This window comes from Rhodococcus sp. WWJCD1, assembly GCF_002258735.1.
Taxonomy (GTDB): domain Bacteria; phylum Actinomycetota; class Actinomycetes; order Mycobacteriales; family Mycobacteriaceae; genus Rhodococcoides.
On the sequence record NZ_NOXY01000011.1, the window covers coordinates 1 to 57,671 of the forward strand.

56 protein-coding genes and 1 tRNA gene (1 of these 57 running past the window's edge) are annotated in these 57,671 nt (G+C 64.7%); 32 read left to right on the plus strand and 25 right to left on the minus strand.

What is annotated here, in order from left to right:
* Positions 1–26: 26 nt before the first annotated feature.
* On the minus strand, positions 27–2,186 hold the full coding sequence (locus tag CH286_RS06905) for an MFS transporter (protein ID WP_094608771.1): 2,160 nt from the start codon (positions 2,184–2,186) through the stop codon (positions 27–29).
* 135 nt (positions 2,187–2,321) lie between these two features.
* On the opposite strand from CH286_RS06905, the gene CH286_RS06910 reads away from it, so the two are divergent.
* The gene (locus tag CH286_RS06910; protein WP_080734426.1) at positions 2,322–2,993 is read left to right on the plus strand and encodes a TetR/AcrR family transcriptional regulator; all 672 of its coding nucleotides are present in this window, start codon (positions 2,322–2,324) and stop codon (positions 2,991–2,993) included.
* Between the two features lie 85 nt (positions 2,994–3,078).
* Here the strand turns inward: CH286_RS06910 and CH286_RS06915 are convergent, their stop codons facing one another.
* Positions 3,079–3,735, minus strand: a complete 657-nt coding sequence (locus CH286_RS06915) for a hypothetical protein (protein ID WP_032402140.1) — start codon at positions 3,733–3,735, stop codon at positions 3,079–3,081.
* Positions 3,736–3,801: 66 nt separating this feature from the next.
* On the minus strand, positions 3,802–4,530 hold the full coding sequence (locus CH286_RS06920; protein WP_094608772.1) for a DUF6319 family protein: 729 nt from the start codon (positions 4,528–4,530) through the stop codon (positions 3,802–3,804).
* Positions 4,531–4,967: 437 nt separating this feature from the next.
* On the opposite strand from CH286_RS06920, the gene CH286_RS06925 reads away from it, so the two are divergent.
* Genes CH286_RS06925 through CH286_RS06935 form a run of 3 tightly spaced genes read left to right on the plus strand, consistent with a single transcriptional unit; the run spans position 4,968 to position 9,713 of the window.
* Positions 4,968–7,265, plus strand: coding sequence for a glycerol-3-phosphate 1-O-acyltransferase (locus CH286_RS06925; protein ID WP_094608773.1), 2,298 nt, complete (start codon positions 4,968–4,970; stop codon positions 7,263–7,265).
* Entirely contained in the window at positions 7,262–8,689 is a 1,428-nt protein-coding gene (locus tag CH286_RS06930; RefSeq protein ID WP_032402143.1) for an HAD-IB family hydrolase, read from the plus strand. Before CH286_RS06925 ends, CH286_RS06930 begins: the two co-directional genes overlap by 4 nt.
* Entirely contained in the window at positions 8,682–9,713 is a 1,032-nt protein-coding gene (locus tag CH286_RS06935) for an adenylate/guanylate cyclase domain-containing protein (RefSeq protein ID WP_032378544.1), read from the plus strand. Before CH286_RS06930 ends, CH286_RS06935 begins: the two co-directional genes overlap by 8 nt.
* On the opposite strand, the gene CH286_RS06940 is transcribed toward CH286_RS06935, so the two are convergent.
* The 8 genes from CH286_RS06940 to CH286_RS06975 are packed head-to-tail and all read right to left on the minus strand — an operon-like array spanning position 9,695 to position 17,046.
* Positions 9,695–10,756, minus strand: coding sequence for an MSMEG_0565 family glycosyltransferase (locus tag CH286_RS06940; protein WP_094608774.1), 1,062 nt, complete (start codon positions 10,754–10,756; stop codon positions 9,695–9,697). The genes CH286_RS06935 and CH286_RS06940 overlap by 19 nt on opposite strands.
* A complete protein-coding gene (locus CH286_RS06945) occupies positions 10,753–11,604 on the minus strand; it encodes a carbon-nitrogen hydrolase family protein (RefSeq protein WP_032402146.1) in 852 nt (283 codons plus the stop codon). Before CH286_RS06945 ends, CH286_RS06940 begins: the two co-directional genes overlap by 4 nt.
* A gap of 6 nt (positions 11,605–11,610) precedes the next feature.
* Complete coding sequence (locus CH286_RS06950; protein WP_094608775.1) at positions 11,611–12,885, minus strand: MSMEG_0569 family flavin-dependent oxidoreductase; 1,275 nt, start codon at positions 12,883–12,885, stop codon at positions 11,611–11,613.
* Entirely contained in the window at positions 12,882–13,172 is a 291-nt protein-coding gene (locus CH286_RS06955; RefSeq protein ID WP_037172524.1) for an MSMEG_0570 family nitrogen starvation response protein, read from the minus strand. Before CH286_RS06955 ends, CH286_RS06950 begins: the two co-directional genes overlap by 4 nt.
* Entirely contained in the window at positions 13,165–14,046 is an 882-nt protein-coding gene (locus CH286_RS06960) for a carbon-nitrogen hydrolase family protein (protein WP_032402149.1), read from the minus strand. Before CH286_RS06960 ends, CH286_RS06955 begins: the two co-directional genes overlap by 8 nt.
* A complete protein-coding gene (locus CH286_RS06965; protein WP_441347104.1) occupies positions 14,043–15,470 on the minus strand; it encodes an MSMEG_0567/sll0787 family protein in 1,428 nt (475 codons plus the stop codon). The genes CH286_RS06960 and CH286_RS06965 overlap by 4 nt, the downstream gene beginning before the upstream one ends.
* A complete protein-coding gene (locus CH286_RS06970; RefSeq protein WP_094608776.1) occupies positions 15,457–16,512 on the minus strand; it encodes an MSMEG_0568 family radical SAM protein in 1,056 nt (351 codons plus the stop codon). Before CH286_RS06970 ends, CH286_RS06965 begins: the two co-directional genes overlap by 14 nt.
* Before the next feature lie 9 nt (positions 16,513–16,521).
* Positions 16,522–17,046 (minus strand): MSMEG_0572/Sll0783 family nitrogen starvation response protein, encoded by a 525-nt coding sequence (locus CH286_RS06975; RefSeq protein WP_027495238.1) that lies wholly within the window; start codon positions 17,044–17,046, stop codon positions 16,522–16,524.
* A 272-nt stretch (positions 17,047–17,318) separates the two neighbouring features.
* On the opposite strand from CH286_RS06975, the gene CH286_RS06980 reads away from it, so the two are divergent.
* From CH286_RS06980 to CH286_RS06995, 4 genes are all read left to right on the plus strand, one after another.
* The gene (locus CH286_RS06980) at positions 17,319–17,699 is read left to right on the plus strand and encodes a hypothetical protein (RefSeq protein ID WP_032378550.1); all 381 of its coding nucleotides are present in this window, start codon (positions 17,319–17,321) and stop codon (positions 17,697–17,699) included.
* Positions 17,692–18,096 (plus strand): hypothetical protein, encoded by a 405-nt coding sequence (locus CH286_RS06985; protein WP_032378551.1) that lies wholly within the window; start codon positions 17,692–17,694, stop codon positions 18,094–18,096. Before CH286_RS06980 ends, CH286_RS06985 begins: the two co-directional genes overlap by 8 nt.
* Before the next feature lie 22 nt (positions 18,097–18,118).
* Positions 18,119–18,706 (plus strand): hypothetical protein, encoded by a 588-nt coding sequence (locus tag CH286_RS06990; protein ID WP_094608777.1) that lies wholly within the window; start codon positions 18,119–18,121, stop codon positions 18,704–18,706.
* A 133-nt stretch (positions 18,707–18,839) separates the two neighbouring features.
* Complete coding sequence (locus tag CH286_RS06995; protein ID WP_094608778.1) at positions 18,840–20,225, plus strand: HNH endonuclease signature motif containing protein; 1,386 nt, start codon at positions 18,840–18,842, stop codon at positions 20,223–20,225.
* 86 nt (positions 20,226–20,311) lie between these two features.
* On the opposite strand, the gene CH286_RS07000 is transcribed toward CH286_RS06995, so the two are convergent.
* The gene (locus CH286_RS07000) at positions 20,312–20,740 is read right to left on the minus strand and encodes a type II toxin-antitoxin system Rv0910 family toxin (protein ID WP_032378553.1); all 429 of its coding nucleotides are present in this window, start codon (positions 20,738–20,740) and stop codon (positions 20,312–20,314) included.
* Positions 20,741–20,799: 59 nt separating this feature from the next.
* Here CH286_RS07000 and CH286_RS07005 point away from each other — a divergent pair, with 59 nt between their 5' ends.
* From CH286_RS07005 to CH286_RS07015, 3 genes are all read left to right on the plus strand, one after another.
* Positions 20,800–23,106 (plus strand): ATP-dependent DNA ligase, encoded by a 2,307-nt coding sequence (locus tag CH286_RS07005; RefSeq protein WP_094608779.1) that lies wholly within the window; start codon positions 20,800–20,802, stop codon positions 23,104–23,106.
* 233 nt (positions 23,107–23,339) lie between these two features.
* A complete protein-coding gene (locus tag CH286_RS07010; protein ID WP_032402152.1) occupies positions 23,340–24,554 on the plus strand; it encodes a lipase family protein in 1,215 nt (404 codons plus the stop codon).
* A gap of 85 nt (positions 24,555–24,639) precedes the next feature.
* A complete protein-coding gene (locus tag CH286_RS07015) occupies positions 24,640–25,629 on the plus strand; it encodes an iron-siderophore ABC transporter substrate-binding protein (protein ID WP_094608780.1) in 990 nt (329 codons plus the stop codon).
* On the opposite strand, the gene CH286_RS07020 is transcribed toward CH286_RS07015, so the two are convergent.
* The 4 genes from CH286_RS07020 to CH286_RS07035 form a co-directional block, all read right to left on the minus strand.
* Complete coding sequence (locus CH286_RS07020; RefSeq protein ID WP_176458172.1) at positions 25,551–27,509, minus strand: ABC transporter ATP-binding protein; 1,959 nt, start codon at positions 27,507–27,509, stop codon at positions 25,551–25,553. The two genes, CH286_RS07015 and CH286_RS07020, sit on opposite strands and share 79 nt — an antisense overlap.
* 100 nt (positions 27,510–27,609) lie before the next feature.
* Positions 27,610–29,925: an endopeptidase La gene (lon, locus tag CH286_RS07025; RefSeq protein ID WP_094608781.1), complete on the minus strand. Its 2,316-nt coding sequence runs from the start codon at positions 29,923–29,925 to the stop codon at positions 27,610–27,612.
* Between the two features lie 120 nt (positions 29,926–30,045).
* The gene (locus CH286_RS07030) at positions 30,046–30,747 is read right to left on the minus strand and encodes a type 1 glutamine amidotransferase domain-containing protein (RefSeq protein WP_037151761.1); all 702 of its coding nucleotides are present in this window, start codon (positions 30,745–30,747) and stop codon (positions 30,046–30,048) included.
* Positions 30,748–30,795: 48 nt separating this feature from the next.
* Entirely contained in the window at positions 30,796–31,557 is a 762-nt protein-coding gene (locus tag CH286_RS07035) for a putative protein N(5)-glutamine methyltransferase (protein ID WP_094608782.1), read from the minus strand.
* Positions 31,558–31,641: 84 nt separating this feature from the next.
* Between CH286_RS07035 and CH286_RS07040 the strand changes: the two genes are divergently transcribed.
* Both CH286_RS07040 and CH286_RS07045 read left to right on the plus strand, forming a co-directional pair.
* Positions 31,642–32,025 carry an MmcQ/YjbR family DNA-binding protein gene (locus CH286_RS07040; RefSeq protein WP_094608783.1) on the plus strand — a complete coding sequence of 128 codons (384 nt, stop codon included), beginning with the start codon at positions 31,642–31,644 and terminating at the stop codon, positions 32,023–32,025.
* A 43-nt stretch (positions 32,026–32,068) separates the two neighbouring features.
* Entirely contained in the window at positions 32,069–32,878 is an 810-nt protein-coding gene (locus tag CH286_RS07045) for a pentapeptide repeat-containing protein (protein WP_037152438.1), read from the plus strand.
* A gap of 3 nt (positions 32,879–32,881) precedes the next feature.
* Here CH286_RS07045 and CH286_RS07050 read toward each other — a convergent pair whose 3' ends face one another.
* Positions 32,882–33,091, minus strand: a complete 210-nt coding sequence (locus CH286_RS07050) for a DNA-binding protein (RefSeq protein WP_032378562.1) — start codon at positions 33,089–33,091, stop codon at positions 32,882–32,884.
* A gap of 35 nt (positions 33,092–33,126) precedes the next feature.
* Here CH286_RS07050 and CH286_RS07055 point away from each other — a divergent pair, with 35 nt between their 5' ends.
* The gene (locus CH286_RS07055; RefSeq protein WP_094608784.1) at positions 33,127–34,014 is read left to right on the plus strand and encodes an oxidoreductase; all 888 of its coding nucleotides are present in this window, start codon (positions 33,127–33,129) and stop codon (positions 34,012–34,014) included.
* A 16-nt stretch (positions 34,015–34,030) separates the two neighbouring features.
* Here CH286_RS07055 and CH286_RS07060 read toward each other — a convergent pair whose 3' ends face one another.
* Both CH286_RS07060 and CH286_RS07065 read right to left on the minus strand, forming a co-directional pair.
* Positions 34,031–35,095: a glycerophosphodiester phosphodiesterase family protein gene (locus CH286_RS07060; protein WP_094608785.1), complete on the minus strand. Its 1,065-nt coding sequence runs from the start codon at positions 35,093–35,095 to the stop codon at positions 34,031–34,033.
* Positions 35,096–35,106: 11 nt separating this feature from the next.
* Positions 35,107–35,667, minus strand: a complete 561-nt coding sequence (locus tag CH286_RS07065) for a TetR/AcrR family transcriptional regulator (RefSeq protein ID WP_094608786.1) — start codon at positions 35,665–35,667, stop codon at positions 35,107–35,109.
* Positions 35,668–35,727: 60 nt separating this feature from the next.
* On the opposite strand from CH286_RS07065, the gene zapE reads away from it, so the two are divergent.
* A complete protein-coding gene (zapE, locus tag CH286_RS07070) occupies positions 35,728–36,645 on the plus strand; it encodes a cell division protein ZapE (RefSeq protein WP_094608787.1) in 918 nt (305 codons plus the stop codon).
* Positions 36,646–36,683: 38 nt separating this feature from the next.
* Here the strand turns inward: zapE and CH286_RS07075 are convergent, their stop codons facing one another.
* Positions 36,684–37,196 carry a GNAT family N-acetyltransferase gene (locus tag CH286_RS07075; RefSeq protein ID WP_094608788.1) on the minus strand — a complete coding sequence of 171 codons (513 nt, stop codon included), beginning with the start codon at positions 37,194–37,196 and terminating at the stop codon, positions 36,684–36,686.
* 195 nt (positions 37,197–37,391) lie between these two features.
* On the opposite strand from CH286_RS07075, the gene CH286_RS07080 reads away from it, so the two are divergent.
* The 4 genes from CH286_RS07080 to CH286_RS07095 all read left to right on the plus strand — a co-directional run bounded on the left by CH286_RS07080 (position 37,392) and on the right by CH286_RS07095 (position 40,270).
* A complete protein-coding gene (locus CH286_RS07080) occupies positions 37,392–37,766 on the plus strand; it encodes a hypothetical protein (RefSeq protein ID WP_141215809.1) in 375 nt (124 codons plus the stop codon).
* Between the two features lie 83 nt (positions 37,767–37,849).
* Positions 37,850–38,941 carry an LLM class flavin-dependent oxidoreductase gene (locus CH286_RS07085; protein ID WP_094608789.1) on the plus strand — a complete coding sequence of 364 codons (1,092 nt, stop codon included), beginning with the start codon at positions 37,850–37,852 and terminating at the stop codon, positions 38,939–38,941.
* Complete coding sequence (locus CH286_RS07090) at positions 38,931–39,389, plus strand: MarR family winged helix-turn-helix transcriptional regulator (RefSeq protein ID WP_032402165.1); 459 nt, start codon at positions 38,931–38,933, stop codon at positions 39,387–39,389. Before CH286_RS07085 ends, CH286_RS07090 begins: the two co-directional genes overlap by 11 nt.
* Positions 39,386–40,270, plus strand: a complete 885-nt coding sequence (locus tag CH286_RS07095; protein WP_094608790.1) for a pirin family protein — start codon at positions 39,386–39,388, stop codon at positions 40,268–40,270. The genes CH286_RS07090 and CH286_RS07095 overlap by 4 nt, the downstream gene beginning before the upstream one ends.
* Before the next feature lie 16 nt (positions 40,271–40,286).
* On the opposite strand, the gene CH286_RS07100 is transcribed toward CH286_RS07095, so the two are convergent.
* Both CH286_RS07100 and CH286_RS07105 read right to left on the minus strand, forming a co-directional pair.
* Positions 40,287–40,865, minus strand: coding sequence for a ribonuclease H family protein (locus CH286_RS07100; RefSeq protein ID WP_094608791.1), 579 nt, complete (start codon positions 40,863–40,865; stop codon positions 40,287–40,289).
* Between the two features lie 112 nt (positions 40,866–40,977).
* A complete protein-coding gene (locus CH286_RS07105; protein WP_094608792.1) occupies positions 40,978–42,171 on the minus strand; it encodes an MFS transporter in 1,194 nt (397 codons plus the stop codon).
* Positions 42,172–42,293: 122 nt separating this feature from the next.
* Here CH286_RS07105 and CH286_RS07110 point away from each other — a divergent pair, with 122 nt between their 5' ends.
* The 5 genes from CH286_RS07110 to CH286_RS07130 all read left to right on the plus strand — a co-directional run bounded on the left by CH286_RS07110 (position 42,294) and on the right by CH286_RS07130 (position 46,893).
* On the plus strand, positions 42,294–43,226 hold the full coding sequence (locus tag CH286_RS07110; RefSeq protein WP_032402169.1) for a DNA-3-methyladenine glycosylase family protein: 933 nt from the start codon (positions 42,294–42,296) through the stop codon (positions 43,224–43,226).
* A 51-nt stretch (positions 43,227–43,277) separates the two neighbouring features.
* A complete protein-coding gene (locus CH286_RS07115; RefSeq protein ID WP_094608793.1) occupies positions 43,278–44,222 on the plus strand; it encodes an aldo/keto reductase in 945 nt (314 codons plus the stop codon).
* A 115-nt stretch (positions 44,223–44,337) separates the two neighbouring features.
* Positions 44,338–45,585 (plus strand): multidrug effflux MFS transporter, encoded by a 1,248-nt coding sequence (locus CH286_RS07120; protein WP_032402171.1) that lies wholly within the window; start codon positions 44,338–44,340, stop codon positions 45,583–45,585.
* A gap of 10 nt (positions 45,586–45,595) precedes the next feature.
* On the plus strand, positions 45,596–46,111 hold the full coding sequence (locus CH286_RS07125) for a DUF309 domain-containing protein (protein WP_052058574.1): 516 nt from the start codon (positions 45,596–45,598) through the stop codon (positions 46,109–46,111).
* 56 nt (positions 46,112–46,167) lie between these two features.
* Positions 46,168–46,893: a hypothetical protein gene (locus tag CH286_RS07130; RefSeq protein WP_141215810.1), complete on the plus strand. Its 726-nt coding sequence runs from the start codon at positions 46,168–46,170 to the stop codon at positions 46,891–46,893.
* Here the strand turns inward: CH286_RS07130 and CH286_RS07135 are convergent.
* Positions 46,871–47,635 carry a deoxyribonuclease IV gene (locus CH286_RS07135; RefSeq protein ID WP_037152447.1) on the minus strand — a complete coding sequence of 255 codons (765 nt, stop codon included), beginning with the start codon at positions 47,633–47,635 and terminating at the stop codon, positions 46,871–46,873. The two genes, CH286_RS07130 and CH286_RS07135, sit on opposite strands and share 23 nt — an antisense overlap.
* Positions 47,636–47,710: 75 nt before the next feature.
* On the opposite strand from CH286_RS07135, the gene CH286_RS07140 reads away from it, so the two are divergent.
* The 5 genes from CH286_RS07140 (at position 47,711) to CH286_RS07160 (ending at position 55,412) form a co-directional block, all read left to right on the plus strand.
* Complete coding sequence (locus CH286_RS07140; protein WP_032378575.1) at positions 47,711–48,445, plus strand: ABC transporter ATP-binding protein; 735 nt, start codon at positions 47,711–47,713, stop codon at positions 48,443–48,445.
* 53 nt (positions 48,446–48,498) lie between these two features.
* Positions 48,499–51,021, plus strand: a complete 2,523-nt coding sequence (locus CH286_RS07145) for an ABC transporter permease (protein ID WP_094608848.1) — start codon at positions 48,499–48,501, stop codon at positions 51,019–51,021.
* 180 nt (positions 51,022–51,201) lie between these two features.
* Entirely contained in the window at positions 51,202–53,742 is a 2,541-nt protein-coding gene (locus CH286_RS07150; protein ID WP_094608795.1) for an alpha/beta fold hydrolase, read from the plus strand.
* A gap of 102 nt (positions 53,743–53,844) precedes the next feature.
* Entirely contained in the window at positions 53,845–54,777 is a 933-nt protein-coding gene (locus CH286_RS07155) for an alpha/beta fold hydrolase (protein WP_037172476.1), read from the plus strand.
* On the plus strand, positions 54,774–55,412 hold the full coding sequence (locus CH286_RS07160; RefSeq protein WP_032402175.1) for an LON peptidase substrate-binding domain-containing protein: 639 nt from the start codon (positions 54,774–54,776) through the stop codon (positions 55,410–55,412). The genes CH286_RS07155 and CH286_RS07160 overlap by 4 nt, the downstream gene beginning before the upstream one ends.
* Positions 55,413–55,465: 53 nt before the next feature.
* Here CH286_RS07160 and CH286_RS07165 read toward each other — a convergent pair.
* Positions 55,466–55,539 (minus strand) — tRNA-Met (locus CH286_RS07165).
* Positions 55,540–55,612: 73 nt separating this feature from the next.
* On the opposite strand from CH286_RS07165, the gene CH286_RS07170 reads away from it, so the two are divergent.
* On the plus strand, positions 55,613–56,392 hold the full coding sequence (locus CH286_RS07170) for an enoyl-CoA hydratase/isomerase family protein (protein ID WP_032402176.1): 780 nt from the start codon (positions 55,613–55,615) through the stop codon (positions 56,390–56,392).
* On the opposite strand, the gene CH286_RS07175 is transcribed toward CH286_RS07170, so the two are convergent.
* The gene (locus CH286_RS07175) at positions 56,375–57,031 is read right to left on the minus strand and encodes a DUF998 domain-containing protein (RefSeq protein WP_176458173.1); all 657 of its coding nucleotides are present in this window, start codon (positions 57,029–57,031) and stop codon (positions 56,375–56,377) included. The two genes, CH286_RS07170 and CH286_RS07175, sit on opposite strands and share 18 nt — an antisense overlap.
* Positions 57,032–57,100: 69 nt before the next feature.
* Between CH286_RS07175 and CH286_RS07180 the strand changes: the two genes are divergently transcribed.
* Both CH286_RS07180 and CH286_RS07185 read left to right on the plus strand, forming a co-directional pair.
* Positions 57,101–57,664 (plus strand): TetR/AcrR family transcriptional regulator, encoded by a 564-nt coding sequence (locus CH286_RS07180; protein WP_176458174.1) that lies wholly within the window; start codon positions 57,101–57,103, stop codon positions 57,662–57,664.
* Positions 57,661–57,671: the start of an ABC1 kinase family protein gene (locus CH286_RS07185; protein WP_094608797.1), read on the plus strand. 1,375 nt of this gene lie beyond the right edge of the window; the window shows 11 of its 1,386 coding nt (coding positions 1–11); it begins with the start codon at positions 57,661–57,663; its stop codon lies beyond the right edge, outside the window. Before CH286_RS07180 ends, CH286_RS07185 begins: the two co-directional genes overlap by 4 nt.

A 57,671-nucleotide genomic window follows, 5' to 3' on the forward strand; every position in this document is an offset into this window, starting at 1 on the left:
GCGACGAGTCGGGCGGGCAGGGAGAGCTACAGCGGCATTGCCCACATGGAGCTCGAGCGTTCCTTGAATTCGGTGCAGTTCGCGTGTTGCTTGCTCGCCCTCTGGTAGAAGGTCTGCAGAGGGGCAGCGGGTTGCACCGGTTCCGGAGCGGGCGCAACCGGGAGATCGCTGAGTTCGAGTGCAGCGTCGAGGGCTTCCTCTGCCTCGACGCGTCGGGTGCGCGCCAGGTTCGACAACGCGAGCTGGTGAATCGTCACCCGCTCACCGGACTTGGCGTCCACGCGGGCCTGTCGGGCAACGGATGCATCGAGTTCGTACACCTTCGAGGCCAGCTGGTAGATGCTGGGGCGTTCGAGTTCTGCGTCCACCAGAGCAGGCTCGGCCACGGTGCGCGTCGGCACAGTCCTCGGCACGACTTTCGGTGTGTCTTCCTCGGCGGCACGTAGCGCGTGCCGCGCACTTGGCTTTTCGATTTTTTCGGCCGACGGCCGTTCCAGTAGCTGCTCGAGTTCGGCTACCTCACGGTCGGCTGCTCCATCCTTGGCAGGCGGAACGACGAAGGGCACGATCGGCTCGAACGGGATCCTCTCCGACGACGTCGCCAGTGCCGCGCTCCGCGAGGGGATCAGCAGCGCCACGATCACCGTGCCGACGCCGAAGACCACGGCGGCAACCAGGCTGGTGTGCGTCACCGCGTCGCCGAACGCGGCAACGGCATTGGCCTGCAAGTTGTCTGCGAATCCACTGAGAAACGCATTCTGAGCGCGAATGATGTCGGACACGATCACTGCACCGGCGAGCGAATCCTGAGACGCGGCAAGCCCTTCCGCTGCCTGCCCGGTGTACTGGCCGTTCGGTTGTTTACCGGGGAAGGTTTGCAGAAAGCCTTCGATTCCCTGGCGATAGGACGCGGCGAGCACCGAACCGAGCACGGCGATTCCGAGCGAGCCGCCGAGTTCGAGCGCTGTGTCGTTGAGTCCGCCGCCCACACCGAGCTTGCTGTCCGGAAACTCGCCCATGATGGCGTCGGTGCACGGCGAGACGGACAAGCCGATCGCGAGACCGAGCAGCGTCAGCACGGGTAGGAAGTCGGAGTACGTCGCGGTCGGGTCGATTCCGATCAACGAGACGACCGACAGCGTTCCCACGACCATGCCCGCGGTCACGGTGATGCGTGGTCCGAGCTTGGGTGTGAGCCACATCGTGATTCCGGATCCGACGAAGACTGCGCCGGCCAACGGCAAGAGGTGCACGCCCGTGGACACCGGGCCGTATCCGAGGGCGAACTGGAGGTACTGGGCGACGAAGTAGATCGCACCGAATGTGACCAGGAAGAACACCAGCACCGCGAGGGTAGCGCCACTGAGGATGCGGGAGGAGAACATTCGGACGTCGAGCAGCGGATTGGGATGGCGCATTTCCCATCCCACGAAGCCCACGATCGACAGCAGGCCGACGAGCGCGAAGTACAACGGCCCGACGGTCCAGCCGAAGTGCATTCCTTCGATGATGGCGTACACGACGGTCGACACGGCCAGGACCGACAGCAATCCACCGACCCAGTCGATCGCGCCGGGGTCGACGGCCCGCGACGGCGGAACCAGAACGACGGCTCCGACGATGGCCGCCAACGCAATAGGAACGTTGATCAGGAAAGTCGAATGCCAGGTGAAGCTCTCGAGGAGCCAACCCGCAAGCAGTGGTCCCGCTGCGATGGCGAGTCCCGAGGTAGCCGCCCACACGGTGACGGCGGTAGCGCGCTCCCGCTTCGGGAACGTGGCGACCAACAGCGACAGCGTTGCGGGCATGACGATCGCTGCGGCGACTCCCATGACGATGCGCGCCAGGATGACGCCGAGGGTGGCATCGGTGAGTGCCCCGGCGATCGAACCCGCCACGAAGATGATCAAGCCGAGAATCAGTGCCCCACGACGGCTGTAGCGATCGCCGATCACGCCGCACAGCAGCATCAGTGACGCGTAGGGGACGGTGTAGCCGTCGATCACCCACTGCAGGTCGCTGCTCGTCAGACTCAGGTCGAGAGTCATCGACGGTGCCGCGACCAGCAGGGACGTGTTGGCCATGACCACGATCAGCAGGCTCAGGCACAGGACCACCAGAGCCGACCAGCGTCGTGAATACGGTTTGTGCATATCTTGGACAGGCGTCATCGCAAGCAACGTCATTGTGTTCCCCCCCGTTGGCAAAGTGCCGACACACCTTGCACAGTGCTGTGCAGCTTAAGAAGAATCGTCTAGGATCGGCAATCTTTTGTGGCGGCAGCCACACTCTCCGCACACGATCGTGCTAGTTGTTGACCTGTGCGAAAGACGACGGAGTCGACATCGACTGCACGGGGTGCCGCAGCGCCGCCCGTGCAGCGCCGTGACGCCCGGTCGAACCGAGCGAGAATTCTCGATGTCGCGCAACGGGTACTGGCGGACAATCCGGATGCAACCATCAACGACGTCGCAGCCGCGGCAGGGGTGGTTCGGCGAACCGTGTACGCCCACTTCGCCTCTCGCGAAGCGCTGATCGACGGCATTGCCCTGGAGGCGGCCGACAGCATCTCGGCGGCTCTCGGCCGCGTTCCCGCCGCCGACGAATCGGCAGTGACGGTCTTCGTCCGGCAGACGCTGGCTCTCACTCGCGTCGGCGACCAGTACCGTCTACTTCTCGCTGTTGCGCGAACAGATCTGGGCCACAACGGTATTCACAATCTTCTCGGTCCGATGCGAGAAGCGGCCGCCGCCGTCATCCGGCGCGGTCAGCGGGAGGGCGTGTTCTCCTCGTATCAAGCCGCGGAGGTACTCATCCTCAATATCGAGGCGATTGCGCTGTCCATCCTCGATGCGACCAACGCCGGGCTGCTCACCGACCCGGCAGGGGCCGCCACCACGTCGAGCCTTGTTCTGCTGGGGATCGCCCCGGAGGATGCGGAGCGAATCGTCGCCGATGTCCGGGCGTCCGACTCGTCCGCCCGCGCCCGCTGACAACTCCGGGACCTTCGAAACGACGAATGTCCCGACTCGAGCAACGAATTGCTCGAGCGGGACATTCGGTGCGAACTGTGGACTGTCAGGGAGCCGGGACGAATCCTGCGCCGAGTCCGTTGCCCTGATCGACGTTACGAAGGATCGCATCGAAGTTGGTGCCGACCTCGGGACCGAAGCACGCGACTCCGAGGTAGGCGTTGACCATGCCGACGAGGGTGTTGCCGACGACGACCGGGCTACCCGAGTCACCTTCGACGACGCACAGCTGCGCCCAGGTCTCCTGCGACTGCAGGATGTCGCCGTACGCGAGGCCGCAGGTGTTGCCGGTGGTACGGCCTTCCTTGCAGACGATGTTCGGGAACGCCGTCGGCGGGCCGACCTGAGAGATGGTCACGTTGCCCACGCGGCTGATCGGTGCAACCTTGTCGCGCTGGAATTCGATGACGGCGTAGTCGTACTCCGGGTTGGAGAATGCGATGCGGCCGACCTCGCCGAGAGAGGTGTCGTATTCCGGGACGATGGAATCGCCTGCGCGACCGCAATGGCCGGCGGTGAAGCCCACGAGGTTTCCGCTGCGGTCGTTACCGATCGTCGTCAGCGTGCACTCGGCCTGACCACCGACGATGATTCCCGACCCACCGCCGAGAGCAGCTGGAGCGGCCGCGGATGCGGTCCCTACGCCGACGCTGGCTACGATTGCAGCCGCCCCCACGACGACGAGCATGAATTTCTTGAACATGTACTCCCTCTCAGCGGTGTCGGCAGAACCCTAGCAACAACACGTGTACGAACACGAGCGAGTGGTTCATACGTCCTGCTCGAGGGCGGCAAGGGTGGTGCGCGCTTCCTCCAGTTGGCGACTCAGTTCTGCAACGCGGCGAGCAGCCTCCTCGCGCGCGTGGGAGATGACGGCCTCGACTGCGTCGCGTGCGATGGGATCGCCCAACTCTCGCACGGCCCTGCTGACCGACTCCGGACTCACCGGTTGCGCCTTGGTGGGGCGCTTCGCCCCCTGGGTGACCGTGACCGACCAATCGTTGTCCGCCCCGGCGTGAATAGTGACGCTGACCCCGCCTGGAGCCTTCTTGCCACGACGGGGAGCCTGCTGTTGCGGCTGCGCCCTGGGTGGTTCCACCACGGCCTTGGGTTGCTCCACCACGGCCTTGGCAGGTGCCGGGCCTGTCGTCGGCTTTGCCGCGACTGCTTCCGCCCGAGCCGGGGCGGCGGACACCGGCGGCGCCACTTTCTTCGCAGGTACGCGCTTGGCCGGCGCAGGCGGGGTTGCCGCGTTGCGAGTGATACGTAGTTCCTCTGCCTCGTAGGGCAATTCGTCGTTGACACCCTTCGGACTGATAGTGACCGTGGTGCCGTCGATCGAGATCACCTTCGCCGACGTACCGTCGGACAGTCCGAGGCTCGGGTTCGGTTCACGAAGATAGACGGTGGCCCGACGCCCCTCGGCGAGCGCCGCAGCCAGCGTCGTCAGATTCTCTGGGGTCAACGAATCGTTCACGGCGCGCCCACGGGGTGGCATCGACTACCGGCCTTTCTCGAAAGTGTTTGCGAATACTGTCGCACAGATACTGGGCCGATGTCATAGACCGAGCGCGGGATATGTCGACAGCACGCGTTCGGAATGAATATCGGGGAGGTATCTGTTAATCCAAGTAACTGTAACCGCAAGTAACTGTTACTTGGATTAACACTTAGATTTGGGTGGCCGAGAAGGCCGATGCCTTAACTCTATACGACCGTTGTCAGGAACGCCCGCCGAGTCCACTCGACGTGACATTCACTCACCTAACGGACACTGAACGTCACATCGACTACCGCCGGGTACCCGCGAGTAGCGGTGCGCGGCGTCGAGAGATTTCGTCCCGTTACGACCTCACCGAACCGCCCTCGCGGCCGGTATCTCCCGCGTAGCCTGGCGACCGTGCCTTCTTGTGTGGGTACGGAACAGGAGCCTCGATGTACCACCTCGACGCGGACGAACAATCGCTCAGCGACGGTCCGCACGTGTATTTGCTCGACGCCAAATCCACCCTCGAGGTTCAGGCTCTGAATCAGTGGATCGATGCGACCACTCCCGACGGCGAGCCGAGGCCGCCGTCGGTCGTGTTGTCCGGTGAAGCGAGAACCTCACTGGCGGAGAGTGTTCGCGGGTACGCGGACGATCCACTCCTCATTCCGTTGCGCGTGACGCTGTCCGATCGCAAGAACGGCATTCTCCACCGCATCTTCGCTCCGCGCGGTCGATCGAAGCCCACCCAGGTATGGCAGCGGTGGGTGGCGAACGACGATCCCGATCATTCGGCGGTGTTGGTCGGCGAGCCCGCGACCCTCCGTGATCTGCAGGATCGGTTCGAACGGGGCGGCGGCACCTCGCTCTCGTCGTTCATCCTGCGACAGGCCAGTCTGGCGTTGGACAAGGCCGAGCGTGGCGTCATCGGCTCCGAGTACAAGATTCCGCGATTCGTCGTCGAGGACATGACGGAGCAGAAGAAGTTCCACGACGGCATCACCGCGCTCGCGGAGGAGGTCGGTCAGGACCGCGACGCAGTCGACAAGCGCGTCAACGACATTCTCGGTGAGATGGTCGCAACCGAGACCCGTCGGGCAGTGGAGATGTGGGGAACCCTCGGGGCGTATTTCTCGCGGGCGTACAAGGTGGACGTCGATCGCGATCAGCTGCAGAAGGTCCGCGAACTCAACAAGAACTATCCGTTGGTGTTCCTACCCAATCACCGTTCCTACCTCGACCCGCTCGTGCTACGCCCAGCGCTGCTGGCCGAGGGTCTGCCGCTCAATCACGTCATGGGCGGCATCAACGTCGGCTTCTGGCCGCTGGGTCCGATCGCCAAACGCAGTGGCGTCGTGCTCATTCAGCGAAAGTTCTCCGACGCGATCTACAAGTGGACGCTGCGTCAGTACATGAGCTTTCTGCTCAGCAAGCGGTTCAACCTCGAGTGGTACATCGAAGGTGGACGCAGCCGCACCGGCAAGCTTCGCCCGCCGAGGTTCGGCCTGCTCACCTATCTGGTCGACGCCCTGGAGTCGAGCGACGCAGAGGACGTCTATCTGGTTCCGACGTCCATCACCTACGACCGTCTGCACGAGGTCGGCGCTATGGCCGAGGAATCGCACGGGGCGAAGAAGCAGGCCGAGGGCATTCGGATGGCCATCGGGTACATCCGTGCGCAGGGAACGTTGCGCGGAAACGTGTATCTGAACTTCGGCGAACCGATGTCGGTGGCGTCGATCGTCGCCGAGAACACCGACAAGCGAGTCGCGGTCCAGAAGATCGCGCTCGGCGTCTCCCACGCGATCAACGACGCGACACCGGTGACTCCGGCGGCTTTGGTCACGATGGCACTGCTGGGCATCGAGGATCGCGCACTCAACGTCAACGAGATGTGGGCCATCATCGCCCCGCTCGCCCGCTACATCAAACGCCGCAACCTGCCCACCGCGGGCGGCGTCGACATCGCCGACGTCGATGTGGTGCGATCGGCCGTCGTCGCTCAGGTCAACGCCAACGTGGTCAAGCGTTTCGACGATGGCCCCGAGCCACTGTTCTATCTGGCGCAGGACAAGCATCTGGTTGCAGCATTCTTCCGCAACAACGCGATTCACTTCTTCGTCATGCGTGCCATCGGAGAACTGGTGGTGCTGCCGACCAGCGGCGATTCGGCACCTCTGACGCAGGAGTCGCTGTGGCAGTCGGCGCTGCAATTGCGCGATCTGCTCAAGTTCGAGTTCTTCTTCGGTGACAAGAAGGACTTCGGGCAGCGGCTGGAATCCGAGGTCGACCTGATCGATCCGGACTGGCGGACCAAGATCAGCGACCCCGATTATGCTGCGCACCAACTACAGTCACAGGATCTGCACCTGGCGCACCGTGTATTGCAGCCGATCTTCGAGGCCTACCAGGTAGTGGCAGATCAGCTTATGCTGCTGCCGCAGAGCGGCGAGTTCGACAAGCCCAAGTTCATCGCGGAGTGCCTCGGTGCCGCTCAGGCCAGGCGACTACGTCAGCAACTCGATCACAGCGAGTCCATCTCCGGCGAGTTGTTCGATACTGCACTGCAATTGGCCGAGAACCGGGATCTCGTCGACTCCGGCTCCGACGGTGTCGCGCGCCGGCGCAGAGACTTTGCGCTCGAGATCGACGAGTGGGCCCGCAAGGTTCGCACGATCCGAGACATGGCCCACCAGATGCTGCGTGCGGTAGAACCGATCTCGGCCCCCGAGGAGAACAATTCATGACCGAGTTCGACGATCGACTGATCGCGATCGCCGCCGCACCACCGGGCCGAGACACCGTGGCATTCTTCGATCTCGACGGCACCCTGATCAACGGATTCTCTGCCCGCGCAGTCTTTCTCGAACGTCTCAAGACCCTCGACGTGACGGTGAAGGAGCTGTGGGAGATCTCCAGTGCCGTCGTCGAGATGCGGATGCGCAACTCCCCCGTCGACAACCTGATGGGCAAGGCCGTCCGGGGCCTGGAGGGCCGTCGGGAGGACGATCTGATGGAACAGGCATACACGCTGTTCCGCAACGAGATTGCGCCGATGATCTACCCGCAGGCCCGTGCCCTCGTCGAGGCTCACCGGCATGCCGGGCATCGCCTGGTGATGGCCACCTCGGCCACGCCGTACCAGGCACTGCCGGTGCAGCAGGACATGATGTTCGAGGAATTGCTGTGCACCACCCCCGTCGTCACCGACGGAATCCTCACCGGCGAACTCGTCGGCGACTCGCTGTGGGGTCCGCGCAAGGCGCAGGCAGCCATCGACTACGCCGAACGTGAAGGCATCGCCTTGGCGGGCTGCTTCGCCTACTCCAACGGCGGCGAGGACGTGCCGCTGCTCGAGGCCGTGGGACGACCCGTCGCCCTCAACCCAGACCCCGATCTCGCACGGTATGCCGCCAAGAAGAAGTGGCCTGCTCTGACGTTGGAAAGCCCGAAGCGCGGCACGGACATCACGTCGGCCGTACGCAGCACAGCGGCGCTCGGATCGGTGCTCGCAAGCGCGTCGATCGGGCTGGGCCTGGGGATTCTGACGCGCAGTCGCCGCACCGGTGCCAACATCACCAGCACCATCGCGCCGGACATCGCGCTCACTCTGGCCGGCGTGAAGCTCGACGTCACCGGCACGGAAAATGCCTGGTCGGCCCGCCCGGCCGTCTTCATGTTCAACCACCAGAGCACTGCCGACTCGATCATCGTCACGTCCATCCTCCGGCGAGACATCACCGCCGTGGCAAAACGCGAACTCGAACGCGACCCGCGATTCGCACTGCTGGGCAGGATCTTCGACGTCGCCTACGTCGATCGTGGTGATCCCTCACAAGCGCGCGAGGCGATGCGACCCGCAATCGACAAGCTCCACAGCGGTATCTCCGTCGCCATCGCACCCGAGGGGACGCGCATGCCGACGTCACGTCTCGGCCGATTCAAGAAGGGCGGCTTCCACCTGGCTATGCAAGCAGGTGTGCCCATCGTGCCCATCGTCATCCACAACGCGGGTGACGTGATGTGGAAAAAGGATTTCACCGTTCACTCCGGTACGGTCAAGGTCACCGTCGGCGAGCCCATTCCCACCACGGACTGGGAGCCCGACAAGATCGACGAGTACGTGGACGATGTTCGTTCCTATTTCGACAGAACGTTGGGATATGCCTGAGAACCAGATCAACTCGGTAGTGCAGACGGAAATCGAGCGGAATCTATTGGGCGGCGAGCCCAAGTACAACCGTGCGGACATCGTCGAGAAGTCCGGCATTCCACTCGAACGAGTCATTGCCCTGTGGATCGGCATGGGCTTCCCCATCCACACCGACACCGAGGCACTCGTCTACACCGATGCCGATCTGGAAGCTCTGAAGCTGATCACTGCACTCACCGCGCAGAAGGTGATCAAGCCCGAGATGGAGGTCGCGATCGCGCGGACGCTCGGGCAATCCATGTCCAGGCTCGCGGAATGGCAAGTGGGCGTTGTGAACTCTCACATACTCGAGCGCATCATCGACAGCGACGAAGACAAGAACGACATCGACGCGATTCGGCGTAACGCCCGAGCGATCGCGGCAGAGACCGTCCCCACCCTCGAGGCGCTCCAGGGATACACCTGGCGTCGTCACCTGGCCGCCGCCGCCGGTCGGTCCATCGCCGCGCCCGACGACGCCACCGACAGTCCCACGATGGCCGTCGGGTTCGCCGACATGGTGGGCTACACCAGTTTGACGCGTCGGCTGGACATCGGTGAGTTGACCACTCTGCTCGAAGAGTTCGAGTCGCTGGCCACCAATATCATTGCCCGCGGACGTGGTTCGGTGATCAAGAACGTCGGCGACGAGGTGATGTTCAGCGCGCAGACACCCGAGGATGCCGCCCACATCGCCCTCGACCTGCAGGATGCGTTCGACGAGCAGGAGGATATGCCGGACCTGCGGGTCGGGCTGGCCTGGGGGCCGGTACTGGCCCGATACGGCGATCTGTACGGCTCGGTGGTCAACATTGCCGCGCGGCTGACCAGCTCCGCCAATCCCGGCACGACACTCGTCGATACGGTCATGACCGAGGAACTCCGCCACGATTCCGAGTTCTACCTCAAATCGATTCGCTCACTGCGGGTCAAGGGATTTCACAAGCTCAAGCCGCATGCGCTCCGCCGCAACAAGCGGGGCGGTCACAAGAGCGAGGAGTAGAACCCCAGGTGTCGACGCGCAGCCTCGTCCCAGGTGAGGCTGCGCGCCAGCGCGAGCCCCGGTAGCGGATCCCGCGGCTCGTGCAACGCCCGGTCCAACTGGCTCGACATGGCCTCCACCGACGACGCGTAGGTCACGCTGTCTCCGAACACTTCTCGCAAGACCGGCAGATCACGCGCCACCACCGGGATCGACGCGGCGAGCGCCTCCATGGCAGCCAGGCCGAAGCCCTCCTTCGTGGAGAAGAACGGCAGCACTGCGGACTGTGCCACGAGGTGCGGCAGTTCGTCGTCGTCGACGGTTCCGAGTATTACCGGCTCGATGCCGAGTTCTGCAGCACGACGGTCGAATTCCGCCCGGTAGTCCCGATAGTCGAACAGCGTCTCCCCGCCGGCGAACACCAGTTGCACGTTCCGCTCGGACAGCCCGGCGAAGGCATCGAGCAGATCGAGACTGCCCTTGCGTGGTTCGATACCGCCGACGGCGAGCACATATCGGCCGAGCTTGTCACGGCAGTGCGTTCGACCGGACTGCGCAGCAGCAGTGAATCTCTCGGCATCGACGCCGTTGGGGATGACCGTTGGTTCTAGTCTCCATCCGCGGCGAACATCGCTTGCCACCGCTGCCGACACACAGATGCGCGCGTAGGGCGCAGTGATCGCGCGTTCGTGACACGCCGCCAGTTCGGGCGTGGTGAACTCGTCGAGGTGATGGATGGTCCTGATACAGCGACCTACGGCGTTTGCGGAGATGCAGTCCTGAGCGTGGACGATGTCGTATCGGTCCGGTGTGAACGCCTGTCGCAGAACGTCAATCGACCGCAGTATCCGCTGACCGACACTCTCGTTCTCCCGCTGAGGAAACGGCACCATCCGCACGGTGACGGCTGGGTCGACCGTCCGAAAGAACTCACTGTCGCCGCCGCGGCCGAGAGACCACACCGAGACGTCCTGCCCGGAGCGCGCCAACGCCTCGGCCAAGGCCAGTGTATGTACTACGCCTCCACGCGGTTTGGACGAGTAGGTCAAGAGCGCGATCTTCACTGATCCGGCTTCTCCTGCAGCAAATTGGGGTAGGCGTCGACACGACGTTCGGCGAGGTGGTGCAACCCTCTGCGGGCCCGGTCCACTTCGGCGTCGACATCGATCTCGTGCACGGCCAGGCCGCCTTTGGACCACGTTTTCGCGAGGACGTCACCACCGGGTCCGACGATCTTCGCTTGCCCCAGGAAGCGTAACGACCCCATCACCCCGGTCTGGTTCGACGACACCAGCACCACTTGATTCTCCGCCGCCCTGGCGGCGTCGTACAGATCGAACAACCGGGACTGACGGTCGTTCGGCAGTGAGGACGCCCGATCGGTGACACTGGCGGGCCACGCGGACAGTGCCGCAATGATTCTCGCACCGTCGAGCGCCAATGCGCGCGCCGATTCCGGGAACGTCTTGTCGTAATCGATCAGCATGCCCATCCGTCCGACCGGAGTATCGAAGGCCTCGAACCGATCGCCGGCTGCATAGGCCAAGGATTCCCCGAGTGGCTGATGCACCTTGCGGTGACTGCCGAGAATCCCGTCACCGGTCAGGCATGCAGCAGCGTTGTACCGCAGGCCTTTCGACAACTCGGTGTAGCCGATGCATACCGTCATGTCCCCTGCCGCCGCGATGATCGCGGCCAGCTCGGGACCGTCCGGATCGAGCGTCGGTGGTAACTCCGCGGGATCCGGATTGCTCAGACTGTCGATGTAGCCCCCGAGAGACGCGTCGGGCAGCACCAGGAGATCGATACCCTCTCGGGCCGCACTGGACATGATCGTGGTGATCTTCAGTACGGCCCTATCGACATCTCTGCCGAAATGCGCTGCTAGCGCGCCGATCTTGATGGGGGCCACGTCAGCTCAGACCATCTGACTCTGGGGTTGTGCTGCACTGATCTCGAGACCGATCTGATCCGCCAGGAACGCGGCATCTCGGGCCACCGAGGCGAAACGACCCGAGCCCCAGGTGTGCTGCCAGGGCAGGCCGAGGAAGTACAGGCCGGACACCGAGGTGACGCCTCGGTTGTGCGTCGGGTGACCCTCCCCGTCGAAGGCCCCGACCTTCAGCCACCGATAGTCGGTACGGAAGCCCACCGACCACACAATGGCGGTGACGTCGGAGGTAGCGAGATCCAGTTCGGTGGTCTCGGCTTCGGGACGCCACACCGGTACGTAGCGCTCCTCGGTGGGCGCGCTGATGCCCTCGCGCTCGATGTACGCGTCGATGTTGTCCTTGATGCTCTCGGCAACACGGTCGGCCGCATCGAGGGACGCCTCGAGCGTGGGCGCGAACTGCAGCACGCCGTCCTCCACTCCGAGCAAGCGACCGTAGAGCTGCATGCCTTCGGTGGCGAATGCACGCAGGTCGATGTCTCGACCACCGTCACGTCCGGTGACATAGTGGTTCGTATTCTCGCGTTTGCCGACGCCACCGGGTTGATCTTCGATGGAGACATCGTAGACGCCCATGTCGTGCAGCCAGGCGACACAGTCGCGTCCACGATAGAAACGCGCGACACGGGGAGCGGTACCGGCGACCAGGTGAACGCGGCGGCCGTCGAGGTGCAGATCCTCGGCGATCTGCGCGCCGGACTGGCCGGTGCCGACGACCAAGACGTCACCGTCCGGGAACTGATGCGAGCCGCGGTATTCGGAGGAGTGGATCTGGACGACGTCCCGTGGAAGCTTCTCGGCGAATCGCGGAATGGTGGGGATGTGGTAACCGCCGACCGCAACGACGATCTGGTCGGCATGCATCGGTCCGGCAGAGGTCTCGAGGTCGAAACCACCATCCGCTGACTGCAAGGCCTGATCCACCGAAACATGCTCTCGCACCGGTGCATCGAAGCTCTCGGCGTAACGACGCACGAAGGCGTAGACCTCGTCGCGCTGCATGAATCCGTCGGGATCGTCACCGTCGTAGGAGTACCCGGGGAGTGCGCATTGCCAGTTCGGCGTCACGAGGGTGAAGTTGTCCCAGCGGGAGTCCTTCCACTCGTGCGCGATCGTGTCGCGCTCCAACACGACATGTTCGACGCCACGCTGCGTCAGATGCCAGCTGATGGACAGGCCGGCCTGCCCGCCGCCGATGACGATCACGGAGTGTTTTTCTATCGCACTGTGGATCTCTGTCATAGCAATTCAGCTCCCGACATGCTCAGTACGCGAACGGCACCGGCCCGGTACGAAGCGCTGACACCGTGGATCTCTTCCATCTGCTGGGCGGCCGAGGTGCACCGCATACCGAACTTCGCGAGTACTCGATCACTCGCCACCGTCAGCGCCTCGGACGTGCGCTCGACGAAGTCCTGGACCGTGTACTCCGCACCGGGCGTCAGGTAATCGTGCATCACCAGCGACGGTGAATAGCAGGACTGTTCGCGCCCATCGGGCCAACGAACGACGAACGACATCTCAGGCATGGACCGGCTCCTTGGTTATGGTCCGATAGACCGACGGCCGGCGATCACGCAGGTTGTACATACCGCCGCCACGTGCCGCCCCGATCAACGCATCGACGTCGACGGTGGCCGTCGCCAGTCCCGGTTCGACGCCGGTGCCCGCCAGAATCTCTCCGCCGGGCCCGACGATCTTGGCGCTGCAGACGAATCTCAAGGATCCGAAGGTGCCGGCCTGATTCGCCGCGACCCAGATGATCTGGTTCTCGAGCGCACGAGCGCGGTCGTAGATGTCGAAGCGCTGCTTCCAGCGGTCCTCCTCCATGTTCTCGACGGTCGCGGTACGTGCCGTCGGCCATGCGGAGATGGAGGCGACGATCTCGGCACCGTCGAGGGCAAGTTCGCGGGCGGCTTCGGGGAATCCCTTGTCGTAGCAGATCTGCATGCCCATTCGGCCGACCGGAGTATCGAACGCGGAGTAGCTGTCTCCTGCGTCGTAGCAGAGGTTTTCACCGAGCGGCTGGTGCACCTTTCGGTACGAGCCGAGGATTCCGCTGCCGTCGACCGTCACTGCGGCGTTGTAGCGGGTGTCGCCGTCCTTCTCGCAGAAGCCGAAGGTGACGACGGTATCGCCCGCCATGTCGATGACCCGCCTGATCTCGGGCCCGTCGAGTTCGAGAGCCGGAGGCAGTGCCTTCAAGCGACGCTGCCGAGACTCCTCGGTCTCGTCTCCTCCGCCGAGACTGGGCAGGTAACCGCCGAGGCAGGCTTCGGGCAGGACGAGCAGTTGGCTGCCGCGATTGCGCGCTTCCTCGAGCAACGCGGCGATGGTGGCGTAGCTCTGTTCCATGTCGCGCCCGAATTCGGCTGCGGCAACGGAGATGGTGATGGCGTTCATGCTTCTCCCAATCCGGTCACGGTGGACGTGACCGCGCGAGTGGTGATTCCGTCGGGCCATCGCAGCGCGACGCCCGGAATATCGGTGAGCTCTCCGCAGACTGCGGACAGTGCAGGTCCGGACGGTGCAACTGGTGCACCGGGACGGTCCGCGGTGATCATCGCGAACCCAGGAAAACACGTGATCCACTCGCCCATCGACGCAGCGTCGGGCTTCGGGATCGAGGAGATGTCCAGTACGGCACCGGTTCCGCTTGCCTCGGCCAGCATCCCGGTAGTGCCTGCCAGGCCGGCCATCGAGACGTCCTTGGCTGCTTTGGGCGCGGTTCGGGCAACGAACGACGCCATTGCTGTCAGTTCCTCGGTGTTGCGTCGCGAGGACGAATCCCATTGCTGACCGGAGTATCCGCGTCGCCATTCGCCTTCGATATCGGCGGTGAGCGTCAGCCGGTCGCCGACGTTGCCGCCGCCGGCCCGCACCGGGTTGGCTGTGCGCCCCAGCGCAGTGACCGACAGTGAGGACGGCACCCCGGCCTGGGTATGGCCACCGAGTACCGGGACCTGCCATGCCGCAGAGGCATTGGCGAGTCCGCGAATGATGCGAGTCAGTCGGGACTGTGTGGGTGCGCCGACGGAATCGAGCATGCCGACGGCTCGGGCTCCCATGGCAGACAGGTCGTTCAAGTTCACCAGGGCAGCGCACCACCCGGCCCACTCCGGGTCACGATCGACCATCGAGGGAATGATTGCGTCGCAAGCTGCGATCATGTCGCTGCCCGGTACCGGCACCCCGTCGTCGCCTCGAAAGCCTTTGGCCCCGAGCCCGAGCGGCTGTGCCTTCAGGGGTGCGAGCACACCGGCGAGCATCGCTTTGGTCGACGACACCAGCCGTTCGATTCGGTCGATGGGCCAGTACATCGCCACATGTGGAGTACCGGCCACCTCGACGTCGCCGCGTCTGATCCACCCGAGACCGGTGAACAGTCTCTCGTTGCGCTTCTGCACCGTCGCATCGAACCGAAGTACACCTCGGCTTTCGGCATGCGCACAGGCTGCGCGAACCAGTGCCGGCCCGACGCCGGAGGTGCGCGCCGAAGCAGACACCACCAGGCGACTGCCGGCCCACCATCCCAGATCCGTTGCGGTGCAGGGAGCAAGGCGTACTCCACCGAGCACGGTACCCTCCCGGTCGGTGGCGACCAGAACGACAGTGCGACGGTCGTCGTCGATATCGTCCTGATCGGTGCCGGAGAACAAGCCCTGTTCGGCAACGAACGTCGCTCTGCGTAGCGCCCGGTACGAGCTCAGTTGCGCCGGGTTCTCGCACGGTTGGACCATGAACTCGGGCTCCACGACAGTGGTTGCAGCACCCGACAATCCGGCTAGATCCTGCGCGTCCACCCCGTACATCTCAGCCTCCCGCATTCTGCAGGACGCTGCACGCACCGCATGCCGCGCAGCCTGCCTTCTGATCGGAGCCGAGCATCGCTGCTGCCTGGAGCTCTTTGGCGACGCGTCGGGTGACGCTTTCGAGTACGTCTCGGCCCGGGGCCGTCGCACGATCGACATCGACTGCCAACGTGCCGGCAAGTGGACGGAACGGAACGACGAAGGGATACACGCCCATCTCGATGAGTTCCGCAGCACCGGAAACCAATTCCTCCGGATCCTCACCGAGGCCCACCAGAATGTAGGTCGAGACCTGGTTGCGTCCGAAGATCCGGACTGCCTCTCTCCAGGCCGCGCGATACTCGTCCATCGATACCGACGCCTTGCCCGGCATCCACCGGCGTCGAACCTCGTCGTCGAGAGATTCGACGTGAATGCCGATGGATTCGGCTCCGGCGTCGTACAGGTCCTGAATCGTCTGCAGGTCGCCCGGAGGTTCGCACTGCACCTGAATTGGCAGATCAGGAACCACGGCCTTGATGGCGCGTACACATCGGGCCAGATGACGGGCACCGCGATCCTTTGCGGCCGAAGTACCTGTCGTCATGACCATTTGGGTAACGCCGTCGAGCCGTACCGCCGCCTCTGCCACCTCGGCCAGTTGCGCCGGGGTCTTGACGGCGATGGTGTCGCCTGCCTCGAGCGAGGCCTCGATGAAGCAGAAGCGGCACCGCTGGTCGGCGTCGTAACGGATGCACGTCTGCACCACGGTTGTAGCGAGAACGCTGGAGCCGTGGAGCTTGGCGATCTTTTCGTAGGCGATCCCGTCGGCGGTGGCGAGATCGTAGAACTTCGGACGGTCGACGGCCTGAACATCGAGACCGATGTCATTGCCGTCGAACAACACTCGGCCCTCTTCGAGAACGTACGGGCTGAGCGGATTGCGGGGGATGGCTGCGCCGAGGCCATCGATGGTGACATGCCCGTCGTCGCTCGGCCCGGCGCCTGCCGTTCTCGAGACCGGCGTGGATCCTCGGATTCCGAGCAACGCCAGATCTACACGCGTACTGACCGACATGGTTCGCTCCTAGACCATGTAGGTCGAGTTGATGATGGCACCCTTGCGCGCGTAGTGGATCAGCGCGTCTTGCACGTCGAGGGGGTGGGCAGGGATGACACCTTCGATGAGATCCTCTTCACGACCGCCGTGCAGAGCCAGCCCGAAGCGGCAGCAGAACACCGTGCCGCCCTCGGCGATGAACGTCGCGAGGGAATCGTTGATGTTCTGCTCGCCCGGGAAGCCGGAATCACCGGTGGTCGGAAATCCGCGAGTGGCAAGGCAATTGATGGCACCGGGGCCGTAGAAGTACATGGCCGACTCGAAGCCCTTACGCAGGGCGCGCGTCGCCTGGAGTACCGCGACGAACGATACCGAGGACTCGTGGGCGATGCCGTGCACCAGAGTGAAGTAGCTTTCGCCGTTCTCGGCCTTGTAGTCGGGGAAGATCTTGGTGGAGCCGTAGATGTTGCTGCCCTTGGGAAGTGACGGGTGCGGGATCTCTTCGAGGGACTTCTTGATGTTCTCGGCGATGGACTGGTCGAGGTCTGACACGGGTGTCTCCTGAGGTTCGCAGAGCTGGCTGAATGCAGTGGGCAACTACTCGAGATGCGGTGGACACCGATGGCCACCTGAGGAAGAGAGGTCATGTCCGGCGAAAGAGCAGATCCTCTTCGGCCATGGGACAAGTACAAGCCCCATCCATTTCCGGTTGGTCACGCTCGGAACAACGCCGTGTTTCGAGGGCCTCACAGTGTTGACGTGGTGTTACGCGGCTACTGTGAAGGCCGGTCCACCCATCCATTGCGAGCAGGACGAGGAACACGATGATCGGCGCCGTCACCGGCTTGTTGTACGCGTTGTCCCTGGTAGTGGGCATCTGGGTGCTCGTGAAGCTCGCCACGAACCGGCCCGTTCTGTTGAAGAACAAGGCCGACCGAGCACTGTTCTGGACGATCGCAGCCACCGAGGCCGTCGTCGCGCTTCAGGCCGTGATCGGGTTCGTCATGATGTTCACCTCGGATCGCGAGATACACCGGTTGACGTTCGGCTCTTATCTCGTCGGACTGCTGTTCCTGCTTCCATTGGGAACGTGGTGGTCCCTGGGCGACCGTTCCCGCGGCGGCACAGCGGTGCTGCTCGTCGCCGTCCTCACCCTCGCAGCCATGGTGCTGCGCCTGAGCCAGATTTGGGCCGGATATGCCTGACAACCTCCAGCAAGCGACGCGCACCGGCTTCGGGCGCTTTCTCATCGCCGTCTATGCGGTGTTCGCCGTTGCCGCGACATCGCGCTCGATAGTGCAGCTCACCACCCGATTCGACAACGCACCGGTGGCGTACCTCCTGTCGGCCTTCGCTGCGGTGGTCTACATCATCGCGACGGTGGGACTGGCGAGGGCAACCGAAGCATCCCGACGCGTGGTGACGGTGTCCTGCATCATCGAACTCGTCGGAGTCATCGGCATCGGCACCCTCAGCTACATCCAGCCCCAGGACTTCCCGGAGCCGACGGTGTGGTCGCACTTCGGATCCGGATACGTCTTCATCCCGGTGGTGCTCCCCATCGCGGGACTGTGGTGGTTGCGAAAGACTCGACAGCGGTAGGGGTCTGTGGCCAGAATCGGCCATGACCACCTGGACGACCGTCGATGTCGATTACCACCTGTTCTCGCTTGTAGCAGTGCACAGTGAGCCGGTGCCCCCGGGTGCCCTCGGCGAGCTCATCGACGCCTCCGACAACTGCATTCACGTCCACACGGGAATTGCATCGGGGCCCGTTCGCGTTGCCGTCGACGTCCTGGCGCAAGCACCGACAGTCGAAATCGACGGGTCGTGGGAGGACGCGGCCGAGGTCTCGATCGCCGTGGACGCGACGCTAACTTTCGTCTCCGCGCTGGGGTACGTAGGTTCGGACGCGACTACGGTCTCGCCGCCCGTGAGCGGCTTTCTGGGAGTCCGCGTGAGTTCGATAGGTAGAGGTACCCATTGGGATTCGGATGTGAGCGAACCGGTCGAGGACTATCTCTTCGAGATCTGGCCCGAGACGATGCGACGCGAGTTGACGCGCGTGAAGACCACGAACGGTCCACAGACCTCGAAGCCCGGTTCGGTACGGCCTCCGAGTACGCCGACTTCGAGGTCGAATTTCGATCCCTACAGCGATGCGACGGTACGTCTGCGCGGTCCGGTCAGCTGGGATCCCGAGGAAGTGTGAAGATCTCCGACTCTCGACGTGGCTGTTAGCACACCCCACCGACAGATTTGCATTCCTGAATTCTTATGTAGGGCAATAGTTTTCGATTCGACTATCATTGTCAGTCGAACGCACGTTCGATACACTTACCCCCATGACCGTAGACATCTGGCAACTGAGCGAGGCAGAACTCCTCGCCGACGCTGCTGATGTCTCCCACCGAATCCAGTTGATGGAAGCCCGGCGTATCGCCCTCGTCGCCGAAATCGACACCCGCGTGGCCCGCGAGAAACTCGGATTCCCCGGACCCGCAGGCTGGCTGACCTCCACCACCCTGCTCACCCCCGGCAAAGCCACCAAGATCGTCGCCCTCGCCCGCGGACTGAAGAACTTCCCCGATATCGCCGACGCCGTGAACACCGGCGTGATGTCCGTCGACCATGCCGCTCTGATCCTCGACTTCGCCGAAACACCACCGAAGAACCTTCCGCAAGAGGGTAGCGATATCGCTCGGAAGGCGATGATCACCGCCGCCACCGGACCCGGCGCACGTACCGACCGCATCCGCGAAGCGATCACCAAACTGAAAGACACCTACGGTGGCAACAAACCACCACCCGAAGACACCGACCGCAACGAACTGTTCGCCTCGAAAACCCTGAACGGGCGGCTGGCGTTGAAAGGTGACTTCGATGCTGTCACCGGTGAGAAGCTGCTCACCGCACTCTCACCCCTGACCGAACCCCGCCCCGCCGCCGACGGCACCCCAGACGAACGCAGCCCCGCTCTACGCCGCGCCGAGGCGTTCGGACACATCCCCGACCGCTACCTCGCGTCGAGCAACCGACCCACCGAAGGCGGGGAGAAGCCGCACGTCAACCTGCACATCACCCTCCGCGACCTCACAAACCTCCGCGGCACTGCAGCAGGCGCAGGCTCCGGTGACCGTGAAAGTGGCAGCGGCAGTGGTAGTGACGAAAACACAGGTACGGCAACCAGATCCGATAGCGCGAGCAGCAGCACCCGCGACGGTGATGCTGATGGTTGTGACAGTGGACCGGCCTCCGATCGTGGCGCATATCGCGATCTGTTCGGTGATGGCACCACCGTCGGGTGGCTGCCCTGGATGGGACCGCTCACCCGCGAGACGTCCAGGCAGCTCGCCTGCGACTGCATCCTCACCGCGATCGTCATGGACGAGAACGGCTCACCGATCAACCTCGCCCGCACCGCACGCACCGTCACCGCCAAACAGAAACGCGCGTTGACCGCCCGTGATCACGGGTGCGCGTTCCCCGGCTGCGGAAAACCCGCAGCCTGGACCGAAGGCCACCACATCTGGCACTGGACCGACGGCGGACCCACCGACATGAACAACCTGGTCCTACTGTGCGGATTCCACCACCGCCTCATCCACCACAGTGATTGGGAGGTCTTCATCGCCGCAGACAACCACCCCTGGTTCATCCCACCAGCCACCGTCGACCCCTACCGACAACCCAGACAATCCCACGCCCGAGCCGGCCCCCACATCACATAACCACCCACACACGGAACCAGCCCCGCACCGAGAACACGGTGCGGGGCCGGAAGAGGTTGTCGTGCAGCTACTTCAGCAAGGATCGGTCACTTCAACGCCGCCAGGTTCGCAACGGATTTCTTGACATCGGTGTCCAGAGCGCGCGCCACCACCGATCCCACTGGACCGAACAGCACACCCCCGCCGAATTTCGCGTCGAGCGTCAGCTCCGATCCGCCCTCGGCCTCACGCACATGGACGGTCAGCGAGATTCGCACCCCGCCCTTGCCGCGTCCGGACATCTCGATCAGCTTGGGCTCGTCGTATTGGGTGAAGGTCCAGTTGATCGTGTTCTTGAAGCCCTTCACCTTCACCAGCGACTCCACTTCGGTGCCCTTGCCGACCTTCTTCGGTGGTGGGCTGCACCACCCACCATGGATGGTCATCCACTCGTCGAAGCGGTCGAGCGCGGAAGCCTTGTCCCACGCGCCCTGCGGATTCTCGGGCATCTGTACCGAGACACTGATCGTCGCCATGGGATCGAGCCTGTCACAACTTGCCCGCAGGTTCTGACGTCGGCCACTAACCTGAGACGATGGCCACGCTCGAGATCGAAGGACGGAAGGTCTCCGTCACCAACCTCGACAAAGTGCTGTTCCCCGACACCGGCACCACCAAGGGCAACATCATCGAGTACTACGTTGCCGCCGCGCATGCGATGCTGCCGCACCTCGTCGGCCGCGCCGTGACCCGCAAACGTTGGCCGAACGGCGTCGACCAGTCCTCGTTCTTCGAGAAGAACCTCGCAGCATCGGCACCCGACTGGCTCGATCGCCGGTCGATGCAACATTCGGATCGTGTGGTCACCTACCCACTGTTCTCCACCGCAGCCGATCTGGCGTGGCTCGGCCAACAGGCAGCCATCGAGGCCCATGTGCCGCAGTGGCGATTCGACGGCACCGAGCCCGGCCCCGCCACCCGCATGGTCTTCGATCTCGATCCCGGTGATGACGTCGACCTCGCCCGATGCGCCGAAGTAGCCTGCGAGATAAGAGATCTGATCGGCGATATCGGCATGACGGCATATCCGGTCACCAGCGGCAGCAAGGGAATTCACCTGTACGTTCCGCTCGAGAAGCCACTGTCGACGTCGGGCGCGTCCACCGTCGCCAAACGTGTTGCCACGCTGCTCGAAGAGCGCTCGCCGGATCGGGTGACCGCCACCATGGCAAAGGCGAAGCGCACCGGGAGAGTGTTCGTCGACTGGAGCCAGAACAACGGCAAGAAGACGACGGTCGCACCGTACTCACTCCGCGGGCGAGCACTCCCCACCGTCGCGGCACCTCGCACCTGGGACGAGCTGGAAGCGCCTGGCCTGCAACAGCTTCGGTTCGAGGAAGTGCTCGAGCGCCTCACCGATGTCGGCGATCTACTCGCCGACCTGGATCCCGCCATGAACTCGGACGAGAACCAACCCCAAAGCGGCACCACCACAGACAAACTCGACGAGTATCGCAGCATGCGGAGCGCCGACCGAACTCCCGAGCCGGTGCCCGAGACCGCCGAGCCGCAGGGCAACAACGACACCTTCGTCATCCAAGAGCATCATGCCCGACGCCTGCATTACGACTTCCGACTCGAACACGACGGCGTCCTGGTCTCGTGGGCCGTCCCCAAGAACATCCCGGACGATCCCAAGCAGAACCGGCTGGCGGTACACACCGAGGACCACCCACTCGAGTACGCGACGTTCTCCGGTCGGATACCGAAGGGCGAGTACGGCGGTGGCGACGTATCGATCTGGGACAGCGGAACCTACGAGCTCGAGAAATGGCGCGACGACGAAGTCATCGTCGTCCTGAACGGTTCGAAGGCCCGCGGCAGGTTCGCCCTGATTCGCACCAAGGGCAACCAGTGGCTGATGCATCTGATGAAGGACGCACCCAGCGCAACGAACGAGGGCGCGACAACCGAGAATCCCCCACCCAAGAACATCTCGCCGATGCTCGCCACCGCCGGCGACATTCTGGGTCTCGGCGACGACGAGTGGTCGTTCGAGGGCAAGTGGGACGGGTTCCGCATCGTCGCAGAACTCACACACGGTTCCATGACGCTCCGCACCCGCAGCGGCAACGACTACACCGAGAAGTTCGGTGCGCTCCAATCTCTGGCGGACGACCTTTCCGACCACGATGCCGTCGTCGACGGAGAGGTCGTCGTGTTCGACGACAACGGCATCAGCAGCTTCGAGATGCTGCAGAACGCGAACCGTGACGACATCCGTTTCATCGCCTTCGATCTGCTCTACCTCGACGGCACCTCACTGCTGCGTAAGAAGTACTCCGATCGACGACGGCTGCTCGAGCTTCTCACCACCGGACTCGACTCGGTGCTGGTGCCTCCGCAACTGACCGGCTCCGCCGCGGATGCCGTCGCCGAAAGCCGAGAACGTGGGTGGGAGGGCGTCGTCGCCAAGCGAACCGACTCCGTCTACCAACCCGGCAAGCGCGCCCACACGTGGATCAAACACAAGAACTGGCGGACGCAGGAAGTCGTGATCGGTGGGTGGCGTCGGGGCCAGGGTCGTCGCGCGGGCGGGTTCGGCTCGTTGTTGATGGGGATCCCCGACGGCCACGGCCTCCGCTACGTGGGTCGCGTCGGGACCGGGTTCGACGATCGCGCACTCGACACTCTCGCCGCCCTTCTCACGCCTCTCGAGACGTCGGACAGTCCCTTCTCTTCGGCGCTGCCCACCGCCGACAGGAACGGTGCGGTGTGGGTGGAACCGACTCTCGTCGGCGAGGTCCGGTTCTACGAATCGACCGAATCGGGTCATCTACGGCATCCGAGTTGGCGCGGTCTGCGCCCCGACAAGGCACCCGAGGACGTCGCTCCCGAATAGCGATACCGTCACGCCCGACACGACGTTCGGCACTTTCGAGAGAAACCGGCACGGAGACCGTTCTTCTGTTGCCATAGAATGTCCGAGTGCGTACCGTTCGTCCTATCGTTTCCGGGGGGAGCGTAACGAGTCACGCTCTGACAGCTATACCGATTTGCGGGCCGGCTCTACGGGGGCTTGCCGGATCATCGGAACGCGCGTCGTTTCGATTCAGGCACGGAGGGGTTTAACACATGCGGGTTCTCAAATTGGCAGGCGCTGCCGGAATGACGGCGGTAGCACTGCTGTGTTCGTCGGTCGTCGGCGCAGGTCAGGCGGCGGCGGAGCCACTGATGCCGACCCCCATCGCGGACGGGTTCGGTGCGCCGCCTGCGGATCTGGACGCCCTCCAACCGGGCGATGTGATCTCCAGCCGACCCATGCCCCCGCCGCCCGGATTCTTCGATATCGACGTGTGGCAGCTGAAGTTCCGCTCGACCGACTCGGCGGGTGATCCCATTGCTGCAATCAATACGATTATGGTTCCGCATAACAAAGCGCCCAACGGCCCATTGCTTTCTTACCAACACATCATCAATGCACTCGGTCTCGAATGTGCACCTTCACAAGCACTCTGGTCCAATGACCCCAATTTGGCGATTCGCGAGGCACCGGCACTGAACGCTGTCCTGCAGCGCGGCTGGACTGTCGTCATCGCCGATCACCTCGGACCGAGAAGCGCCTACGGTGCCGCCAAGCTCGGCGGGCAGATCGTGCTCGACAGCATTCGCGCCACTCAGCGCTTCGAGCCCATCCAGGTTCAGCAGAGCCCGGTTGCGTTGGCCGGCTACTCCGGCGGCGGCATGGCCACGGCATGGGCGGCGGCGTTGCAGAACGATTACGCACCCGAGCTGAACATCGTCGGCAGCGCGAACGGTGGCGCTCCGATGAACCTCGAGCGCATGGCCCGCGATCTCGGTTTCGCCCCGCACCCCATGTTCGGCCTCGCGTTTGCGGCCGCGCTCGGTATCGAACGCGAGTACCCCACCCGCATCCCGATCAGCTCTCAGCTCAACCCGGTGGGTAAGGAGATCGAGAGCAAGATCCAGAACGGGTGCACCAACGACATCATCGCCGCGGGCGCAGGCAAGAGTGCCATGGAGGTCGCCGGCACGCTGGACCTGATGAACAGCCCGGAGATGATCGCCGCCGTCAACGAGAACAGCGTCGAGTTGTATCCCGGAGTGCCGAAGGCCCCGTATTTCGAGTGGCACAGCCCCACCGACGCGTTGATCCCGGTCAGCGCAATCGACAACACGATCGCCCGATACTGCCGCGCCGGGGTGCTGGTGACCGAGGTCAAGGTGCCCAGCAACGATCACCTGACCGCTGCAGTACTGGGCCTGCCGCAAGCCCTCGAATGGATCGACCAGCGATTCGCGGGTGTGCCGGCCACGACCAACTGCTGATCGCACCACCGACCTATGGCACGTGATCGAAGCCTTGATAGGTCGGTTAGGCTAACCTCGCTCAGTTACCGCGCGAGGAGATCACATGAAGAAGTCTGTACAGCTCGTCGCCGCCGGTGCCTCAGTTCTGGCACTGGCGGTCGGCTGTTCGTCCGACAACACAACCGCCACATCCGGTGACTCCGGAAGCGAGGCGGGCTTTCCCGTCACCATCGAGCACCATTTCGGTGAGACGGTCGTCGACGCCGAGCCCACCCGCGTAGTGACGATCGGGTTCAACGAGCAGGACTTCACGCTCGCTCTCGGAGTCAAGCCTGTGGCGACGCGCGGCAACCTGAGCTACGACTACCGCCAGCGCCCGTGGGCCCAGGAGGCACTGGGCGGCACCGAGATTCCCGAGGTCGGCAGCACCGACCTCAACCTCGAACAGATCGCCGCGCAGGCACCCGATCTGATCCTCGGGCCGTACTCCTTCATCGATCAGGGTCAGTACGACCAACTTTCGGGAATGGCTCCGACGATCGCCGACATCGGCGGCTACGACAACGTGCCCGCGGCAACCTGGCAAGAGGAGTTCGCGGTCGTCGGCAAAGCCCTCGGCAAGAGTCAGGAAGCCCAGGACCAGACGGCCACGCTCGAGCAGAAGTTCGCCACCACCGAGGCCGAGAACCCCCAGTTCACCGGCAAGTCACTGTCTCTCGCGTTCGTCATGGACGACGGCAGCTACCTACTGCTCGGCAAAGACGACATCCGGGCGCTGTTCTTCACCGACCTCGGCTTCGAGATTCCCGACGCATCCGAGACGATAAGTCCCGAGAACCTCGGGCGTCTCGATACCGACGTACTCGTCATCGCCGGCCAGAGCCGCGAGCAACTCCAGGCGAACCCACTGATCGCGGCCCTCGACGTCGTGAAGCAGGATCGAACGGTCTACATCGGCTCGTTCAGCACGGATCTGCCCTCGGCTCTTGGCTATTCGAGCCCGCTGTCGCTGGACTACGCAATCGACGGATTCACCCCGATGCTCGCCGCGGCAACCGACGACGACCCGTCCACAGTGGTGCCGGCGCCCTGAAATGCCTGGTCCGACCTGCCCGACTGAGCGAACTGCGTCCGATGCAGCTCCTCGTAGCGGCCTCCCGCCGCGAGGAGCTCGTCGTGCGTGCCTCGCTCGGCGATTCGTCCGTCCTCGATCACCAGGATCACGTCGGCTGCCCTGATGGTCGACAGTCGGTGCGCGATCACCACCGAGGTCTTCCCTTCCAACGCCTCGGCCAGCGCCGCCTGCACCGCGGCCTCGGACGTGGAATCCAGTGACGCCGTGGCCTCGTCGAGAATGACGACCCGTGGCTGCGCGATCAGCAACCGCGCGATCGTCAGGCGCTGACGCTCACCACCGGAGAGCCGGTATCCACGCTCACCGACGACCGTGTCCAGGCCGTCGGGCAAGGAGCGTACGAGATCAGCGAGCCGCGCCCTCGACAGGGCATCCCACACTTCGTCGTCGGTGGCATCGGGCCTGGGCAACAACAGGTTGGACCGGATGCTCTCGTGGAACAGGTGACCGTCCTGGGTCACCATACCGACTGTGCCGCGGACTGATTCGGCCGTCAGATCTCGCACGTCGATACCGCCGAGGCGGACAGCGCCGCCGTCGACGTCGTACAGGCGGGCAATCATCTGGGCAATCGTGGACTTGCCGGCACCGGAGGTCCCGACCAACGCCACCATCTGGCCCGGCTCGGCGCGGAACGACACACCGTGCAGAACCTGTTCTCCGCCGCGCGAATCCAAGGTCGCCACCTCTTCCAGCGAGGCGAGCGAAACCTTGTCCGCCGAGGGGTACGCGAACCGGACATCGTCGAGTTCGACGGCCACCGGCCCCGCCGGCAGGGTCTTCGCATCGGGCTTGTCGGTGATGAGCGGAACGAGATCGAGCACCTCGAAGACCCGCTCGAAACTCACCAGTGCGCTCATCACTTCGACGCGCGCGCTCGCCAGCGCGGTCAGGGGAGAGTAGAGCCGCGCAAGCAGAAGTGACAGTGCCACAACCGAACCCGGGTCGAGTGACCCCCGGAGGGCATAGAAGCCGCCCAAGCCGTACACCACGGCCAGAGCCAGCGCCGAGACCAGCGTCAGTGCCGTCACGAACACCGTTTGCACCATGGCACTGCGAACGCCGATGTCGCGCACGCGCCGGGCGCGTACCGCGAACTCGACCGATTCCTGCTCGGGATGACCGAACAGCTTCACCAGCGTCGCTCCAGGAGCCGAGAATCGCTCGGTCATCTGCGTGCTCATCGCCGAATTGTGCGCTGCCGCTTCACGCTGCAGCCGAGCGAGGCGTCGACCCATTCGTCGCGCGGGAAGCACGAACACCGGCAGCAGAATCAGTGCGAGAAGCGTGATCTGCCAGGAAATTCCGATCATGACCACCAACGTCAGCGCCAACGTCACCAGGTTGCTGACGACCCCGGACAGCGTGGTGCTGAATGCACGCTGCGCTCCGATCACGTCGTTGTTGAGCCGGCTCACCAGCGCACCGGTACGCGTTCGCGTGAAGAAGGCGATCGGCATGCGCTGGACGTGGTCGAACACCGCGGTCCGCAGATCCAGGATCAAGCTTTCGCCGATGTTCGCCGAGAGCCACCGATTGATCAGACCGACCACGGCGTCCACCAGAGCGATCGCCGCGATGGCGATTGCCAGCAGCACCACCACGCGCAGCTCGCGCCCGTCGACGATGGCGTTCACCACCCGGCCTGCCAGTACCGGCGTGGCCACCGCGAGAACAGCGGAGGCCACGCTCAGCACCAGGAACCCGCCGAGAGCGCGACGATGCGGTGCCGCGAACGTCAGGATCCTGCGGGCTGTCTCCTTCGAGAACGACGACTGGGTATCGGGCCTGTTCATCGACCGATACATCTGGTTCCAGGCGGTCATCTCCATACTCATGCCAGCACCCTCATGTCATCACCCTCATGTCGTCGATCTCATGTCATCACGGTAGAACCTCGACATAGCTCGAGGTCAAGCGCGGCTCCCGTCGCCACGATCAAGCCGCCGCGGACGCTGCCACCGGTTCCAGCGCGAGCGCCAGGATGTCGGCGACATCGGTCATCGGACGGACGTCCAACGCTTCCAGCACTTCTGCGGGCACGTCGTCCAGATCCGGTTCGTTGCGAGCCGGAATGAACACCGTCTTCAGCCCCGCTCGTTGCGCAGCGAGCAACTTCTGCTTCACCCCGCCGATCGGCAGCACTCGACCGTTCAACGTGACCTCACCGGTCATGCCGACATCCGATCGCACCGGCCGTCCGGTGGCCATCGACACCAATGCCGTCACCATGGTCACCCCTGCCGACGGGCCGTCCTTCGGCACCGCGCCCGCCGGAACGTGCACGTGAATGCTGCGATCGAGCGATTCGGGCGTGACGCCGAATTGTGCTGCGTGCGAACGCACATAGGACAGCGCGATCTGCGCGGATTCCTTCATCACATCGCCCAACTGACCGGTGAGCTTCAATCCGGGATCGCCGTCGGTCGAGGCCGCCTCGATGAACAGCACATCGCCGCCGAGTCCGGTGACCGCCAGACCCGTTGCCACACCTGGCACTTCCGTTCGCTCGTGCGCCTCGGGCGTGAAGCGTGGACGACCGAGGTAGGTCACCAGATCCGGCTCGTCGATCTGCAGAACGTCGGCGGTACCCGCGAGTTTCGTCGCCACCTTACGTAGGGCCTTTGCCAACAACCGCTCCAGCTGCCGCACCCCGGGCTCGCGGGTGTAGTCGGCAGCGATCTTGCGCAGTGCGGCGTCGGTCACCGTGACCTCCTCGGACGTGACTGCAGCCCTGTCCATCTGACGGGGAAGCAGGTAGTTCCGCGCAATGACGACCTTGTCGTCCTCGGTGTATCCGTCGATGGTCACCAGTTCCATGCGATCGAGCAACGGGCCGGGAATCTGATCGATCACATTGGCCGTGGCGAGGAACACCACGTCGGACAGGTCGAGATCCAGATCGAGGTAGTGATCACGGAACGTGTGGTTCTGCGCCGGGTCCAGCACCTCGAGCAGTGCGGCACTCGGGTCGCCGCGGTAGTCCGAACCGACCTTGTCGATCTCGTCCAGCAGCACAACGGGATTCATCGATCCCGCCTCACCGATGGCCCGCACGATTCGGCCCGGCAGTGCGCCGACGTAGGTGCGACGGTGCCCACGGATCTCGGCCTCGTCTCGAACTCCACCGAGAGCGACGCGCACGAAGGTACGGCCGAGCGCACGTGCGACGGACTCGCCGAGCGAGGTCTTGCCTACCCCGGGTGGGCCCGCGAGCACCATGACGGCACCGGATCCGCGCCCACCGACGGACTGCAGGCCACGTTCGGAGCGTCGCGCACGGACCGCCAGGTACTCCACGATCCGATCCTTCACATCGTCGAGTCCGTGATGATCCGCGTCGAGGACGGCACGCGCAGAATCGATGTCGGTGTTGTCGGTCGTGGTGTTGTTCCACGGTAGGTCGAGCACGGTGTCGAGCCAGGTACGGATCCAGCCCGATTCCGGACTCTGATCACTGGCGCGCTCCAGCTTGCCGACCTCGCGGAGCGCCTGTTCGCGCACCTTCTCGGGCAGGTCGGCGGCCTCGACGCGGCCACGATAGTCGTCGGCACCGTCGGGCTCGTCCTCGCCGAGTTCCTTGCGAATGGCGGCCAGCTGCTGCCGGAGCAGGAATTCCTTCTGGGTCTTCTCCATCCCCTCGCGTACGTCGCCGGAGATCTTGTCGTTCACCTCGACCTCGGCGAGATGGGCCTTGGTCCACTCGATCAGCGAATCCAGACGCGTTGCCACATCCGGGGTTTCGAGAAGGTCACGCTTCTGCACGTCGGTGAGGTAGGACGCGTAACCGGCCGTGTCGGCGATGGCACTCGGATCCGTGAGCTTGTTGACCGAGTCGATCACCTGCCAGGCGTCTCGGCGTTGCAGCATCGCCACGACGAGCTGTTTGTACTCGGCCGCAAGGGCTTTGAGGTCATCACTCGCGGCCACGTCTGCGACGGTCTCGGCCTCGACCCACAGGGAGGCACCGGGACCGCTGACTCCGTGGCCGATGTGCGCGCGGCGCGTGGCCTTGATGACGGCGGCCGGTCGCCCGTCGGCCAGGCGGCCCATCTGCACGATCGTCGCGAGGACTCCGTACGCGGCATAGCGGTCTTCCAGACGGGGTGCGACGAGCAGCGTGCCGTCATTGCTCGCCTTCGCCGCATCGACGGCGGCGCGCGCGGCCTCGTCGAGTTCGACGGGCACCACCATTCCGGGCAGGACTATCGGGTCGGTCAGGAACAGTACGGGGACACGAACGGTTTCGGTCACTTCTCCTCCAAAGATTGAGCTATCGGGACTCAACTTCGAAAGCAGTAGTGATGTTCCCGCTGCTGGCCGGTGTTCTCCGTGGGCAGAACACCGGCCGCCACCGTCTTCACATCAGGGCGACTACTTCAGCGCGCTGACCAGCTTCTCCGCGAGCGGACGCGTCGAGGCCGGGTTCTGGCCGGTGTAGAGGTTCCGGTCGACGACCACATGCGGCGACCATGCGTCGGCGTTCTCGAACTTCGCACCGTTCTCACGCAACCGGGTTTCCAGGAGCCACGGGGCCTTGTCTGCGAGCCCGGCCTGGGTCTCCTCCTCGTCGGTGAAGCCGGTGAGCTCGTACCCGTCGAACGCCCAGGATCCATCGGAACGCACGGCAGGAAGCAGGGCCGCCGGCGCGTGGCACACCGCGGACACCACCTTGTCGGCGTCGAGGAAGTCGACCACCAGCGCGCCGAAGCTCTCGGACACGGCGAGATCCTCCATCGGTCCGTGACCGCCGGGAACGAACACGACATCGAAGTCCGACGCCTTCTGCTCCTCCAGAACTGCGGGGGAGGACAGAATGGACTCGATGGACGCGAGGTAGCTCTTCTGATCCGCCACCTTCTGCTCGTCACCGCCGTTGGCGTCGACCGCCAGGCTGCCCTCGTCGACGACCGGCGCCTTGCCGCCCGGCGTGGCCACCGTGACGTCCCATCCTGCGTCGACGAACGTGCGGTGGGATTCGACGAGCTCTTCGGCCCAGTACCCGGTGGGGTGCTTGCTTCCGTCGTTCAATGTCCAGTGGTCGGCAGCGGTTACCGCGAACAGCAAAGTAGTCATGATCGACGCATGCCACCAAGACCCACTATCGAAACACGATGTGGACCACTACTCGCTTGTCGAACCGATCACCACAACGGCGTCGAACATCTCGGATTCGCTGATACCGGCCGTGAACCCGGCCTCGTGGATGGCCTCGAACGTCGAATTCGCCAGCAGGGCACTGGTTTCGATGAGCAGACTGCCGTGCGGAGCCAGCCACTCGTGGGCGTGCGCCGCAACCCGCCGATGGAGACGAGCACCGTCCTCGCCGCCGTCGAGTGCGATGTGCGGCTCGTGAAGTCGCGCCTCTCTCGGCATCAGCTCGATCTCGCCCGTGGGGACGTACGGGGCGTTGACGACTATCGCGTCGAATCTGCCGTGCAGCTCCGGCGGCAGCGCGTCGAACAGGTCGCCGCGGTGCACCGTTCCTCCGACGGCCTCCAGGTTGCGTTCGGCGCACTCCACCGCAGCGGCGTCGACATCGGCCGCATGCAACTCGGTGACACCCGGAACCGACAGGCCGATCGCACCGGAACCACAACACAGGTCGAGGAGCGTCGAAGGATGCAGTGCTGCAGCGCATTCCACGAGGAATTCGGTGCGGCGGCGGGGAACGAACACACCCGGTTCGACGGCGATGCGTCGACCACAGAACCACACCCACCCGACGACGTGCTCGAGCGGTTCACCGGCGACGCGTCGCCCCAGCAGGTGGGCGAGCTCTGCCGGGTTCGAGGCGGACTCGACGAGGATGCGTGCTTCCTCCTCGGCGAACACACACCCGGCAGCGCGCAGCGCGGACACCACGTCGTCGAACCCTGGTTCCAACGCGCTCGACCTCCTGGATTGCTGTGCGTCCAGCTACCCCGCTGAAATACTGTAGCCCGGTATGTCGCAGTAAAGGAGAGGGCGATGAGCTGGGATGCCACAGTCCGTCGAATGTGCTTGGCGCTGCCCGAGACGTACGAGGAGCAGGCCTGGGTCGGTGAGCGCTGGCGGATACGCGGTCGCACGTTTGCCCACCTGCTCGAGATTCGCGACGGTACTCCGCCGGCATTCGCGAAGGCCGCAGGCACCGACGGCCCAGCCCATGTCCTCATCTTCCGTTCTCGCGGAATCGAACTCGACGCATTGTCGAAGCGGGACGGCTTCTTCGCTCCGGGTTGGGGACCCGAGATCATCGGCATGAAACTCGACGGTTCCGTGGACCGCGTGGAACTCGGCGAGCTGATCACCGAGAGTTATTGCAACCGGGCACCGAAGAAGCTCGTCGCATTACTCGATCTACCCGAGTGAATCTCGTTTGACGCTGACACACGCCGAGGGACACAGTGGAACCATGGCTGCCCCGAGCGAGAACTTGCTGGCCGATTGCGGCAGTTGTTTCGGGCTCTGTTGCGTCGCTCTGCCCTTCGCGAAGTCATCGGATTTCGCAATGGACAAGGCCGCAGGGGAGCCGTGCCGCAACCTCCTGGAGGACTCGCGGTGCGGCATTCACTCGTCGCTCCGGGAGAAGGGTTTCCCCGGGTGCACGGTGTACGACTGCTTCGGTGCGGGCCAGAAGGTGTCGCAGTCCACGTTCGAGGGACGTGACTGGCGGCAGCAGCCGTCGAACGCGTCGGAGATGTTCGCGGTCTTTCCGGTGATGCGTGATCTGCACGAGCTGCTCTGGTATCTGGCGGATGCGCGTGGCCGGACGTCGACCGAAAGCCTGCACACCCGGCTGAGCAGCGAGTACGACGAGCTGGATGCGCTCACGTCGGCGACTCCCGAGATCCTGATGTCGGTCGACATCTCCGTCCTGCGCTCGCGAATCAACGACGTGCTGCTCGATGCCGGCGACCAGGTGCGCGCCGAGGTCGTGGGCAAGAAGACGAACTACCGCGGACGCGACATGATCGGCGCGAAGCTCGCCGGTGCCGATCTGCGCGGCGCAAGCTTGCGCGGCACCTACCTCATCGGAGCCGACCTGCGCGGGGCCGACCTGCGACTGGCGGACGTGATCGGTGCGGATCTTCGCGGTGCCGACCTCAGAGGCGCAGACCTGCGCGGCAGCATCTATGCCACGCAGTTCCAGATCAACGCCGCACGGGGTGACCGAGCAACACGGCTACCCGAATCCCTGACCCGTCCGAGTCACTGGGCCTGACCATCAGCCGAGTGATCTACCGGTCTGCTCCAATGCTGCTTGGACGACCGTGAGCGCCTTCGGACCTACACCGTGCAGTTTTCTCAACTCGGCCGCCGACACACCTGCGAGGTCGTCCAGGCACAGGTAGCCCGCCGCGCGGAACGCCCGAGACGCAGGATTTCCGGTCCCCTTCGGAAAGGCCGGATGTTCATCGGTTTCTGCTGTGCTCACGGGCGCATCCTAAAGCAGACCGGTAGCCTGGCGCCGTGCCTGAAACCAAGCAGAGACGCGTTGTCATCACCGGAGCGAACACCGGTATCGGCTATTTCACCGCCTTGGAGTTCGCGAACCGTGGCGACCACGTGACGCTCGCCTGCCGTAACCAGGAAAAAGCCGAGTCCGCAGCCGCGAAGATCCGAGCGGAGGCACCGAACGGAACCGTCGACACGGCGACCCTGAATCTCGCCGACCTGGCCTCGGTGAGGGAATATGCCGCGTCGGCTCCCGAGTCGATCGACGTACTGATCAACAATGCAGGCGTCATGATGCCGGCCTCGCGGACCGAGACCGAGGACGGATTCGAGCTTCAGCTCGGCACCAATCACCTCGGCCACTTCGCCCTGACCGGCCTACTGTTTCCCAAGCTCGCCGACTACGCGAAGATCACCACCATCGCGTCCGTCGCGCACCGTCAGCGCCCCAAGATCGACTTCGACAATCTCCAGCTCGAGCGGGGCTACAGCGCTCAGCGTGGGTACGCGAACTCCAAGCTCGCGAACATCTTGTTCGCGCTGGAATTGCAGCGTCGGATCGACAAGGCCGGATCCAAGGTGACCAGCAATGCTGCGCACCCCGGCATCTCCTCGACCGAGCTGTACTCGAGCCCGGACGGCTTGGGCAGCAACAAGATCCTGGCGGCACTGGCACCCATCGGACTGAAGTTCATCTCGCAATCCGCCCGTGCCGGAGCACTTCCCACGATCTATGCCGTCGACGTCGCAGGCGGCGGCACCTACAGCGGCCCCACATCGCTGTTCGAGTCACGCGGCAAGCCGGGCCCGGCGTCGATGACTCGCATGGCGCAGGATCCCGCACTCGCGGCAAAGCTGTGGGACGTCAGCGAGAAGTTGACCGGAGTCGGCTACCCACTCTGATCCTCCAGCCGCGCCGTTACCGCGCGGGTTCGGGCAGCGGAAGTCCGCGCTCGCTCATGACAGTGCGTACGCGGTCGGGATAGTCGGTGATCAGACCGTCGACGCCCAGGTCCATCAAGGCACGCATCGTGTCGGGGTCGTCGACTGTCCACGGGATCACCCGGATTCCGCGGACGTGGGCTGAATCGACCATTGCCTGGGTGACGAAGAGCTCGAAGTCTGGGTCACCGACCTTGCCGCTCTGCGGGTTTCCCTGCACCGGCGAGTAGGCGGACGCTCCGAACGAGTCGATCGCGGCAATCGCGTCCCCGCCGAAATCGTCGATGTCGATTCCGCCGAGCCAGGGTGACGAGCCCTCCTGGCCCACCTGCAAGAAGTCACCGTTGGTCAGCGCAACCACCGGCACCTCGGGCGCGGCGTCTCGGACCAGTTTCAGCGCGCCCCAGTCGAAGCTCTGCACAGTGATCCGGTCCAGCATGTCTGCTTCCCTGATCGTCCCCAGCACTGTGTCGACGAACTGCTCGCGTGGAGCGGTTTCGGTAGGGCTGCCTGCCTCGACCTTGGTTTCGACGTTCAGCTTCACGTCCGGCGCGTCGACCGACTTCACCAGATCCAGCACCTCGGTGAGCGTCGGCATGCGAGCACCGGGCACGCGTCGTTGCTCCGGGTAGTCCGCGAGCGGCAACGCACCGCAATTCAGTGTGCGGATCTGCGCGAGAGTCAGTGTGTTGACGAACTTTCCGACGTACGGAAAGTCCGGGTCTCCCGGCATGGATGCACCGGTGTCGATGCACTTCTTGTCGGACACCTTGCGGTCATGCGTGACGATCGCGACGCCGTCCTCGGTGATCTGCGTGTCCAATTCGAGGGTGTTCACCCCCAGTTGCAATGCGTTGCCGAACGATTCGATCGTGCTCTCGGTGACCAAGCCGAGACCGCCGCGGTGCGCCTGCAGGTCGAACGAGCCGAGTGGCGCCGCGCCACCTTCCGTCAATGCCGGGTCTGCGGTCGATTCGGTCCCGCACCCGGCCAGAACCAGAGCCGAAACGCATGACACCGCCATGTATCTACCGAATCGCATGGTCGGCGAGACTACGGGAGGTCGGTGTCCATCGAGTTCCCGCGCAGTGAACGCCCGGCACCCGCGAGGTAGACCGCGATCGGCAGTCTCAGCGCTGCAATGTCTTTCGATGTCCGACGACCGAACACCACGTCGGCAATCAAGCCCTCGCACAGCGAGACGAGTCCGTCGCCGTGGGCGGGTTCGTCGAACAGTTCACGGGCCAGTTCGAGCGAAAAGAACGAGCGGGCCAGGACATCCCGAACATCCTGCGCAACAGCAGGATCGAGCATCAGGGCGTAACGAGCCCGCAGCTCGGTCATGCGATGAGTGAGCGCACGGTGGAGGTACTGCCCCACCACCGTGGCCACATCGGTCTCGTTGTCGGCAATGTCCACGAACGACGCGTGCGACAGCTCGACCAGTCTGGCGGCCACCGCAGCGAGCAGATCGGACTTGGTTCGGAAGTAGTACGACGTGGACCCTGCCGGGTAGTCGAGCGTCGAGTCGATCGCGCGGTGGGTCAGCGCGCGCAGGCCGTCGCGAGCAACGACGCCGAGCGCGGCGTCGGCGATGGCGGTTCGACGATCCATGGGCGTGAGCCTACACACCCACTCTACAAATGTAGAGCATGTCGGAGTACGGTTCGGTTCATGAGGCCGACTGCACCACGATGCACCTTCGACACCGACTTCATCCTGGACGACGCCCAGGCCGCCGCAGCTGACGCGCTGTCCGTGCCCGGCACGAAGGGCCTTTATCTGTGGGGGCCTGTCGGACGCGGCAAGACCTGGCTGCTCGACACCTATTTCGACAACGTCGACGGCACGGCCAAGAAGCGCGTCCATTTCCACAGCTTCTTCCGTGACCTGCACGCGGCGTACTTTCGCCGCAACTTCTCGATCGACGCGGCCATCGACGACATCCTGTCGACAGAATCGTCTCCTGCATCACTGCTGTGCTTCGACGAATTCCACGTCCACGACATCGGCGATGCCCGCCTCATCACGCGCATGCTCGACGCCCTCTTCGCACGCGGCGTCGTCCTGGTCGTCACCTCGAACTACGCACCGGACGAGTTGCTGCCGAATCCACTGTTTCACCCGACGTTCCTTCCGACGATCGAAAAGCTGAAAGAAGAACTCGACGTGGTCTGTGTCGACGGTCCCGTCGACTACCGAGCCGCCGGGACGAGCGGGTCGCGATTCGCGTCGGGGAGTTGGAGTCTGCAACCTGCGCGGCGCGGGCACACGTTTGCCGAGTTGTGTTGCGCCGCTCGTTCGACGGGTGACTACATCCACTTGATCGAGACGGCAACGACTCTGACGATCACAGATGTTCCGGCTCTTGCGAGTGTGGACGAATTCGCCGCTCAGCGCTTCGCGAATCTCGTGGATGTACTCTACGACCGGGACGTACGTACCGACTTCCACGCTCTTGTCCCGCTGCATGGATTCGCCGCCGGACGCACCGGTCTCGACACCGATCGATTGGTCAGCAGGCTCAGCGAATTGGGTTCTCCGTCACGCCAGTGCGCGGCGGACGGCGTCCGGATCACCGGCTCGCAGTAGCTCTTCGCCGCGAGCGATTCTCCCTGCCGCGCCCGTCATCAACGGGTCTGTGGTCGCGCCCCAAGTGGTTTGATCATCACGACTTCGTGCTCATGGGGAGCCAAGGGGTAGGGAACTCTGTCACCGGTAGCGCTGAATCCCCTGCGCCGATAGAAGGCTTGGGCGCGTCGATTGTGCTCGTGTACCTCGAGCGTCAGCTGGTCATGCCCGCGTTCGCCGGCCCAACGCTCGATTTCGTGCAGCAAGGCTTCGGCGAGGCCTTCGCCGCGGAGGAGGGGCGTCACGTAGACGCCCAGCAGAAATGTCCTACCGTCTTCGACCCGCGCCCGCATGATCCCTACCCACCGACCCGCGTCGTCCACCGCGGCGAAGCCACACGAGAACGCAGAATTGGTTTCGGCGGCTCGCCGCTGCCAGTCGTCATCCGATTGCCGCGACGCAGCATCGAGAGTCTCGACGAACGCCTTCGGCGAGTCTGCCAACATCTCGAGCCGAAGAGCGCGGAACAGCGGCCAGGACTCAGCCGTGACGGGAACGATGCGAAACGCCATGACGTCGATGCTAGGGAAAGAGTCAGGCCGAGACGGACCCACAAATTAAGGGAGACACCCACTACTGACGGCGGTCGGGGGCGACAGCAGCAGCGGGTGTCTCATTGACCATTCGGGGCCCGTCACCGGGTGGATGGGTATCGGATGGGAAATTCTTTCGAAGTTTTTTCACCCGCCCGGGCATAGCCTGTGACCATGCCTTTCACAGCAGCGAACCACTACGAGTTCAGTGGCGACGACATCACCGGAACCGTCGACGCCCATCGATCCGCCGGCGTCTGGGCGGCGCAGCTCGTCCTCAGTGGTGAGACGCTGGAATCCACGGACGTCACCCGCTCCGATCTGGGATTCGAGGTGCGCACCCTCGTGAAGACTCTCTCGGACGGCAACCGGACCCACCTACTCATCGTTCTGCCGCGTGTCAACATCGATACGGATGACGGCCAAGACGTCACGTTCACCTCTTACGCAGTGCTCTACACCGTGCACGGCGGGTCCTCCGAGCAGCACGGCGCTGCCGAGTCGTACGACGTGCGTTCGCTCGGCGGAACCGCGTCGCTCGTCCGGTAATCGACGCGGAATAGCCCGGACCGCGAATCGGTTGTACGGCTTAGTCGATGCAAACGCATGAACTTTGTTCGGTAGGAGCGCACGTGCAGTTCGGAATTTTCACAGTCGGAGACGTCACGACCGACCCCACGACAGGTGTGACGCCCACCGAACACGAGCGCATCCGCTCGATGGTCACCATCGCCGAACATGCCGAAGAAGTGGGCCTCGACGTTTTCGCCACCGGCGAGCACCACAACCCGCCGTTCGTGCCGTCGTCGCCCACAACGATGCTCGGCTACATCGCGGCCCGGACCGAGAAGCTGATTCTGTCCACGTCGACCACGCTGATCACCACCAACGACCCGGTGAAGATCGCCGAGGACTACGCGATGCTCCAGCATCTCTCCGAGGGACGCGTCGACCTCATCATGGGTCGCGGCAACACCGGTCCGGTCTACCCGTGGTTCGGCCAGGACATCCGTCAGGGAATTCCGCTGGCGCTGGAGAACTACCAGCTGCTCCGACGACTGTGGACCGAGGACGTCGTGAGCTGGAAGGGCAACTTCCGCACCCCGCTCGACGGGTTCACCTCGACGCCGCGTCCACTCGACGGCATTGCGCCGTTCGTCTGGCACGGGTCGATCCGCAGCCCGGAGATCGCAGAGATCGCCGCGTATCACGGTGACGGTTTCTTCGCGAACAACATCTTCTGGCCGAAGGAGCACTACATCCAGCTCATCGATCTCTACCGGGAACGCTACGAGCACTACGGCCACGGCCGTGCCGACCAGGCCATCGTGGGACTCGGCGGTCAGGTGTTCATGCGCAAGAACAGCCAGGACGCGGTGACCGAGTTCCGGCCGTATTTCGACAACGCACCCGTCTACGGCCACGGTCCCACGATGGAGGACTTCACCGAGCAGACGCCGCTGACGGTCGGATCTCCGCAGCAGGTGATCGAGAAGACGCTCGCATTCGCGGACTACTTCGGCGACTACCAGCGTCAACTGTTCCTGATGGACCACGCGGGTCTGCCGTTGAAGACCGTGCTCGAACAGCTCGACATCCTGGGCGAGGACGTGGTGCCGGTACTGCGGAAGGAATTCGCTGCCCGACGCCCCGAGGGTGTTCCGGAGAATCCCCCGACTCACGCGTCGATGCTGGCGGAGAAAGAAGCAGCTGTTGCCGTCTGACACAGAGTTGTCGATCGAGGCCTGGGAGGCTCTGTTTCGCTCCCAGGTCGCCCTGATGCGCCGGTTCACGGCCGACGACATCTGGGATCCGATCGGCATGCGTGAGTACGACGTGTTGTTCACCCTGAGTGCCAGTCCGAATCACAGACTCCGATTGCACGAACTCAACGACGAGATCCTGCTCAGCCAACCGTCGCTCAGTCGGATGTGCGACCGCCTCGCAGCGTTGGGTTACGTTGCCCGAGAACCCGATCCGTCGGACAAACGCGGGACGGTCATCTGCCTGACCGATGCGGGAGCACACGTGCAGACGACGATCGGACGGAAACACGCCGCCCGCATCAGACGCTACGTCGGCGATGCTTTGAATGCCGACGAGCTGAAGACACTCCACAGTCTGTGCACCAAGCTCAGACTCGCCCAGACCGACATCCGGGAGCACACATGATCCAGGTCCTCACCCCTCGCGAAGTTCCACTCGGCGGTCCCCGCGCCATGAAGGTTCGACGCACCCTGCCCCACAAGGACCGATCCCTCATCGGTGCCTGGTGTTTCGCCGATCACTACGGCCCCGAACGCTCGCGCATGGACGTCGCACCGCACCCGCACACCGGACTGCAGACGGTCAGCTGGCTGTTCTCGGGCGAGATCGAGCACCGCGACAGTGTGGGTTCGCATGCCATGGTCCGGCCCGGCGAACTGAACCTGATGACGGCCGGGCATGGCATCAGTCACTCCGAGGTCTCCACCCCGCAGACCGACATCCTGCACGGCATGCAGTTGTGGGTCGCCCTTCCGGCCGTATCCCGTTTTGTTGCACCGACATTCGAGCACTACGTGCCCGAACCGGTCACTGCACCCGGACTCGCCGCCCGGGTGTTCCTCGGCACCGTGCTCGGCGAGACCTCGCCGGTGTCGACGTACACCCCACTGCTCGGGGCAGAGATGATGCTCGACGCCGGCGCGCGGGTCACTCTCGAAGTCGACCCGACGTTCGAGCACGGGATCATCGTCGACCGAGGATCGGTGACCCTGGCCGACGCCGATCTGAGCGCTGCCGAACTGGGTTATGTCGAACCCGGTGAACACGAGCTGCACCTGCACAATTCGACGCAGGAGCCGGTTCGGTTCCTGCTTCTGGGCGGCCCGCCGTTCGGCGAGCAGATCGTGATGTGGTGGAACTTCGTCGGCCGCAGTCACGAAGACGTCGTCGAGTATCGAGCGGCCTACGAGGCCGAGAATGGCCAGTTCGGCACAGTCGAGGGCTATCCCGGGCCGCGGCTCCATGCGCCCGAACTTCCGAACGCCCGCATGAAACCTCGCGGCTGACTGCCGAGCACAACCGTCAGAACAGCGTCGCGATCTCCGGCTCCGACGACCGCGGAGCTGCGCTCGTGGGACGCTGGGTCACAGCGGGCACGGTCTCGGCAGGCACGGCCTCAGCGGGCACGGTCTCGGCAGGCGCGGCCGTCTTGGATCCCGCGTTGGCTCCCGCTGCTGCGATTGCCCTGGCAGCTTCGCCCGCCAAGGCGTCGGCTGCTTCGTTGAAATGATTGCCGACGTGTCCACGGACCCATCGGAACCGTACGGGCCCTTCACGGTCGGTGATGGCCCGCTCGATGTTCTGCACGAGCTCGAGGTTGCGTACCGGAGTGCCGCTCGCCGTCTTCCAACCCTTGCGCTTCCAGCCGGCGAGCCACTCGGACGCACACTTGATTGCGTACTGAGAATCGGACTCGATCAACAGCGGTTCGGGGCCGGGGTGAGCCAGAACTGCCTCGAGCAGGGCACGGAGCTCGGCTACCTGGTTGGTGCCCGAGGGCTCACCACCGGAGTTGCTCGGCCCCGTGTGATTGACCCACGCCCACCCGATTGCTCCGCCGGGGTTACGCAGACACGAGCCGTCCGTACTCACGATGATCACGGTCTCAGACCCTACGTCGGGCCACCGACAAACTCCGGGTGACTCGCTCGAGAACATCGAGTTACTTGGCGGCCGTCTGCGCTGTGCCGAGAACCGATCTCGGCGAACCTGGTCACGACGTGCCGGTACCCGTGGCCTTTCGGCCGTCGAGGGTGAGCAGCACGAACGCCACCGCTGCCAGCGCCGCGATCAGCGCCGAGAACACCAGCCCCGCAGTCACCAGTCCCCACTCCGTCGCCGCAGCCCCGGCTCCGATCACCGGGACCGAAATCGCAACGTAGAGCACGACGAAGAAGGTAGAGGTCACTTCGGCGCGCCGGTGCGGCGGAAGCTGCGCACCGATCGCGGCCATCCCGTTGCTGAACGTCACGCCCTGCCCGATTCCGCAGAGCAGCGCCGCGCACACCAACACGATCAGAGACGTCAACAGCAACGACGCGGCAAGCAGAACCAGACCGAACACCAAGACCAGGCATCCCCAGCGCTGAGCCGAGGTGGGATCGGCTGCGCGCAGCGTGATCTGGGCGGTCGCGGACGCGGCGAAGACGGCGAACACCACCACACCTGTGATGGCGTGATTGTCGATCCCCAGCACACCGGCAATGAATCCCGGCGAGACGGCGGTGAACAATCCCAGTACCGCGAACCCTGCGAAACCACCCACCGCAGCGCGCAAGAACGTGCCGCGCACCTCCACGGGAACGGACAGACGCTGCACGTGCGGACGCGCACCGGCGACGACTCGGACGGTTTCGGGCGCGAAGTACACCGCCGCTGCAGCCACGAGAAGCAGCGCGATGTCGACGAAGAACGTCAGCCGCAAGGGCTGCGGCAGGTATTCCACCAACAGACCTGCCACCAGCGGCCCGAGACCCAGACCTCCGATATTGGCGGCCGTGGCGATCGCCGGAGCCCGATCACGCCACGCGTCGGGAACCAGTTCGAGCAGGGTCACCGTGGCGGTACCCACGAAGATCCCGGCCGAGACACCGGACAGCACGCGCCCGATCACCAGGGCCGTCAATGAGTCCGCGGTCACGAACACCACGGCACTGACGAGACCGAAGGCGATGGCCGCCAGCAACATCGGACGCCGACCGAGCGAATCGGACCAGCGACCGAAGGCCAACAGTGCCCCGAGCACGCCTACGGCGTACGCGGCGAACACCAATGTGACGACGAAGACGGAGAACCCGAATTCGACCTCGTACAACGCGTAGAGCGGCGTCGGCATCGTCGTGCCCATCATCGCGACGACGAACGCGAATGCGACCCCGACGAACGATGCTGCCCTCGATCGAGTCACGGTTGTCCTCCTTGTCCGGGTACACGATATTTCCCGTCGACTCCGCCGAAGGTGTTGACTGGGCTCTGCCAGAGATACACCGTCGACGCTGGTCCTGACAGTCCGGGAGGTGACGAACCGCAATGTCCGACGCCACCGGGTCGAGCGGAACCGTACGCGTCGTCACCTCCGAGAAGCGGCTCGACGTGCGGATGTCGCTGTCGCCGTTGCGTCGGGGCCGCGGCGATCCCACCTACGAGTCGACGCCGGACGGCGGAATCTGGCGCACGTCGAGGATGAAGTCGGGTCCGGTGACCTACCGTCTGACCCAAGCGTCGCCGACCAGCGTCCAGGCCCGAGCATGGGGCCCCGGCGCACTCGAACTGCTGGACGCGGTGCCCGCGCTGCTCGGCCACGGCGACGACGCCAGCACATTCGTACCGGAGCACCCGATTCTGCGAGAGGCACACCGGCAGCTGCCGCACCTGCGTCTCGGCCGAACCGACCTGGTTCTCGAGGCGTTGATCCCGGCGATCATCGAGCAACGTGTACACGGCATTTCGGCGTTCGGTTCGTGGCGGTATCTGGTGAGCAAGTTCGGCGAGAGCGCACCGGGGCCGACTCCCAAGCCGATGTTCGTCTTCCCCACACCCGACGTGTGGCGTCGTATCCCCTCGTGGGAGTACCACCGCGCCAACGTCGACCCGGCCCGGTCGAAGACCATCGTCCGCGCCGCGCAAGCGGCCGGACGCCTGGAGGAGGCGTCGACGATGACACCCGAGGATGCGCAACGCAGGCTGCGGGCAATCCCGGGCGTCGGCATCTGGACCGCGGCAGAGACCGCGCAGCGCGCCCTGGGGGACCCCGACGCGTTGTCGGTCGGCGACTATCACCTGGCTGCGGTGGTGGGTTGGTCGCTGTTGGGCAGGCCCATCGACGACGCCGAAATGGTCGAGTACCTGCGGCCCCTGGCTCCGCATCGACATCGCGCAATTCGCTTGCTGTATCTGAGCGGGAAGGCCACCAAGCCGAAGTTCGGTCCGCGAACCGCTCTGGTGGATCACACGTGGCACTGAGCCCTCGGCTGCTCGTAGAGTCGAGTTGTTCGCCAACGTAAGGAGTACTTCGTGGTTGCCATCGGCACGTCCGACCTCGACATCTTTCCGCTCGCCCTCGGCGGGAACACCTTCGGCTGGACCAGCGACGAGGCTGCGTCCTTCGAGATTCTCGACGCCTTCACCGCCGGCGGAGGCAACTTCGTCGACACCGCCGACTCGTACTCGGCCTTTGCCGACGGCAACTCCGGCGGCGAGTCGGAGACGATCATCGGCAAGTGGACCAACGCTCGTGGCAACCGCGACGACGTGGTCATCGCCACCAAGGTCAGCCAGCATCCCGACTTTCGCGGGCTGGCCCCGGACAACATCCGAGCGGCCGCCGACGCATCGTTGACTCGGTTGCAGACCGACCGCATCGACGTCTACTACGCGCACTACGACGACGACAAGACCCCGCTGGTGGAGTCCCTCGCCGCGTTCGACGAGTTGGTCACGGCAGGCAAGGTTCGCTATGTCGCCATCTCGAACTACACCCCGGCGCGGGTGCGCGAGTGGGTCGAACTGGCGAAGGAGAACGGGTTCGCCGCTCCGATCGCGCTGCAACCGCACTACAACCTGGTCGCCCGCCGCGACTACGAGGGCGAACTGCAGAAGCTGGCCGTCGATCACGACCTCGGCGTGTTTCCCTACTTCTCCCTCGCCGCCGGATTCCTGACGGGCAAGTACCGCACCCGCGAGGACCTGGCCGGCAAACAGCGCGAGCGGCTGACCACGGGATACTTCTCCGATGCCGGGCTCGATGTGGTGCAGGGTCTGCGTGAGATCGCCGAATCGCGATCCGCGGAGATTTCGAGCGTTGCTCTGGCCTGGCTGCTGGCTCGTCCGGGCATCACGGCGCCCATTGCCAGTGCGAGCAAGATTTCTCAGCTGCCCGCCCTGCTCGACGCACCGGCCTTGGCTCTGACCAGTCAGGAAGTCGAGAAACTGACGGTTCTGTCCGACGCCGTGGCATAGAACACGAAAGTTGTAGTCAGCAACCAGGAACAGAACGAGTTCCCCGGTTGCTGACCTTCGGGTGGCCCCAGCATCGAACACGTCTTCTACGGACACAGTCGTAACCAACACACCGGTGACCGACACCTCGGCTCCGGTAACCGAGCCGACGTCGCGGGAGCGCCTGCGGGTGATCCTCGTACTCGGCGCGCTCATCGCCCTCGGTCCGCTGACCATCGACATGTACCTGCCGGCTCTACCGGCCATCGCCGACGACCTGAACACTCCGTCGTCCGCCGTGCAGCTCACGCTTGCCGGCACGTTGGTCGGGCTCGCCCTCGGCCAACTCGTCATCGGTCCGCTGTCGGACATCGTCGGGCGACGGCTTCCCCTGATCGTCGGTACCGGCGTGCACATCCTCGCTTCCGTGGCCTGCATCGTGGCCCCGAACATCGCCGTGCTCGGTGGCTTACGCGTCGTGCAGGGTCTCGGAGCTGCGGCGGCAGCGGTAGTGGCGATGGCCATCGTGCGCGATCTGTTCACCGGCCGCGCTGCCGCCACCGTGCTGTCGCGTCTGATGCTCGTCATGGGCGTCGCGCCCGTGCTGGCTCCGTCGCTCGGCGGTGCCGTGCTGCTGGTCGGATCATGGCGTCTCGTCTTCGCTGCGCTGGCGATCCTGGGCGTCGGCCTGTTGACGTTGGCGATCGTGTCGCTGCGCGAGACCCTGCCACCCGAGCGTCGTCGCGCCAGTGGCGTCATGCCGGTGTTGCGTACCTACCGTTCGCTGCTGCGTGATGCCCAGTTCGTCGTACTCGTCCTGGTCGCCGCACTGGCGATGTCGTCGCTGTTCGCCTACGTGGCCGGGTCGTCGTTCGTGCTGCAGGAGGAGTTCGGCCTCGACGAGCAGCAGTTCGCGATCGTCTTCGCTGCAGGCGCGATTTCCCTGATCGGTGCATCCCAGCTCAACGTCCTGCTGCTCGGACGCTTCGCACCGGTACAGATCGTCCTGTCGGCACTGTCGTTCGGCGTCGTCGCCGGCGGAGTCATGGTGGCGTTGGCGGTGACCGGGACCGGCGGTATGGCGGGATTCGTCGTCCCGCTGTGGTTCGTGCTGGGGGCCGTCGGATTCGTGATGCCCAACGCGCCTGCACTCGCCCTGTCCCGGCACGGCGAGGCCGCTGGTGGTGCTGCCGCACTTCTCGGAGCTGCGCAGTTCGGTCTCGGTGCCATCGTCGCGCCCATCGTCGGCGCACTCGGAAACGATGCGGTGGCAGTGTCCACAACGATGGTCGTGACGTCCGCTGCAGCACTGATCGCCCTGGGCGTCATCACCGCGCGGTCGTCCGCGCGGCAACCTGCCGAGGGAGCAGCGCCTACCCACTAGGGTGACCGCCATGACCGAACGCGAGCGCGATGCGCGCGGTAAACCTCTCAATGCCAGGCCTCGCGACGGTCTCGGGCGGCCACTCGCCCGCGGCGGAAGCGGAATCCCACGCGTGCCCGACGACGTACGACTTCCGCCCGGCGCAGCTCTCGTCGAGGCGCAGAAATTCCTCGACGCGAACATGCCGTTCCACGCACACGAAGTACTCGAAGGAACGTGGAAGAGCTGCCCGACCGACGAGCGTCCGCTGTGGCAGGGTCTCGCCCAACTCGCCGTCGGGCTGACGCACCTCCTGCGCGGTAATCGCATCGGTGCCGCGTCGCTGCTTCGACAGGGACACGATCGCTTGATCGGCTTCGAAGCCGACCCACCGCACAGTGTCGACGTCAGCGGCTTGTTGGTCTGGTCCGAAGGGCTGCTCGACGACCTGGAGACCGGAACCCTGCCGGTCTCCCCCGGCATTCCGATGCTGCGCGCCACCGATCCGCACCGGGGTGTGCTGGCACCCGATTCCGGCTCGAGCTAGCCTGAGAGAATTAGGTAAGGCTAGGACAATCTGCACCGGAAGTGGGGTTCGTCGGCGTGACCGTGTTCGCACCGCTGAGAGTCGCGCGACAGGGACTCTCGGGCGGGGAGACCATCAGCCCAGCTCAGCTCGGACGCACCCTGTGCACCGAGGTCGCCGAACAGGTTCCGTACTGGGTTGCCGTGTTGACCCCCGCCGAGCGGCCTCTGCTCGACGCCCGATCGGCATCGGGTCGTTCCGAGCAGGCTTCGGTGACGCACGAGCTTCCCCAGTACCATCACCGACCCCACGCTCTTCTGCTCGCGGCGCTCGGGTCGGCGGTATGTACGTGGCAGAGGAACAATCGCCGTGGCTCGTCGGCCGGCGTCCTGGTGGATCTGGACCTCGACGCCACGAACGAAGTGCACCCGGTTCGCCTCCCCGCCGTCCACACCGACGCGCTCGCCGTGCCCGCGCACTGCAAGAACCTCGTCGACAATGTCTCCAGGAAACTGGACTCGGTGCCGAACGGCGGCCGCGACTACGCGCTCACCCGCAACTATCCAGCGCTCGCCTCACGTGCCGGGGCGCAGATCATCGTGCGTGACCACACATCGGCGGAGCCGAAGGACGGGTACGCGATCGATGTCAGGATTGCCGTCACGGACGCCGGTACCGCGGCGGCACGGGTCAGCTGGGCCGGCGAACTGCAGGGTGTCGACGAGCTGATCCGACTGTGGTCGGTAGCCGTCCACCACCTGACAACGATGGCAGCCGCCGCTACAGGCTCTTCAGCAGCCTGACGTCGTCCTCGATGCCCTCGGGCGGCGTCTCGAGAATCACCGGCGCGTCGGCGGCCAAGGCGACGGCGGTCAAGATCTCGGCGTCGATGGTTCCGGTGCCGAGGTTCGCGTGTCGGTCCCTGGCCGAGTCGAACTCGTCGCGCGAGTTGTTCAGGTGCACCAGGTCGATTCGTCCGGTGATGGCCTTGATGCGGTCGACGACGTCGACGAGATCCTCGCCCCCGGCCCACGCATGGCAGGTGTCGAGGCAGAAGCCGGCACCGAACTCGCCGATCGCATCCCAGAGCCGGGCGATGTCGTCGAAGTGGCGCGCCATCGCCGAATCCCCACCCGCGGTGTTCTCGACGAAGATCGGCACCGCGAAGCCGCCCTGCTCGGCCTGACGCTCGAAGAGCTTGCGCCAGTTGTCGATTCCCTTGGCGGTGTCCTCGCCCTCGCGGACGTGGCCGCCGTGGACGACCAACCCGATGGCCCCGATCTCGGCTGCAGCAGCCGCCTGCTCGACGACGGCCTTCCTGGACGGGATACGAATCCGATTGTTCAAGCTCGCGACGTTGAGCACGTACGACGAGTGCACCACCACATCGACCGAGCCGGTCAACAGAGCCTCGCCCTGCGGGTGTGGTTCGAGCTTGTTCCACTTCTGCGGATCGGTGAGAAACATCTGGACGAGATCGACGCCGAGCGCCTCGGCGGTACCGAGAGGGTCGGTGCTGTCGCGGACGTGTGCTCCGATGCGCATGACGTCCATCATAGGGGTCGTGTTCAGGGTCTCCCCTGATAGCAACCGGCGCAGAACACTGAAACACTGGAGCGTATGAGCGACATTGCCGCGCGCGCGGTCGACGTATCGAAGGTCTACGGTTCCGGGGACACCCAGGTGCACGCACTGTCCGGGGTGAGCGTCGAGTTCGCTCGCGGAGAATTCACCGCCATCATGGGCCCGTCGGGTTCGGGCAAGTCCACCCTCATGCATTGCCTGGCCGGATTGGACACCGCGTCGTCGGGCACGGTGACCATCGGAGACACCGAGCTGACGGCGCTCTCCGACAAGGAGATGACCGGATTGCGCAGGGACCGAATCGGATTCGTGTTCCAGGCATTCAATCTGGTGCCCACACTGACCGCGCTGGAGAACATCACCCTGCCACTCGACATCGCGGGCCGCGCCCCGGATCAGGGGTGGCTCGACACCGTCGTCGACCGACTCGGCCTCCGCGATCGCCTCGATCACCGACCCAGCGAACTCTCGGGCGGGCAGCAACAGCGAGTGGCGTGCGCCCGCGCGCTCGCCGGCCGACCCGACATCGTGTTCGGCGACGAGCCCACCGGCAACCTGGATTCCCGTTCCTCCGGCGAGGTCCTGTCGATTCTGCGCACTGCCGCAGACGAATTCGACCAGACCGTCGTCATCGTCACCCACGATCCACGCGCGGCCAGCTATGCGGACCGCGTCGTGTTTCTCGCCGACGGTGCCGTCATCGATCAGCTGAACTCGCCCACGGCCGACGCCGTACTCGAGCGGATGAAGAAGCTGGAGACGGTCCGATAATGGCGCATTCTGTCTCCAACAAGCCTCCACGACAAAAGTCGGCGGGCAATCCGATGCGCAAGGTGTCACTGAGAAACCTTGCAGCACACAAGGTTCGGTTGGCACTGACGGTTCTGTCCGTGGTCCTGGGCACCGCGTTCGTCGCGGGTTCGTTCGTCTTCACCGACACCCTCCAGCGCACCTTCTCCTCGTTGTTCGCCGATACTGCGCAAGGCGCGGATGTCCGAGTGAGCCCGGAGGACGCGCGCTCGAGCGGGGTGCCCAACGAGGACATCGCAGCGATCTCGGCCCTGCCGAACGTGCGCGCCGTGTCGCCGTACGTCGGCGGACAGCTCGTACTGCTCGGCTCCGACGGTGCCGCCGTGCAATCCGGTGGGGCGCCGACCATCGGCGAGTCCTACCTACCGGAAGACCAACGACTGGGCGATCCGACGACCTTCGTCGACGGCTCGGCTCCCACCGCTCCCGGGCAGGTCGCGATCAATGCCGGTGGTGCCGAGCGTGCCGGGTTGAAAGTGGGCGACGCCACCCAGGTGCTCGTGCCGTCCAAGGGCATCACCGATATCACGATTTCTGGAATCTATTCCACTGCAACAGAATCCGGCGGCTACATCGGAATCCAGTTCGTGCAGAGCCAGGCGAACGAGTTGTTCACCGACGGGGCCCACGTGCAGTACATCGACGTCGCGGGTAACGATCTCACCGCCCAGGGGCTCACGCAGAGCGATCTGCGGGACGAGATTTCCGCGGCGCTCCCCGGCCTGAAGGTGCAGACGGCCGCGGACGTACAGGAAGAGACCCAGGCCGAGGTGGAGTCGGCCCTGTCGTTCATCAATTACTTCCTGCTCGCCTTCGGCGGAATCGCACTGCTCGTCGGCACCTTCATCATCTACAACACGTTCTCGATGATCGTTGCCCAGCGAGTCCGTGAGCTGGCGCTGCTGCGGGCCATCGGGGCCAGCCGCGGCCAGGTCAGCCGCTCGGTGGTACTCGAAGCACTCGTCGTCGGCGTCATCGGCAGTGTCCTCGGCTTCGCGGGCGGAGTCGGGCTGGCCTACGGCCTGCGCGCACTGCTCAACGCCTTCGATCTGGGATTGCCGTCGGGGCCACTGGCACTCGAACCCCGAACCGTCGCCGTCGCCTTCGCGGTCGGCATCATCGTCACCGTCCTGAGCGCATACGCACCGGCGCGGCGAGCGGCCAAGATTCCGCCGGTCGCCGCGATGCGCGAGGAGTTCGCCTCGGCCGGCGACACCCTGCGCACTCGGACGTTCGTGGGCGTCGGGCTGGGAATCGCCGGCGCGGCTGCACTGGTCATCTGCGCACAATCGACCGGCGGAGCCGCGGCCGCGACGGTCGGGGCAGGTGCGGTCGCACTCATCGTCGCCACCGCACTGGCCGCGCCGTCCCTGTCGCGGCCCATCGTCGGTGCACTCGGTGCCGTCATCACCCGTCCGTTCGGAGCGATCGGACGGCTGGCCAGGACCAACTCCGTGCGCAACCCGCGTCGCACCGCGGCCACCGCCTTCGCTCTGATGCTCGGCCTCATGCTCGTCACCGTCATCGGCGTACTGGGATCCACTGCGAAGGCCAGCGTCGATTCGCTCGTCGACACCGGTGTGGAGGCCGACTACATCCTCTCGGGCCCCCAGTCGATCGGCGTTCCGACCGGTGCCACCACAGCAGCGCAACAGGTGAACGGCGTGGACCGAACCGCAGTTCTGCACCCGGTGTTCGTCACGATCGCCGGCCAGGAGGAGTACGGAGCCGCCATCGACGGTTCGCCGGAAGGCCTGCTCGATCTGTCGATGGTCCAGGGCACCGCAGACCTCGACAGCAACGGCTTCTCGGTATCGGAAACCGAGGCCGCCGGCCGCGGATGGACGGTAGGCACCCAGGTCACCTTCGACACCGTGGACGGGGCTTCGGTGCCGGTCACCGTCACCGGGGTGTTCACCGACAATCCGCTGATCGGAAACTGGATCGTCTCGGGCGACATCTATCAGAAAGTGACGCCGTCCATCACTCGGTCGGATCTTCTGGTGCTCGTCAAGGCGGTGCCGGGGACCGATCTCGGGACGCTTCGCACCGACCTCGAGGCCGCCACCAAGCCGTTCGTCGTCGTTCAGGTTCAGGACGTCGAAGAGTTCAAGGGCAGCCAGGGACAACAGATCGACACCCTGCTCGCGGTGCTGTACGGATTGTTGGCACTGGCCGTCGTCATCGCCGTGCTCGGCATCGTCAACACGCTGGCCCTGTCCGTCGTGGAGCGTCGGCGAGAAATCGGGATGCTGCGGGCCATCGGCATGCAACGTCCACAGGTTCGCCGCATCATCTACCTCGAGTCGTTGCTCATCGCGCTGTTCGGCGCGATCGTGGGCGTCGTCCTCGGCATCGCCTTCGGCTGGGGATTCGTGCAGACCCTGCGCGACGAGGGCCTGGGAACCATGACCGTCCCCTGGGGTCAGGTGGCGTCCATGTTGGTGGGATCCGCCGTCGTAGGAGTTCTGGCCGCACTGTGGCCTGCTGTGCGGGCGGCTCGCACGAAGCCTCTGGAGGCGATCGCAGACCTCTAGTACTGCCGAACCCGACCGGGCATTTCGCAACGACACCTATTTGTTGTGAAATGTCCGGTTTTTGGCTTGCGCCGAAAGGTGATGCACGTCTACCTTTGAGACGGTAAAACAGTCTTCAAGTAGGTTTGCAGTCCGCAAACCAACTCTGTCATCACGGGTCGGGCTCGTGCAAGGAGAATCATGTCGGTTCAAGACATCGATGCACCCACCCGTCCCGCACTGGCTCCACTGTGCCGGCCCGAGAGCCGCGACACGCTGATGGCGCGCTACCGGGAAGTCGCTCACGTCCTGCCGGACGCCGTTGCACTCTCCGTAGGCGGAACCTCGCTCACCTTCGACGAACTGCTGCACCGCGCATACTCGCAGGCCCGGAAGATCGCCACCCTCTTCCCCGGGGACTCTCGGCCGCTTGCCGTCGATACCGACGACACTCCGATCTCGATCGTGCTGATGCTGGCCGTCGTCGCCTCCGGTCACCCTCTCGTGCCGCTCGATCCCATGCTTCCCGCCGAGCGACGCGCCACGATCATCGACCGAGCCGGTGCGACGGCGATCGACGCCTCCACCGTTGCCGAGACCGTGGATTCCTGCGTGCCGCTCCCGACACTGTCGGGTGATCACACCGCGGTGATCAACTACACCTCGGGATCGACAGGCACCGCCAAGGGCGTGATCCTCAGCCATCGCATGTGTCTGACGAAGGCATACGAGGTCGCCACCGCGTTGTCGGTCGGCCCGCACGATCGCATCGGAAATTCGCTGCCGGTCAGTTTCGGTGCCGGGTTGAACACGCTCTTCGCAGGGCTGCTCAGCGGTGCCGCGGTCCACTGCCGAGACCCTCGGTCGGGTGTCCCGTCCGACACTGCCGAATGGATCGCCGAACATTCACTGACCACGCTGCACTGCTCCTCGTCACTTCTGCGCACGATCGCGGCAGCCGACCACGGGCACGCTGCCGTGCCCAGTCTGCGCGTGGTCACCACGTACGGGGAGTCCCTGCATTCCGACGACGTCGACAATTTCAGGCAAATGTTCGACGGGCGAGCCACGGTGGTGAACTGGTACGCGACCACGGAGGCGGGTGCCGTCGCCTACAGCGAGTTCCCACCGGAGCGAACGCTGCCGTCCGGCTTCCTACCGGCCGGAAGGCCCATCCCCGGCAAGCTCGTAGAGGTCGTCGCCACCGACGGCTCGGTGTGTGTGCCCGACGCGATCGGCGAAGTCCGAGTCACGTCCACCTGCCTGGCCGACGGCTACCTCGGCGATGCCGGTCTGGATTCCGAACGATTCGCCGCCCTCGACGATGGCCTGTTCCGGTACCGAACCGGAGATCTGGGGCGTCTGGACGAACACGGGACGCTGCATCTGGCCGGACGCATCGACGACGCCGTCAAGGTTCGCGGCTACCTGGTCGAGCCGGCCGAGATCGAGGCAGCCCTGCGAGCCATGCCGGAGATCGACGAGGCCGCGGTGATCGGCAGACACTCGGGTACCGACACCGACCTGGTGGCCTACGTGTGCTCGGCGGGATCGGCCAAGCGGCCCTCCGTCGGCGAGATAAGAGCGTCGCTGCGCCGGACCTTGCCGGAATGGATGGTGCCCACGCACATAGTTGCGCTCGACGCGATGCCGCGCAACGAACGCGGCAAGCTCGATCGCAGGGCATTGCCCGAGCCCGCGGATCGGCGGGTCGAGCGAACAGCGGCCGGGCCGACCGAATACATCGTCGCCGAGGCTGCCCGGGCTGCCATCGGTCTGGACTCCATCGGCCGAGACGAGGACTTCCTGGCTCTCGGCGGTAACTCGCTGACGACAACGGCGATGCTGGCCCAACTGCGGGACACGTTGAAGGTCGATCTCACGGCGGAGGACGTGTTCGCGGCGACGACCGTTCGAACGCTCGCAACGACGGTCGATGCCCGCCTGCGAGACGCGGCCACCGTTCGTCGACGCACGTCCGGCGAACACGACGTGCTGGTGCCCCTGCGCACCGAGGGCAGCAAGGCACCGATCTTCCTGATCGGCGGAGCCGGCGTCGGCGCGATGGCATTCCTCAAACTCGTCAAGCACATCGACGACGACCATCCGGTGTACGCATTGCAGGCGCACGGCCGGGGTAAGCGCGGACGACCGGACCGCACCATCCGGCGAACCGCGAGGCGATACGTCGACGCGATACGCACCGTCCAGCCCGAGGGACCGTTCCATCTGGTCGGCCATTCGCTCGGCGGGTGGATCGCCATCGCGATGGCCGAGAGAATCCGAGACTGTGGTCTCGGATCTCCGCACCTGCTTCTGTTGGACACCCGGCTGTTTCGGCATCTGCTGGACAAGCTGCCCGGCGGTACCGACGTTCCGGCTGCACCTCCGGCCCAGACGCGGGAAGAAGCGGGCTTCCACCTCGGCCGCCTCGGCACGGCCGCTCTGTGGATCCGCATGCAGTTCGCCGGGTTGCTGCGGTACCCGACGACCATGGAATGGTTGGTCTTCGCAAGCATCGGGTACGTGGCGTTGAACAAGCACGTGCCGACTCCGTGGTCGGGCTCGATGACCGTGGTTCGCACAGCGGAGAACGTGAAAGATGCCCGGTCGTGGCAGACAGTTGCTCGTGGTGAACTGACTTTCGTCGACATCAACGGCGATCACGGTGACATGCTGAGCGAACCGATGGCCGAGGAGCTGGCCAAGATCATCGACGACACCGTCGGCAGCGGGCGCTGAAGCCCGGCAGCCCGTAGGACGGTCTGTCGCGACCGCGGTACAGCTTGTACGTTTGTGCCAGAAGGCGCGACAGGTCCGAACTATTCGACAGGGAGGCCGACAATGAGTTCATCGTACGAATTGCAGTCCGTGGAACTACACAAGGACGTCCTGCGTTACGTTGACATCGGCGACGGTCCGCCCGTGATCCTCGTGCACGGCCTGCTCGGGTCGCATCAATCGTGGGCCCCCCAGCTCGAGCGCCTCTCGCACAAGTACCGGGTGATCGCGCCGGACCTGTTCGGGCACGGCGAGTCCGACAAGCCGACCGGTGACTACTCGCTGAGCTCGCACTCGGCCACCATTCGCGATCTGATGGATCATCTGAAGATCGACTCCGCTCCCCTGGTCGGTCACTCCCTCGGCGGCGGCATCATCATGCAGTTGACGTATCTCTTCCCCGAACGGGTCGATCGCCTCGCCCTGGTCAGCAGTGGCGGCCTCGGCCCCGAAGTGAGCCTCCTGCTCAAGGCCGCGACGCTGCCCGGCAGCGAGTTGGTACTGCCGCTGCTTGCGTCCGATTGGTTCCGCAAGAACGCCGAGGGCGCACTGTCACAGCTGGGCAAGTGGGGCCTTCCGGTCAAGCCCGGTCCGAGCATGGCCGAGACCTGGCGATCGTTCCGGTCGGTCGCCGACCGCTCCACTCGCGAGGCCTTTCTGGCGTCGACGCGAGCAGTGGTCGGCCCGCGCGGTCAGACCGTGAGCGCCAAGCAGCATTTCGAGAAGTTCGAGTCGATTCCGTCTCTGCTCGTCTGGGGCGGTAAAGATCGCATGATTCCCGCCAAACACGCGGACAACATCCGACGTGAGGTGCCCAACAGCCGCGTCGAGATCTTCCCCGATGCCGGCCACTTTCCGCAGCTCGACGAGCCCGATTTCTTCTTCCGACTTCTGGACGAGTTCCTGGACTCGAACGGGCAGGGGAAGGACGTCGCGGCAGGGACCGACGCGCGTGAAGACATCACTCCGGCAGTCATGCCGCTGCAACGCCCGTGAGTGTCATCCCGATGTTCCCGCTCGGGAGCGTGCTGCTTCCCGGCGAACGTCTACCGCTGCACATTTTCGAGCCTCGCTACCAGGCGCTGGTCCAAGACTGTCTGAAGCAGGACGACCCGAGCTTCGGCGTTGTGCTCATCGCGCGTGGCCACGAGGCCGGGGGCGGCGACGTTCGGCACGACGTGGCGACGGTTGCGCACATCATCGGACACGAGGCCATCGGTGACGGCAGGTACCTACTCGAGTGCGTCGGCGGCGAACGGATCCGGATCGACGCCTGGCTGCCCGACGATCCCTACCCCTTGGCAGACGTTCGACCGTGGGACGACGAGGACGCCGAGTCGGTGATCGCCGATACCGAATTCGACACCACCTGGGCGCGGGTCGAGGATCTGTACGAGCTCATCGGCCGACTCGAATCCACCGAAAACATTGCCACTCCGGGCTTTCCGGACTTTCTGAGCCTGCCGATCTCGGCCGCCGAGAAAATCTGGTCGCTGGCTGCACTGATTCCGATGGGTCAGTCCGATCGCCTCGACATTCTGTCGGCACCGGACGCCCGGGCCCGCAAGACGGCACTCGACGACGCCATCGAGAACGTCACGGCCGTCGTGCAGTTCAGACTGCAACCCTGATACGTACGAAACACGTCAGGCCCGACACGATGTGTCGGGCCTGACGTATGTAGTAGCGGGGACAGGATTTGAACCTGCGACCTCTGGGTTATGAGCCCAGCGAGCTACCGAGCTGCTCCACCCCGCGCTGTGTGTTCTCAACCGTACATGCCATCCCGGCAGTCTCCCAATCGCCTGGTCAACGCTCTACGGTTCTCGGTATGCACACCGAGTCTTCGCCTGTCCTGTCGTATCCGTTCGATGCCGTCGCACAGATCACGCTGAGCAATCCACCGGTCAACGCGCTGACCCGTCCGGCGACGCGGCGGCTGCATGCCGTTCTGCGAGACCTGGCTCGGGACGCCACAATTCGAGCGGTGGTCGTCACCGGCGAGCGGGTGTTCAGCGCCGGTTCGGACATCTCCGAGATGCCGGAGATGCAGAACGACGGTGACGTGCTCGCACGCAAGAGCACCCTCGAGAACGCCACGCTCGATCTGCTGGCCGCACTGCCGCTTCCGACGGTCGCGGCGATCGACGGATTCGCGTTGGGCGGCGGACTCGAGATGGCGCTGTGCTGCGATCTTGTCGTCGCCGATGCAGGAGCTCGACTCGGACTGCCGGAGATCGACCTCGGCGTCATCCCCAGCAGCGGCGGATCGATGCGCGCGCTGCGCCGTGTGGGTCAGGCCCGCGCAGCCGAACTCGTCTTGCTCGGCGAGCCGATCACCGCCGAGACCGCGCTCGAGTGGGGTCTGATCAATCGGGTGGCGCCGCGCGGTGCATCGCTGTCTGTCGCCTTGGACCTGGCGCAGACGCTCGCTCGGAAATCCCGTTCTGCGGTGCACGCGAACAAGCGAGCACTCGAGCTCACCTTCGGGCCATCCCCGTACGAACCGGCACAACGGGCATTGCCGGTGTTCGAGGAAGCATTCGGGTCGACGGACGGGCGGGAAGGCGTGCGCGCCTTTCTCGCCAAGGAGTCACCGAGATTTCGATAGGCGTCGCTCCGCGAGAATCGTTGCGCCGGTGACGATCTCCCAGCCGATGATGGTGTAGACCGAGATCCGCTCGAACGTTCCGCCGCCGAGGATGCCCGTGTCGGCGAGAAAGAGCGCGAAACCGGCCAGGCCGACGACACCGGCCAGGGCGCTGCCCGCCGTGTACCACCGCGGCGCTCCGACGCGGCCGCCGTACCGGCCTGCAGCCAGGAGCACCAGGTTTCCGCCGATGATGGCCATACCCGCGCCCGCCGCGTGCGGTGCCGACGCTCCGTCGACCGAAGCATGCGCGAGCCCGACCACGATGCTGCCGACGCCGTGCACAACCGAGGTACCCAGCACGATCCACCGCGCTCGACCCTCGAACAACACCGACAATCCGAGGCCGGCAAGAACGAACAGCGTGCCGTCGACCACAAAACCGGCGTTCATCACCGAGTGCCACGGTGAGATGTCCGGAATCCCGAGGTCACTGATGTTGTTGCGCGCGTAGCTGTACGGCCGATCGGTCCAGCCCAGCGCCGCTACTGCTTCGGCGGCCAGATAGGTCACCCCGCCGACGAGAAAGGCTCCAGCGGCCAGATAGGTCACCCCGCCGACGAGAAAGGCTCCAGCGGCCAGGACCGTAGTTCTCTTCACAACTGCAGTATTCACTGCCTACTCGACCCCGATATACCCGGCGTGTACCGATTGGTACAGTACCGGCTCATGAGCGATCGCCACGACGTGGTGCCGATACTCGCAGGGGTGTTCCGCGACCACGGGTTCGACGGTTCGTCTCTCGCGGTCATCAGCAGGCAGACCGGCCTGGGCAAAGGCAGTCTCTACCACTACTTTCCGCGCGGCAAGCAGGAGATGGCCGAGGCCGTCCTCGACGACGTGGAGCAGTGGTTTCACCACAACGTGTTCGAGCCGCTGCGGCACGGCACCGATGCCGCGTCGACCACGCACGACATGTTCGAGCAGACCGCCCGATACTTCCGCTCCAATCGCTTGGTGTGCCTGTTCGGGGCGTTCACACTCGGACTGGAGCGCGCGGCCTTCTCGGGACGCGTCGCAACACATTTCGCGCACTGGATCGAGGCACTCACCCCGGTACTGAATCGCCTCGGACACGGCGAGTCGGCGGCCGAACTGGCCGAGGAGATCGTCGCCGGCATCCAAGGTGCGTTGGTGCTCTCGCGCGCATCGGACGACGAGACGAGATTCGATCGACTGTTGTCGAGGCTGGAAGCATCGGCCGCACGCCTGCCCGCAGGAGCGCACGCATGACGCGCGA

Coding starts and splice junctions, on each gene's coding strand:
- CH286_RS06905 (WP_094608771.1), bottom strand. CDS start 2,186: ATGACGTTGCTTGCGATGACGCCTGTCCAAGATATGCACAAACCGTAT.
- CH286_RS06915 (WP_032402140.1), bottom strand. CDS start 3,735: ATGTTCAAGAAATTCATGCTCGTCGTCGTGGGGGCGGCTGCAATCGTA.
- CH286_RS06920 (WP_094608772.1), bottom strand. CDS start 4,530: ATGCCACCCCGTGGGCGCGCCGTGAACGATTCGTTGACCCCAGAGAAT.
- CH286_RS06925 (WP_094608773.1), top strand. CDS start 4,968: ATGTACCACCTCGACGCGGACGAACAATCGCTCAGCGACGGTCCGCAC.
- CH286_RS06930 (WP_032402143.1), top strand. CDS start 7,262: ATGACCGAGTTCGACGATCGACTGATCGCGATCGCCGCCGCACCACCG.
- CH286_RS06935 (WP_032378544.1), top strand. CDS start 8,682: ATGCCTGAGAACCAGATCAACTCGGTAGTGCAGACGGAAATCGAGCGG.
- CH286_RS06950 (WP_094608775.1), bottom strand. CDS start 12,885: ATGACAGAGATCCACAGTGCGATAGAAAAACACTCCGTGATCGTCATC.
- CH286_RS06955 (WP_037172524.1), bottom strand. CDS start 13,172: ATGCCTGAGATGTCGTTCGTCGTTCGTTGGCCCGATGGGCGCGAACAG.
- CH286_RS06960 (WP_032402149.1), bottom strand. CDS start 14,046: ATGAACGCCATCACCATCTCCGTTGCCGCAGCCGAATTCGGGCGCGAC.
- CH286_RS06965 (WP_441347104.1), bottom strand. CDS start 15,470: ATGCGGGAGGCTGAGATGTACGGGGTGGACGCGCAGGATCTAGCCGGA.
- CH286_RS06970 (WP_094608776.1), bottom strand. CDS start 16,512: ATGTCGGTCAGTACGCGTGTAGATCTGGCGTTGCTCGGAATCCGAGGA.
- CH286_RS06980 (WP_032378550.1), top strand. CDS start 17,319: ATGATCGGCGCCGTCACCGGCTTGTTGTACGCGTTGTCCCTGGTAGTG.
- CH286_RS06985 (WP_032378551.1), top strand. CDS start 17,692: ATGCCTGACAACCTCCAGCAAGCGACGCGCACCGGCTTCGGGCGCTTT.
- CH286_RS06990 (WP_094608777.1), top strand. CDS start 18,119: ATGACCACCTGGACGACCGTCGATGTCGATTACCACCTGTTCTCGCTT.
- CH286_RS06995 (WP_094608778.1), top strand. CDS start 18,840: ATGACCGTAGACATCTGGCAACTGAGCGAGGCAGAACTCCTCGCCGAC.
- CH286_RS07000 (WP_032378553.1), bottom strand. CDS start 20,740: ATGGCGACGATCAGTGTCTCGGTACAGATGCCCGAGAATCCGCAGGGC.
- CH286_RS07005 (WP_094608779.1), top strand. CDS start 20,800: ATGGCCACGCTCGAGATCGAAGGACGGAAGGTCTCCGTCACCAACCTC.
- CH286_RS07010 (WP_032402152.1), top strand. CDS start 23,340: ATGCGGGTTCTCAAATTGGCAGGCGCTGCCGGAATGACGGCGGTAGCA.
- CH286_RS07015 (WP_094608780.1), top strand. CDS start 24,640: ATGAAGAAGTCTGTACAGCTCGTCGCCGCCGGTGCCTCAGTTCTGGCA.
- CH286_RS07020 (WP_176458172.1), bottom strand. CDS start 27,509: ATGAGTATGGAGATGACCGCCTGGAACCAGATGTATCGGTCGATGAAC.
- CH286_RS07030 (WP_037151761.1), bottom strand. CDS start 30,747: ATGACTACTTTGCTGTTCGCGGTAACCGCTGCCGACCACTGGACATTG.
- CH286_RS07040 (WP_094608783.1), top strand. CDS start 31,642: ATGAGCTGGGATGCCACAGTCCGTCGAATGTGCTTGGCGCTGCCCGAG.
- CH286_RS07045 (WP_037152438.1), top strand. CDS start 32,069: ATGGCTGCCCCGAGCGAGAACTTGCTGGCCGATTGCGGCAGTTGTTTC.
- CH286_RS07060 (WP_094608785.1), bottom strand. CDS start 35,095: ATGCGATTCGGTAGATACATGGCGGTGTCATGCGTTTCGGCTCTGGTT.
- CH286_RS07065 (WP_094608786.1), bottom strand. CDS start 35,667: ATGGATCGTCGAACCGCCATCGCCGACGCCGCGCTCGGCGTCGTTGCT.
- zapE (WP_094608787.1), top strand. CDS start 35,728: ATGAGGCCGACTGCACCACGATGCACCTTCGACACCGACTTCATCCTG.
- CH286_RS07075 (WP_094608788.1), bottom strand. CDS start 37,196: ATGGCGTTTCGCATCGTTCCCGTCACGGCTGAGTCCTGGCCGCTGTTC.
- CH286_RS07080 (WP_141215809.1), top strand. CDS start 37,392: ATGCCTTTCACAGCAGCGAACCACTACGAGTTCAGTGGCGACGACATC.
- CH286_RS07095 (WP_094608790.1), top strand. CDS start 39,386: ATGATCCAGGTCCTCACCCCTCGCGAAGTTCCACTCGGCGGTCCCCGC.
- CH286_RS07110 (WP_032402169.1), top strand. CDS start 42,294: ATGTCCGACGCCACCGGGTCGAGCGGAACCGTACGCGTCGTCACCTCC.
- CH286_RS07125 (WP_052058574.1), top strand. CDS start 45,596: ATGACCGAACGCGAGCGCGATGCGCGCGGTAAACCTCTCAATGCCAGG.
- CH286_RS07135 (WP_037152447.1), bottom strand. CDS start 47,635: ATGCGCATCGGAGCACACGTCCGCGACAGCACCGACCCTCTCGGTACC.
- CH286_RS07140 (WP_032378575.1), top strand. CDS start 47,711: ATGAGCGACATTGCCGCGCGCGCGGTCGACGTATCGAAGGTCTACGGT.
- CH286_RS07145 (WP_094608848.1), top strand. CDS start 48,499: ATGCGCAAGGTGTCACTGAGAAACCTTGCAGCACACAAGGTTCGGTTG.
- CH286_RS07150 (WP_094608795.1), top strand. CDS start 51,202: ATGTCGGTTCAAGACATCGATGCACCCACCCGTCCCGCACTGGCTCCA.
- CH286_RS07155 (WP_037172476.1), top strand. CDS start 53,845: ATGAGTTCATCGTACGAATTGCAGTCCGTGGAACTACACAAGGACGTC.
- CH286_RS07170 (WP_032402176.1), top strand. CDS start 55,613: ATGCACACCGAGTCTTCGCCTGTCCTGTCGTATCCGTTCGATGCCGTC.
- CH286_RS07180 (WP_176458174.1), top strand. CDS start 57,101: ATGAGCGATCGCCACGACGTGGTGCCGATACTCGCAGGGGTGTTCCGC.